Below are 57671 nucleotides of genomic sequence, written 5' to 3'. Positions count from 1 at the left end.
CAAACACCGGTGCCCAGCCGGGCTTCTATCAGGCGCTGCTTGACGCCACCCAGGGCGAGCGGCAAAGGCTGATGAACGGGACCCTGGTCACGCGAGGCCTGGCGGGTGAACTTAGCCTGGGGGAATACCGTGCTTTCCTGGCCCAGGCCTATCACCATGTCAGCCACACCGTCACCTTGATGATGGCCTGTGGCAGCGAGCTCAACCGGTACGCACCAGCGCTAGGACATCACTGCTATCAGGCGCTAGCCAATGCGCTTACCGACTACATCGAGGAAGAGAAGGGCCACGAGCAGTGGATTCTCGATGACCTTGAGGCGACCGGCATTGATCGCGAGGCAGCTCGCTCACGGCCGCCGCTACACGAGACCGAGCTGATGGTCGCCTACGCCTACGACAGCATTCGCAGACGCCATCCCCTCACCATGTTTGGCATGGTGCTGGTACTGGAAGGCACCAGCACATCGGCTGCCAGTCAGGCAGGCCGTGCCATCCGCGACAGTTTGGGGCTCGGCGACGATGCCTTCCACTATCTGTTCTCCCACGGTGAGCTCGACGTCTCGCACATGGCCTTCTTTGCCAAGCTGATGGACACGCTGACGTCGCCAGATGACCAGGCCCAGATCATCCATGCGGCGAAGGCCTTCTATCGCCTCTATGGCGCCGTGCATGAAGCGGCGCTCCAGGACGCCACCCACTGGCAGGGGCAGGTTTGCGAGGACGCACCATGAGCACCTTGTGCAATCAACGGGTGCTGCTCACCGGGGCTTCCGGCGGCATCGGCTCAGCGCTTGCCCGCCAACTGGATGAGGAGGGAGCCACCCTCTGGCTGGTGGGTAGAGATACCGGCAAGCTGCGCGCGCTCGTCAAACAGCTAGGTGGCGACCTGCCCCGGCACCGCCTACTGGGCGAGGTCGACCTTACCCTTCCCGCCGGGCGCCAACGGGTACTTTCCTGGCTGCAGGAAACGCCCTTGGAGCAGCGACCCTCGACGCTGATACAGTTGGCCGGCATCAATCACCTGGGGTGGTTTCAGCACCACCCACAACAGAACATCGCCGACATCCTGAACACCAACCTGACGTCGACCCTTCTGCTGACCCACACGCTGCTGCCTCTTTTCCTTGAACAACCGGCCGCGACGCTTTACTTCGTGGGCTCGTTGCTCGGCCACATCGGCCATCCGGGATACGCCGCCTACTGCGCCAGCAAGGCCGGGCTCAAGGGATTCACCGAGGCACTGGGGCGAGAGCTGGCAGCCACCTCGGTGCGCGTCCAGTACCTGGCTCCACGGGCCACCCGCACCAGCATGAACGACAAGACGGCCGAGGCAATGAACGCCTCCCTCGGCAACGCGGTCGACACCCCCGAGGCCGTTGCCGATGCCATCGTCGCGCAACTGAAAAGCGGCCAACAGCGCAGGCGTCTGGGAACAGCCGAGCGCCTGTTCGACACGCTCAATGGTCTTGCACCAGGCGTGGTCGACAGGGGAATCAACAAGAAGCTGCCCCACATTGCGAGACACTTGGACGCTCGTGCTCCGCTTGAACGTAACGAAACGTGACATATATGACGCCATGGGAGGCTGGTAGCCGTACAAGCAGAGCCTGATGCATCATCGTGTCCCACTCCGTCGAACAAGCATCGACAAGATCTCGGCCGGTTCAAACAAGATGGCGGAATCGCCACCGCACAAGCCCTGTTTTCAGCTCTTGCGCGACTATTGTGCTGCGCCGACTTGACCCTTGTGCTGCACCAAGGTTCTAGTCTGTGGTGAGAGTCCCGGAAACGTTCTGATTGCGCGTGTCAACGCGGCAATACGCTCGCCGGGGTTATTTTCATGCCACCACGGAGGGAACCGATGAGCAACACGGCCACACGCCACGCGCATGAGACATCTTCCCCCACCGCCGACGTCTATCGGATGAAGACGGATCAACACCTGTGCCCCTTCGGCCTGAAAACACTGTCGCTCCTCAAACGAAAGGGCTACCAGGTTAACGATCGTACTTTGACCTCACGGGAAGCCATCGACCGCTTTAAGCAGGAAGCCGGCGTCGAGACGACGCCCCAGGTTTACATCGGAGGCGAGCGAGTCGGCGGCTACGAGGATCTGCGACGCCACCTCGGCATGAGTGTCCCCAGCGACAAGGACGTCAGCTACCGCCCTGTCATCGCCATCTTTGCCACGGCACTGTTGATCGGTCTGGCCGTCAGCTGGGCTAGCGGGCAGGCGCTCGTATCGCTGCACACTCTCGAATCTGCCGTGGCATCCGCCATGGTGCTGCTAGGTCTTCAGAAACTGCAGGACGTGGAAAGCTTCAGCACCATGTTTCTGAACTACGACCTACTCGCCCAACGAGAAGTGCGCTATGGCTACCTCTACCCCTACGCCGAAACACTGGCCGGGATACTGATGCTGGCAGGCACCTTAACCTGGATCGCAGCACCGGTCGCGCTGTTCATTGGCACAATCGGCGCCTTCTCGGTGTTCAAGGCCGTCTACATCGACAAGCGCGAATTAAAATGCGCCTGCGTCGGCGGCAACAGCAATGTACCGCTCGGCTTCGTATCTCTGACGGAGAACCTGATCATGCTACTGATGGGACTGTGGATGCCGGCCAAGGCACTGCTGACGTAGAACTCGACTGACCCGAAGGTCCCACGCGTACAGCAAAGCCCGCCAGACAAGGACTGGCGGGTTCTGCTTGAGTGGCAGCCATGGACAGAGGCATCAAAACCAGACGCGCACCCCGGCAACCACTGCGGTGTCTTCCGTTTGATCGCCTTCATCACGTGCCATATCGGCAGTATCACCATAGAGTTTCTGCCAATAGGCGCCGATATAGGGTGCGAACTTGCGATGTAGCTCATAGCGAAGGCGCAGGCCGGTGCGCAAGGAATTGAATCCCTCCCCGACACCGAACTCCTCAGCATCGTTGAACGCCACTTCCATTTCCAGGCGAGGCTGGAGATACAGCCGCTGGGTCAGTCGTAGGTCATATTCCTGCTCCAGACCCAAGGAGGTATCACCATCATCGCTGACACGAAGGTCCAGCTCGGTTTCCAGCCGGTAGGGCGCCAGCCCCTGAAGACTGACCACGCCGAAATAGCGCTCGGGATGGTCGTCGCTGCCAAGCCCACCTTGATAGCCCAGACCACCTTGCAGCTCCCAGAAGTCGGCAATCAATTTGCTGTAGAGTAGATCCAGCGATTCAAATTCTGCATCTTCGCCATCCCCTTGGGCATTGTCCCCTTCTCCCTTCAGGTAGACGCGATGAACATCGCCTCCGTACCAGGCCTGAAAATCCCAGGACACCGCCTCGCTGTCTTCGGACGGCCAGGCATATTCCAGTCGGTCGATCATCACCGAGCCACGCAGATGCTCCTGCATGGGCGACGGCCAGTGATCTGGTGCGTCGTAGCCATCCTCAGCCAGCGCTACCGGTGACAGCCCCAGGCCCGATATCGCCGCCAACACAACAAGTCTCTTACGAGATTCCATGCGATATCTCTCCTCAGGCAACCTTGACGACGCGGAACATGCCGGCGTCCATGTGGTACAGAAGGTGACAGTGGAAGGCCCAGCTGCCCTCGGCATCCGCCGTGATCAGTGCAGAAAGGCGCTCGCCTGGCTTGACGTTCAGGGTGTGCTTACGCGGAATCAGCTCACCGGCACCATTTTCCAACTCCATCCACATGCCATGCAGGTGGATCGGGTGCTCCATCATGGTGCGGTTGACCAGGATGAGGCGCAGACGCTCGCCCTTGTCGAAGTGGATCGGGCCCGAGACCTCACTGAATTTCTTGCCGTCGAAGGACCACATGTAGCGTTCCATGTTACCGGTCAAATGCAGCTCGAGTTCGCGACCAGGAGGACGACGGTCAGGCCAAGGCGCGATGGCCTTCAAGTCCCGATACACCAGCACACGACGATCACGGGCATCCAGGCCGATCCCTGGCTGATCGAGGCGGGAGCCAGGCTGCGCCGCGCCCACAGGTAGCATGGCGGTACCGGCAGAGCGGCCCATATCGTCCATCTGGCCGTGATCCATGCCCGCCATGCTCGAGTGGTCCATAGCAGTCATCGAGCCGTGATCCATGCCCGTCATGCTCGAGTGATCCATAGCGGCCATCGAGCCGTGGTCCATGCCTTCCATCTGGCTGTGGTCCATACCCGCCATGCTCGAGTGATCCATAGTGGTCATCGAGCCGTGATCCATACCTTCATGGGCTCCCATGGCCTCCATTCCTCGATCGGCGATGCGTCGGCGTTCCGGCACCGCCGCCGCCATACCCAGACGAGGCGCCAGGGTCCCTCTGGCAAAGCCGCTTCGGTCCATGGACTCGGCAAAGATGGTGTAGGCCACCTCCTCCTTCGGCGTAACCAGGACGTCATAGGTTTCCGCTACTCCGATACGAAACTCCTCGACAGGCACGGGTCGCACCGGCTGACCGTCAGCCGCCACCACCGTCATTTCGAGCCCCGGAATTCGTACGTCGAAGTAACTCATAGCGGAGCCGTTGATCACGCGCAGCCGCTGGGTCTCACCGGGCCGAAACAAGGCAGTCCAGTTGTCATCGGGCGAGTGGCCATTGAGCAGGTAGGTGTAGGTGGCGCCGGTGACATCGGCGATATCACGAGAGCTCATGCGCATCCGTGCCCACATGGCACGTGCTTCCCAGGTGGAAGCGAAGCCCTGTCGCCCCACATCGTCGATGAAGTCTCCCAGGGTGCGCTCCTGGAAGTTGTAGTACCCCTCACCGGTCTTCAGGTTGTGGAAGATGGTCGAGGGGTCCTCGAAGCTCCAGTCGGTCAGCAGCAGCACGTGCTCGCGGTCATAGCGAAAGGGTTCGCGTTGTTCGGCGTCGATGACCAGGGGGCCCACATGACCAACCTGCTCCTGCAAGCCTGAGTGGCTGTGGTACCAGTAGGTGCCGCTTTGACGGAGGGGAAAGCGGTAAGTAAAGGTTTCGCCCGGCATGATACCGGCAAAGCTCACGCCGGGGACGCCATCCATCTCCGGCGGCAGCAGGATGCCATGCCAATGAATCGAGGTGGGCTCGTCCAGCAGATTGGTGACCCGCAGCGTCACGTCCTGCCCTTCCTTGAGCCGGATCAGTGGGCCAGGGCTGGTGCCGTTGAGGGTGATAGGCCGTGCAGGCTGGCCAGCAATGGGCACGCTCTGGCGACGAATGGCCAGCGAGATATCCGGGCCGTTTTCCACCCCCTTGGGGTAACTCGAGGTCTGTCCCCAGGGGTTGGCCCAGGCAGGTGCCAGGCCTAGGGCGGCGGTGCCGATTCCCAGGGCTGCGCTTCCCTTGATGAAGCCTCGTCGTGATAGCCGATGTGGCGGCAGAAGAGTCGTCGACATGGGTGCTGTCTTCCTGTGCGATGAACTTCTGCCATCTTCCATCGTCAAGCTGAAAGCCAGCTGAATCCCTAACCAATAGGCGGCTTCGCGGAGAGCATTGCCAGCGGCAAGCGAATGGTCACTTCAAGCCCACCCGTGGAAGCCGCCTGAAAACTGACCTCACCCTGATACTGCTCGACCAGTTCAAGCAGTATCGACAGGCCGATGCCATTGCCGGGTCGCCCTTCATCCAACCGTTGGCCTCGCCGCCCCAATAGTGGCAGCCATTCCGGGGGTACTCCCGGACCATCATCCTGGATCTTCAGCTCAACACATTGGTTCAGCGTTAGCGCGAGCCACACCGACTCGCTGGCCCACTTACCCGCGTTATCGAGCACGATGCCAATCATTTCCAGGAAGTCCTGCCGCTCCATATCGATGCAGACATCCTCCGCGTCCCCGAGAGCCATGTTGAAGTGCTTGTCGGGGTACAGACTTCGAAACATGTCAAAAAGCTGGTCGAGTTCCCTCTTGATCCGGGTGTGCTGGCCGCCACCGGGGCCCGCCAGGCGCGCCTGACGCAGATGGGACTCCATCAACTCCTGCATAAGGGTCAGTCGTGTAAGCAAACGTTCACGACGCGCTTCGTCCAGTTCGCGTTTGCCGCGCAGGGCCTGCATCACCGCCGTCAGCGGGGTCTTGAGCGCATGTGACAAATCCGCCACGGCGTTACGTGAACGCACCAGTCGGCGCTCCTGGCTGTCCATCAGGCGGTTGAGTTGAGAGACCAAGGGCCGGAATTCCTGCGGCACCTTCATTCTGAGTCGCTGGCGCTGACCATTTCTCAGCTCGGCCAGTTGGCGCTGCAATAGATCCAGTGGCCGCAGGGCGGCATTGACCGCCAAACCGTTAAGCAGTGAAAGAGCGAGCAGCACCAGGCCTGCGATGGCGCCAATCCACCAGTGCAGAGCAGCGAGGCCTTCCTCGACGCTGTCGAAGGATTCACCAATAAGCAGTACGCCTGGCGTGCCTTCTAGTGAGAAGGTACGCCGTAACACAAGCAAGTGACGCCCTTCCAGGTGCACATCCAGCAACGACTCGTCAGGCCCATCTAGATGCGGGGCCAATGCTGGCAACCAAGCGGGGTGCGAGGTAGTGAGGCGCGTTCCGCGCTTGAGCACGCACAGGTGATGAAAGACCTCGGCCGACAGGCTCGAGGGCAAGGTGGGAGCCGGTACAGGGTCAGCGTTTTGACGCAGTTGTGCCAGGCGATACTCCGCTTCCTGACGCAGTCGGTCACCGAGAAAGTCCCGCGCGGTCTCGCGCAGCAGCAGACCATGCATAAACCAGGTCAACGCCATGACCAGCAGGGACACCGCCCCGAGGCTGACCAGCAGGCGCAGACGAAGACTGTTGCGTCTAATGCGAAACAAGCACGTACCCCTGGCCTCGACGCGTCTGGATGATGTGCTTGCCCAGTAGGCGACGCAAACGAGCGATGTAGACCTCCACCAGATTGGGTGCCGGGGCATCCTGCTCAAGGGCGTACAGTTGATCGAGCAGCTTCGTCTTGGAGTGCACCCGGTCAGGGTGGTACATCAAGTAGCGCAACAGGCAAAACTCGGTGGCGGTTAGCGGCTGCCATGGTCCTCCCGCGCAGCTGACCTGACGCTGATCCTCATCGAGGCGGACGCCGTTGACGATGAGCCTTGCCGTCAATTCCGTGCGCCGGCGCAACAGCGCATGGACCCGCGCCAGCAGCTCCTGTTCGTGAAAGGGCTTGGTGAGATAGTCATCGGCCCCTCGACGAAGGCCATCTACCTTGTCCTGCCAGGCATCGCGAGCCGTCAACAAGAGCACCGGAAGACCAAGACCCTGGTCTCGCTGGAACTCCAGCCAATCGAGCCCCGAACCATCGGGCAGGCCGATGTCCAGGATCATCAGCGCATACTCTTCGCTATGCAACAGCGCCTTTGCCACGCTCAGCCGCTCGGCAACGTCAACGCGATAGCCATGATCATCCAAGGCATCTTTCAGACTCTCGCAGAGCAGGTCATCATCCTCGACCAGCAACAGCTTCATCACCATCATCTCCCGGCCTGTCTCCGTCCTGCCACGCCCCAGCCACGCTGGAAGAAGTGGCCCTGGCCGGCTCCTATGGTCCCACACTCAGAGCGCCGTGCATGCCCGCCTCGAAATGTCCAGGGATATTGCAGGCGAAGGTCAGCGATGCCCCCTGTTCCGGCGCCTGCCAGACCAGCGTCCTGGTCTCTCCCGGCGCCAGGGTAACTGCCGGCATCTCCATGGCCCCGTGCATCTGGCTCATGTCGTGACCGTCCCCATGCATGCCATGTCCTCCCCCAGATGCCATCTCACGCATCATCTTGCGGTGTTCATCCTGAGCCTCGGCAGAGCCGATGACGAATTCGTGCTCCAACTGGCCGCTGTTAGTGACCTCGAAGGCGACCACCTCGCCAGGAGCAACGCTCAGTTGCTCTGAATCAAACCAGATATCGCCAGCCTCGACAGCGATGGTGCGCTCTGCGTGCGCGGGATCAATCGCTGACGACGGAGCGTGGCCGGCACCCGCCAACACCTGAGTCGACACCAGACCAAGGGCTAACACCATCAGTGTGCTACGCATGACATCGTCCTTCCATAGTGGGATGAAGGTAGCCGTTATAGCGCGGCTAGCTGAATCCAGGCTGAATCAGCCGCAAGCACGCAGGGAGTATCCTCCCGCTCACGAGTGAGTCCACTTCTCCAGCAGCAGGTCGATAAACAGCTGGGCGGTGCCCGAGATACTGTGCACGTTACTGCGTACCAGGCCGATGGTACGCTCGATACGTGGCTCCGGCAGTTCGCGCGAACACAAGATCTCGTGGTCCGGGCCCGGCATGGTCATGCGCGGCAGTATCGCCACCCCCAATCCAGACTCCACCAGCCCCAGCGACGTCGATAGATGCTGCACCTCGTAAAAGCTGTTGAGGTGGATGCCTTCGGCTGACATGGCACTGTCCAGCAGGGTGCGGTTGCCGCTATCGCGACTGACGGTGATCAGCCTTACCTGCTCCAGGTCGGCCCAGGCGATCTGCGTCTTGGCGGCCAGCGGATGATCCGATCGCAGCGCCAGTACGAAGGGGTCTCTCAGTAGCTGCGTAAACGACACTTCAGGGCGTTGAGCGCTGAACATGTTGATGCCGAAGTCCGCCTCACCACTGATGACCTTCTCCAGCCCTTCATTGGCGCTGACGTCGAGTATGCGAATCCGAATACCCGGCCAGGCCTCGCTGAACTCACGAATCACACTCGGCAAGAAGTAGAACGCGGCGGTCGGTAGACAGGCAATCGTGACCGTGCCGGTCTGGTGGGTGGCCAGCTCGCGAATGCCGAGAATCGAGGACTCGTACTCCTCGATCATGCGTCTAGCCCTCGGCAGGAAATCGGCGCCAATGGCCGTCAGGCGAGTACGCCGCGTGGTGCGCTCCAGCAGGCTGACCTCCAGCAACTCCTCGAGCTTCTGGATTCGCCGCGAGAGCGCAGGCTGCGAGAGGTGCAGCCGCTGTGCCGCTTCGTGGAACGACCCCAGCTCGGCGACTTGAATAAACGCTTGTAGATCAAGAAATTCCAGCCTGTGCAGCATATCTCTACTCTTGCATGATCGGTGAACTACTGATAACCATAACGCATTAATCCGACTTTCGCATTGATACATAAAGCTCTTTGCATTTGAAGCATCAAATGCCTGGTGACAAGCTGCTGTCATGACCTCCAACAACGACGTGACATCACCATGATGAACAGCATCCCCTGCATGATCATGCGAGGCGGCACTTCCAGAGGCCCCTTCCTGCGCATGTCAGACCTTCCCGAGGATGAGAAGGCTCGGGCAGATATTCTGATCAGCCTGATGGGATCCGGTCATGCCCTACAAATCGATGGCATAGGGGGTGGCGATCCACTGACCAGCAAGGTCGCTATCGTTGAACGCTCGGCGCATCCCGATGCCGACGTGGACTACTTGTTTGCCCAGGTCGACGTGCTCAATCACCGCGTCGACTTCAATCCCAACTGCGGCAACATGCTGTCGGCGGTGGGGCCCTACGCGATTGAGTCCGGCCTGGTGGAACCGCAGCCGGATTTTACGCTGGTAAGGGTGCGCAACCTGAATACGCAGCGCTTGATCGAGTGCCATGTCCCGACCCAGGGCGGCCAGGTTCTCTACGATGGCGACACCCGTATCAGCGGCGTTCCCGGGACCTCGTCGGCCATTCAACTGAGCTTTCTTGATATCGTCGGGACCAAGACCTGTGGCCTTCTCCCCACCGGCAATGTGGTGGATCTGATCGATGGCGTCGCAGTGAGCTGCCTCGACGCGGCGACGCCCATCATCATGCTCAGAGCGGAAGAGCTGGGGCTGACGGGGCACGAGTCCCCTGACCAGCTGGACGCGAACAGTCAGTTGCTGGCGCGTATAGAGCGCCTCCGCCGACACGCCGGCGAGCTGATGGGCCTGGGCGATGTCAGCCAGAGCGTGCTACCAAAGCCGGTGCTGGTGTCCCCTGCACTGGAACAGGGACGCACCCTGTGCGCCCGCTATTTCGTGCCCCATCGCTGCCATAAGGCCATCGCCGTGACCGGCGCCATCGCCGTCGCGTCGTCAGTCAGCGTGCCGGGAACCGTAGCGAATCTGATCGCCGTTGGCGCGGGATCACTGGAAGCCAACGAGCTGGCCTCCCGGGTCAGTATCGAACACCCTTCGGGCTTCATTGATCTGGAAGTCGAGCACCGCGGCGGCAACGCCACCGACATCGCGCGCGCCTCGCTGATCCGTACCGCGCGCAAGATCATGGCCGGCACCCTGTTCTACGCCCTGCCCGATTAATCCGATTCAACCCGGTCCCGCTCTGGCCTCGTCGCATGACGATGATGTCAGCGCTACGGGCACTGCCGACAACGGCAGGCCCCTGATAACGACAACACAGAAGGAACCACGCCATGACCAAGCCAAAGCTTGTCTCCTCACAGCACCTCTCGCTACAGCACTTCTCGTCGCAGCCGTCTTCCTCGACGTCATCACCCTCAGTCTTTCGGCTTCGCGGCATGGCTCGCGCCACCCTGCTAGGCCTCGCCGTGTCCGCTGCGACGCTCTGCGGCATGGCCCAAGCCGATGACGCCGATGTTCCAGGCAACATCAAATGGACAGTGCCTTTTGGCGTCGGTGGCGGCACCGACGTGTGGGCTCGCTTCTTCGCGCCCTGGCTCAGCGACTACCTGCCCGGCGAACCCACCATCATGATTGATAACGTCCCAGGTGGAGGCTCGATCAACGGAGCCAACCTGTTCGCCATGCGGGCCAAGGCGGATGGCTCCCACTGGCTAGGCACCTCTGCATCGACTCAGTACCCGGCCATGCTGGATGACCGCCGCGTTCGCTACGACTACCAGGAATGGACGCCGATCCTGGCCACGCCTACTGGCGGCGTGGTTTACGGCCAGCCGAGTCTCGGCGAAGACGCCGATGCCATTATTGATGCGATGCTCGACCAGCAGGTCAAGATCGCCGCCCAGAACCCGACCGGCCTGGAACTGCCAGTACTGATCGCTCTGGATCTGCTGGGCGCCGACGTCCAGGCCGTATTCGGCATGCGCAGCCGTGGCGAAGGTCGACTGGCCTTCGAGCGAGGTGAGGCCGACATCGACTTTCAAACCAGCTCAGCCTACTTGAGCAACGTCCTGCCGCTGGTGGAGTCCGGCAAGGCGGTCCCGCTGTTTTCGTTGGGGCTGCTTAACGATGAAGGCGAGATCGTACGTGACCCCGCCTTCCCCGACCTGCCCACCTTCAATGAAGTCTACGCCGCTCGCCACGGCGAAGCGCCAACAGGCCCTGCCTACGAAGCCTTTCGCAAGTTCTTCGCCTCGGGCTACGCGCTGCAGAAGCTGATTGTGGTACCCAAGGACACCCCGGCAGACCTGATCGAGACCTATCGTGACGCGGCACGCGAGTTCATCGCTACCGACGCCTTCAAGCAGGACGCTGAAGCTCAGCTGGGACCCTATGCCCCGGTGGTCGGCGAAGTCATCCAGCGCCACCTGGAAGACGCCATGAGCATTGATGATGCGACACGTGAGTGGCTCACCCACTGGCTGAAGGAAAAACACAACGCCCAGATCTGAATGGCGCAAGCGCCGCGCAGTCCTCCTGCAGACACCAGCGGACTCCGGCGCTATCAGCGACTAACCGCAGCTTCTCTATTAGGACTGCCGAAAAGAGCTCGGCTCACAGCTCGGCTCACAGCTCGGCTCACCGCTCGGCTCACCGCTCGGCTTACAGATCGACTACAACAACGTGACGATAACAGCGCTGGGAGCACGCCCCAGCGCTACGACAATACGAGAGTCCAACGCCATGCTTGATATCTTCCTCTCCAGCCTGGGACAGTTGTTCACCCTGTCCCATATGCTGTTCATGCTGCTGGGGGTGATGGTCGGCCTGATCGTCGGCATCATTCCCGGACTCGGGGGCATCGCCGGTATGTCCCTGCTGCTCCCTTTCCTCTACGGCATGGAGCCTACGGTGGCACTGGGCATGCTGATGGGACTGGTCGCCGTCATCCCGACTGGCGACACCTTTGCCTCCGTGCTGCTCGGCATCCCTGGCTCCAGCGCTTCTCAAGCCACCGTTATCGACGGTTTTTCGTTGGCCAAGAAGGGCCAGGCAGCCCGGGCCCTGTCCAGCGCCTTCCTGTCCTCCATGATCGGTGGCCTGATTGGTGCGGTGGTGCTGACCGGATTTATCCTGATCGCCCGCCCGCTGGTACTGTCCTTCTCGTCATCAGAGCTGTTCATGCTGACGCTGCTTGGCCTGTCCATGGTGGCGGTGCTGTCAGGCGCAGATCTGTTCAAGGGGCTTGCCGCCTGCGGGCTCGGCCTGCTGGTAGGCGGTATCGGCATGGCCCCGGCCACCGGTGAGTTTCGTCTCAATCTGGACATCGATTACCTGTTTGATGGCCTGCCCCTGGTCGTTGTCGGCCTGGGCATCTTCGCCCTGCCCGAGATCATCGACCTGCTGGTCAAACGTGGCGCTATCGCCGAAAAGCCCTGCCGCCTTGGTGAAGGCTGGCGCCGCGGCATTCAGGACGTTGGCCAACAGCGTGGCCTGGTCGCCCGCTGCGCCGCCATCGGCAGCCTGGTGGGCACCATTCCTGGCCTGGCGGGCTCTGTCGTCGACTGGCTGACCTATGGTCATGCGGTCCAGACCGCCAAGGACAAGTCCGCATTTGGCAAGGGCGACATTCGTGGCGTCATCGCCCCGGAATCCGCCAACAACGCCTGCGCCTGCGGCGCCATGGTACCAACACTGCTGTTCGGGGTACCGGGCTCGGGCACTGCCGCCGTGTTTCTCGGCGGTCTCTTGCTGCTGGGCCTGCAACCTGGCGTTGGCATGATCGAGACCCATCTTGATCTGACGTACACCATCATCTGGTCACTGGCCCTTGCCAACATCCTTGGCGCCGCCATGTGCTTGCTCCTGGCACGCCCGGTGGCCAACCTGACCCGGGTGCCCTTCGCCACCCTGGCTCCCTTGATCACCGTGCTCATCATCTTCGCCGCCTTCCAGGCGACGCGAGCCACCGGTGATCTGTTGGCGCTGGGTGCCATCGGCGTCATCGGCGTGCTGTTCAAGCGCGCCAACTGGTCACGCCCCGCCTTCCTGATCGGCTTCGTCCTCGCCCCAGGGGCTGAGGCCTACTTCTACCAGGCGGTACAGTTTCAGGGTGCTGACGCCTTCCTGCGTCCCGGTGTGCTGATCATCGGCGCCATGATCCTGGCTGCGCTGTTCATCCCGATCATTGGTGCCGGCGTCAAGAAACGCCGCCAGGCCATGTCTGTCGGGGCCGCTGCTACCCAGACCAACGACGACAAGCCGCCGCATCAGCTCGGCATCATCGACATCATCCTGCTGGTGGCCCTGCTGGTCCTGGCGGCCAGCGCCTGGATCAACGTCTCCGAGCTGTCACTCATCGGCGGCATCATGCCCCGCCTGGCCATCGCCATCATGGCCGTGGCCTGTCTGGCGGAAGTGGCGCGCAGCGTGATTCGCCGTCCCCGCTGGAAGCAGCAAGGTCTGGAGCGTGAAAGCGTCTGGCTCATCGGGTTCTTTGCGCTAGTCGGTGCCATGCTCTCGATCGGCTTTATCACCACCGCCACGCTGTTCACTCTGGTCTTCCTGCTGGCTATTGCCAAGCTGCGGTGGTGGTTGGCCCTGCTGATGGCCATGGGGGTGACGGGATTCCTGGTCAGCATGGCAACCTTCCTCACCCTGACCTACCCGCAAGGCTTGCTGGACCCGCTGCTGTTCGGTTGGCTCTAGGTCCGTCCGCAATCCATACAAGGCTCCGCCCCGCAGCAGTCTCCCGGCGGAGCCATGTATTCCAACTTATGCAGTGACAGCCACCTCCAATCGATACCGACATCGACCTGGCGGTATTCACGGGCATTTGTAAAGGAACAACATCATCCTCGCATTGACATCGACAGCAATCCGGCAAGCGTGAGGCACTCACCTCATGGCGTATTCTTCGTTAATTATGAAGAATCCACGTCAAATTCCGCCATTGCACATATTCCATCTCTATCCTGTCGCTGACGCTAGTAGATGTCGTCTCGACAACCATCTAAGCTGAGCTCGTGACATTGCCAAAGGCCTTCCTCGTGCAGACACCCGGAAACAAGCATCACAAGTTTTCTCGTAGCGCTAGGCGCCGTCCGCACTCTCTTCGTACTGAGACTGCTGTGTCTCTTGACGAGTCTGGCTGCTACGTTGCGATCGACTGCGGTTGTGGCGCCGGAGCTGACACTGAATACCTTTCACAAGCTGGCTACGCCGTTCACGCATTTGATATCCATCCAGACACTTTCTCTGTGTGTACTGAGCGATTTCATTCACATCCTAATGTGTACATATCGCACGAAGCCTTCGAGACCTTTTCATATCCCAAGGCAGGCATCATCATTGCTCACGCGAGCCTCTACTTTGCTGAACCCAAGCTGTTTTCCGCAACATGGGAGAAACTCGAAAGATCAATTCAGCCTGGAGGCGTCTTTTCCGGTGACTTTATGGGCATAAGAGATTCTTGGGCTAATCGCCCCTCTGGTCCTACTAACCCACTTACACGCGCTGAGGTAGCGGCCTTATTGACAGGTTTTGATGTCGTGACATTCGACGAACATGATAAAGCCGGAATAACATCTTTCGGTAAACCCAAGCACTGGCACATCTACTCTGTGATGGCAAAAAAACGTCCGACCGCTGCAAGTTGAAGCATACCATTCAGACCTCTTTCCCCCATGCAGCACAGGCACCATAGCAATGGTCACGCGTCACCTCTGGCACTGCGACTATATTTGGACTACGCCGACACCGTGCCACCTACCCGTGCAACGAGCACTGTGGCAGTTATAGCCCGCCACCCTGGCAACGTTCGCAGGAACTATGCGGCAACGCCCAGATGTCGCTCCCTAACTTGCTCTATCGCCCCTGCCCGGCGGTAGACTCGAGTATCACTCTCCTCTCATGCAGCAGGAAAAATCGACACTCACCCCGTTCTCGTTGCCTGACCTCTGACGGCCTCGACAATCTCCAGCCTGCGATCACCAGCCCCTCTCTGACATGGAGGCATCCCATGGACCTGGTAGAGAAACTCATCGCTGAACCGACCGATGATATCTTTGATCTTCTGCTGGCCGATGATAAAGAAGTCTTCTGGGTCGACTGGCGAGATGACGACGCCGTGCTGGCTGACTACTGCGAGGCCGTCGCCCACACCGGTATGCTGGGCTCCCACTGGGTCGACGACGTGCTGACCATCACCTACGCAGAACGATCACGGGCAGTGCCGCTGACCCAGTCACCGGGGGACCGGCACATCACGTTGATGACGATCAACGAACTGATGGCCCCTGACTACAGCATCAGGATGGTATGGGAATCGGAAGGCAGCGATACCCTGGCCTTCAGCGTGCTGCCAGAGGCCAGGTGGGCCGAATTGGAAGCGCAATATGGTAGAGCTGCGGTGGATCGGGCTTTTCTCACCCTGACTCACGACATCAATCCCTTCATCGATGCCCTGCACGTCCGGCGCCCGACGGGCAAGGAGCGTCGCTGGTGGACGTTCTGGCGATAGCCGGCTGCTGAGGGTTCATCGATTCCATGGGGCCCGCCAGGCGCACGCCAGACGAGTGGCTAACGCGTGCCTTCAAACATCCGATGTCGGGCATTGTCGATATGGGCGCGCATGGCGGCTTCTGCAGCCTCTCCATCCTTGGCGGCGATGGCGTCGACGATGGCCAGATGTTCGTCCTGTACCAGTCGCAGGCGCGCCTGCGACGCCATCAGTGACAGCCCACGAGTCAGGTTCATCCCTTCCTTGATACTCTCGTTAAGCGACTTCAATACGGTGGTGTAGTAGTGGTTGCTGGCCGCTTCGGTAATCGCCAGATGGAAGCGATAGTCTTCGTCGGTAGCCAGATCGTGGCGAGCATTGGCCTCATCGATGATGTCGTAGCAGCGACGAATCTGGTCGAGCTGTTCCTGGGTGCGTCGCAACGCCGCCAGATGCGCTGCCCGCGCTTCGACGTTGGTGCGAAACTCAAAGCAGCGCTGAATGTCGGCAATGCTTGAGATAGGCGCAAACTTGAGCACCGCGCTGTCAGGCTGACGAATGACAAAGCTGCCGGAGCCGCGCCGGGACACCACCAGCTCATCCTCCTTGAGTCGGGCCAGGGCATCGCGCAGCACCGGGCGAGAGACTTCATAGCGACGGCACAACTGCGCCTCGGTGGGCAACTTCTCATTGACCGGGTACTGGCCTTCGATGATCGCTTCCAGAATCTTCTCGTAGACCGCCGAAGCCAGTGAAAATTTCGCCTCTAATGCCATCTTGCCTTGCTCCGGATCTCTTGTTCCCTGGAAGTTGCCCGTCCGGCTCGTCACTCCGCCGTGGCCCCCTCCCTTTTTACCATCGCAAACGGCGCCCTGCACTGGACCTTGAGGTCGTACCCGGGCGCCTTTCGCCGTTCCTTGCCCTAACACTGGCGCATTTCCCCGCTCAGGCCACCGTCTTGGCCTTGCCAGGCCTGCCTGCCTGACGCCCCTTCCAGATGCCGTTGGCGATGATCAGGGTCCAGGTCAGAATCGCCAGCCCCGCCAGCACCATGGCGATGGGCCGGTCGACGAAGGCCATCAGGTCGCCGTCGGACTTGAGGATCGAGCGCATGAAGTTGCTCTCGATGATGGGGCCGAGGATAAAGGCCAGAATCAGCGGACCCAGTGGGAAGTCGTTCTCCATCAGGAAGACCCCGACCAGCCCCAGGCCGAGCATGATCCAGACGTCGAACATGCTGTTGTTGGCAGAGAAGGCACCCACGATACAAAACATCAGGATCAATGGGTAGAGAACCCCTGTGGGCACCGCCAGCAACCTGCCGGCCCCCTTGATCGCCATCAGCCCCAGCGGCAGCAGCAGCAGATTGGCCAGCACGAACACCATGAAGATGGCGTTGACCAGGGCACCCTGCTCGGTGAAGACGTCCGGGCCCGGGGTGATGCCCTTGGTGGTCAACACGCCGATGATGATCGCGGTGACGGTATCCCCGGGAATGCCGAACACCAGCGCCGGGATATAGGCGCCGGACAGGGCCGCGTTGTTGGCGGCGCTGGCCGAGACCAGCCCCTCTGGATGACCGGTACCGTACTTCTGTGGTTCACGGGACAGCTTGCGGCTGATGGCATAACTGATCCAGGACGCGATATCGGCGCCGGCGCCGGGCAGCGCCCCGATCATGGTGCCAAGCAGGCCCCCTCGGGCAACGCCCCCCTTGTAGCGCCAGGTTGTCCCGGCAACGCCGTCCAGCAGCTTGCCCTTGGGCGTCTCCACGTTGGTGGCGCTCTGTCCCGCCCCAGGCAGGCTGCGCAGCAGTTCAGTAATGGCAAACAGACCAATCAGCACCGGCAGCAACGAGATACCGGCAAGCAGGTCATAGCTGCCCATGGTGAAGCGCATCTGGCCGGACACACTGTCCATGCCGACCATCGCCAGAGACAGGCCGATCAGCATCGAAATAGCACCTTTGAGCGGATCGCCACCGGCCACCAGGATGGCGCAGGACAGCCCCAACAAGGCCAACCAGAAATACTCGTCACTGGTGAATTGCAGCGCAAATTCAGCGATCCGCGGGGCAAACAGGGCAAGCACCGCTACGCCAATAATGCCACCCAGCATCGAGCAGGTGACGTTGATGCCGAGGGCAAGCCCCAACTTGCCCTTCTTGCCCAGAAGATAGGCCTCGTCAGCGTAGACCGCAGACGCCGGCGTACCCGGCATCCTCAGCAGCGCCCCAGGTATATCACCAGCGACGATGGCCATGGCGGTGGCTGAGACGATGGCGGCGATCGCCGGCAGCGGCTCCATGAAAAAGGTCACCGGCACCAGCAAGGCGGTCGCCATGGTCGCAGTAAGACCAGGAATCGCGCCCATGAACAGCCCGAACAGGGAGGCCGCGATGATCACCAGGATCACCTCGGCGTTGAGCACCATGGAGGCAGCTTGCAGTAATTCGTTCATCAGTAGAGCACCTGTTCAAGCAGTCCGGGAGCCAGGGGGACGTGCAGCACCTGGGCGAACAGCATCCAGATCACTGCCGTCGCCATCACCGCGATCAGCAGCGCGCGGCCCCAGCCGCGGCGGTGATACATCCGGAACAGCAGCGTCAACAGCGTCACCGCCACAACCGGAAAGCCGAGCACCGGAGTCAGCAGCACATAGGCAATGACGCTCGCCACCACCGCACCGAGCGCCAGCAGGAAGGGGCGACCGGCCACCCTGCCCGACCAGCGCACCAAGGCCTGGCGCTGTCGCAAGCCCTTGAGGATCAGCAGCCCCCCCATCAGCAACAACAGCCCGCCGACCACCTTGGGAAAGGTCCCGGCGCCGTAGACCTGCCGCGGCAATGGGCTCAAATCGGCAGAAGCCACGATGAGAGCAGCCCCCAAGGCCGCCGCCATGGTTCCTGATATTGCATCACTGGTACGCATGAGACATGTCTCCTTGATGCAGACGCATCAGCGGAGAGGCGCCGCCCAAGCGGCGCTTCTACAAAGTGTCACTGACGGTCCCCACCCACCATCAGCAGGTGAAGACCGAAGGTCGATCACTGGGCCAGGCCCAGCTTGTCGATGATGGATGCGTTGTTGGCGTCCTGTTCGGCCATGAACGCCTCGAAGCCTTCCGGTCCTTCCCATACCGCACCGAAACCACGGCCTTCCATGAACGCCTGGAAATCCTCGGAGTTCCACACGGCCTCAGCCGCGCTCAGCAGGCGCTCGGTGACGTCTTCTGGCAGCCCCTCGGGGCCGACCAGACCACGCCAGGAACCGTGGGACCAGTCATCGCCGGTCACCTCGCCAGCGGCGGGAATATCGGGGAAGGCGTCCTCACGCTCGCTGGATAGCACCGCCAGCGTGCGCACACGATCAGACTCACGCATGGACTCCGTTTCCGGCAGCGACGAGAAGACAATATCGACACCGCCCGCAGCCAGCTCCTGCAGACCTGGCGCCGCCCCCTCACTGGGCACCAGGTTGACGGTGTTGGGATCGATGCCTTGCTGGTCGAGGAAGCCGGCGAAGGACAGATGGTAGGCAGCGCCGGGCGCGGAGCCCGACACGGTGTACTCGTTGGGTGACTCGGCCAGATCCGCCAGCGCCTCTTCCAGGTTCTGCCAGGGCGCCTCGGCGTTGACGGTAAAGGCGGCGTAGTCGAGGTTGAGCAGCGCGATCGGGGTAAAGTCTTCGTAGGACAGATCCGCGGTGCCGATGTGCCGATAGGTAGCGATCTCAGCGGTACCCAGGCCGAGGGTGTAGCCGTCCGGACGCGCCATCTTCATCGCCATGTGACCGACCACACCGGAGCCGCCGGTGCGGTTGACCACATTGACCGGTTGCCCCAGCTCCTGCTGCAGCCCGGCAGCGAACTGTCGACCCACGGCGTCGGTGCCGCCGCCGGCAGACCAGGGCACAATCAGGGTGATCGGCTTGGTGGGATAGTCGTCACCGACCGCGACCGAGGAGGTCGCCACCAGCAGGGAAGCACATAGCAGGCGTGGAAGCGTTCGCATGGGTTATCTCTCTTGTCAGCTAGCGTCGGAAGCTCCGGCGTCAACGCATTTGCTCGGCACCGGAATAAACGCTTGCAAGAGTGCCCTCGGACCGCAAAACAGACAAGTTATTACAACTTATACTTTATGCTAACGGGAACAGGACAGACGCATCGTCTAGGCGCAAAAGCGCTTAAAAACTCGCACACAAAATCGAATAAAAATGTTATAAAACAATATTTTGCACAATTAAAAACAAACCACATCGCAAGCCTGACACAGCACTTAACCTCTCCACTCACCACCCCAACAAGACCAAAGTACGAGCGCTACTTGTTCTTATTTGTTTGAAGACCATAAGACTCTGGGCTAAGGTTGGCTGCACAACATCGAGGGTGGCGCCCTGCGCCCTCCCCGCACCGAACCATCCCATGATGCGGCCTGTCGCAGGCCCGCTTTGTTCAGGAGCTTTTCATGTTTGCCGACCTCAACGACAAGACCGTCCTTATCACCGGCTCCACCAAGGGCATCGGGCGCGCCGCCGCCGTCGCCTTCGCTCGCGAGGGTGCCATCGTCGGCATCAACAGCAGCCAGAAGGACGCCGCCGCCGAGGAGCTGATTGCCCAGCTGGAATCTGAAGGTGCGCGCTTCGCCTACTATGAGCGCGACCTGACCAAGAGCGGCGAGTGCGAGACCCTGGTCAACGAATTCGTCGAGCAGTTCGGCAGCCTCGACGTGCTGGTCAACAACGCAGGTGGCCTGGGTGTACGCAAGGGTCTCGAGTCCCTTGAAGACGACGATTTCAACCTGGTCATGGACCTGAACCTGCGTTCGGTCATCATGACCACCCGCTTCGCCATGCCGCATCTGAAGGCCTCTGCCGAGAAGCGCGGAGAGACCGCCAGCGTCATCAGCACCGGATCCATCGCCGGACGCGAAGGCGGCGGCCTGGGCGCCTCCCTGTACGGCGGCTCCAAGGCCATGCTGCATAACCTCCACCGCAACTGGGTCAAGGAATTCACAAAGGACAAGGTGCGCTTCAACATCGTCGCACCGGGCACTATCGACACCGCCTTCCACGCCGACAAGAGCGATGAGGTCAAGGCCAAGATCGCCTCCACCATCGCCATGGGTCGCCTTGGCACCTCCGAGGAAGTGGCGCCGTCGTTCCTGTTCCTGGCCTCCCACGCCGCCAGCGGTTACATCACCGGCCAGGTCATCGACGTCAACGGCGGCCAGATGTGCCCCTGAGCGCCCCTTCGAACAGGAGATGGTCATGACACTTGAAGGACACCAGTTGATCGGCTTTCAGTCGTTGGCAGGCGATGTTGGCGAACGCGGTATCGCCGCCATCAATCCCGCCTCGGGAGACATGCTGTCGCCCACCTACCCCAGCGCAGGGGCCGCCGAGATCGAGCGAGCTTGCCAGCTGGCGGAAGATGCCTTCCTGCCATACCGACAGCTACCACTTGGTGATCGAGCCCGCTTTCTGGACACCATCGCCGACCACATCGATGCCCTGGGTGATGCTCTGACCGAGCGCGCCATGGCCGAGACCGGCCTGCCCAAGGCCCGTCTGGAAGGCGAGCGCGGCCGCACCTGTGGGCAGCTCCGGCTGTTTGCCGAGGTGCTGCGCAGTGGCGAATTCCTGGGCGTGCGCGTGGAGGATGCCCTTCCTGAACGCACGCCCATGCCACGCCCAGCGCTGGTTCAGCAGCAGGTGCCACTGGGTCCCGTGGCGGTATTTGGCGCCAGTAACTTCCCGCTGGCATTCTCAGTGGCAGGAGGCGACACCGCTTCTGCCCTCGCAGCGGGCTGTCCAGTGATCGTCAAGGCTCACTCCGCTCATCCTGGCACCTCGGAGATGGTCGGACGTGCCGTTCAGCAAGCCGCGCGGGAGTGCGACATGCCCGAGGGAGTCTTCTCGCTGCTTTACGGCAGCGGCCGCGAACTCGGTCAGGGCCTGGTGCGAGACCCACGCATCCAGGCGGTTGGCTTCACCGGCTCACGCACTGGGGGTACTGCGCTACTTCGCACCGCCCAGGCGCGCCCGCAGCCGATCCCGGTTTACGCCGAGATGAGCAGCATCAACCCTGTTTTGCTGTTGCCACACCAGCTGGAAACGGCGGCTGAGGATCTGGGTGAGGCCTTCGTCGCTTCTCTGACCATGGGAGCCGGGCAGTTCTGCACCAACCCGGGCCTGATCCTGGCACTGTCCGGCCATGCCCTGGAACGCTTTGTCGACCAGGCCGGCAAGGCGATCAGAGAGGCGGGCCCCCAGTTGATGCTGACTCCTGGCATTCACGCCGCCTACCAGCAGGGCGTAGCCCAACTCGCCGATCAGCCGGACGTTGCCCTGGTCGCCAAGGGCAAGGATACCGGGCACCTCGCCTGCCCCTGTCAGCCGCACCTTTTCCGCACCAGCGCCAGCGCGTTCATCGGCAATGACGCCCTGCACGACGAGGTGTTCGGCGCCTGCGCACTGATCGTCGAATGTGCGTCGGTAGAACAGATGACGCAGGTGCTGAGCGCTCTGGAGGGCCAGCTAACCGCCACAGTCCACCTGGACCAGGCCGACCATGCGCTAGCCGAGCGGTTACTGCCACTGCTCGAACGCCGCGCTGGCCGCATCCTGTTCAACGGCTGGCCCACCGGCGTCGAGGTGTGTCACACCATGGTCCATGGCGGCCCCTGGCCCGCGACCTCCGACACGCGCACCACCTCGGTTGGCAGTGCCGCTATCCAGCGTTTCTTGCGCCCGGTGTGCTATCAGGCGCTGCCCGAGGCGCTGGCGCCGGACAGTCTCAAGGCCGACAACCCGCTGGGCCTGCTACGCCAGGTCAACGGCAAGCGCCAGGGCTAGGCCTTTCGAAAGACGGGCCTAGCCGCCACGCTTTCCAGGGTGGCGGGACTTAAGAGAAGACCGCCACTACGAAGACAAGAAGGCCCTCGCCACAGGCGAGGGCCTTCTTGTTGATAGCGGTCATCGGTGCCTGGCGGCCCATGGCCCCCTCTCACTCCCCCCCCAAAGGCGAGTTGATTCAGCCACGGCCGTGCCTTCGGGGTCGTGCAACAAAACGCCTGACCCCGTCGTAGTGACAGGATCAGGCGCGAAGGTATGCCAGGTATCGCCGCCCTCAGCCGGTGCTTTCGCGACGTTTGAGCTGTACTGGCTTGCGGATTGCCAGGAAGTAGACAAAGACGCCGGTCAGCACCAGGAAGAACAGGCTATCAGGCTGGGTCACAAACACCGTCAGGTCGCCATTGGACAACGTCAGCGCACGCCGCAGGTACTCTTCCAGGCCTGGGCCGAGAATGAAACCCAGCAGCAGGGTTACCACCGGGTAGCCGTGCTTGCGCAGATAGAAGGCCAGCACCCCCATGATCAGGGTCATCATCATCTGGAAGGTGGAGTAAGTGGCCACATAGCTGCCCACCACCGCTAGCATGGCGATCGAGCCGAACAGCACGTCCCGGCGAATGCGCACAATACGGATGAAGTACGGACCCAGCAGATACATCGTCAACGGAATCAGGATCAAGGCGCTGAAGATCAGGGCCGCCAGCATCGGGGCGATTAACCCGGCCTGGGACTCCATCAACTGGGGTCCGGGCTGGATGCCGTTGATCACTAGCACACCAAGCACGATCGCGGTAATCGGATCACCCGGTATACCGAAGGTCAGCATCGGCACCAGGGCACCGCCACACACCGCATTGTTGGCGCTTTCCGCTGCGGCAATTCCCTGGGGATTGCCCTTGCCGAAAGTGTCAGGCTCTTTCGAGGTACGTACCGCTTCCACGTAGGCCAGAAAGCCCCCCATGGAGCCACCTGCGCCGGGCAGGGTGCCGACCAGGTAGCCGATGGTCGAGGATTTCAGGTAGCAGGCGGCGCCGATACGACGAATCGCCGAGCGCGAAGGGATGAAGTCGCGACGGCGAATCTTTGCCACCCCCTTCAACTTCTCACGAATACTCAAGGCCTTGTCGTTCTCGGCCAACTGGGTCAGTAGCTCACTGATAGCAAAGGTGCCGATAATGACGGGCATCAAATCGATACCTGCCGCCAGGTCGCCGCTACCAAAGCTGAACCTGGCCACCGGCACCATGGCATCGAGCCCCACCGTCGCCAACATCAACCCGAGGCACGCGGCAATGCCGGCACGGCGGACGTTGCCACGCTGGGCAATGACAATCACGATCAGCGCAAACAGGATCAGCGCGCACTTGCCAGTGGTCTGCACCAGCAGCGACAGGTCAGCGATCAAGGGCGCCAGCAGCACCAGCAGTACCGCTCCGAAGACGCCCCCGATCATCGAGGCGAAGGAGGCATGCCCCAGCGCCAGAGGCCCTTCGCCCCGCTGCTGCATGGGATAGCCTTCCAGGGCGGTCATCATCGACGAGGGAGCACCGGGAATATTGATGGTAGTGGCGGTGATACTGCCGCCGCACATGCCGGCCATATAAATGCTGGCACAGGCCATCAGCGCGGTGGTCACGTCAAGGCTATAGGTCAGCGGCAGCAGCAGCGCCAACGCCAGGGTGGCGGTGAGTCCTGGAATCGCCGAAAACACCGTGCCGATCAGAAAACCGGCCACCACGTAGAACAGTACGGTGGGGTTGAGCAGCAGAGCAAAGCTCGCTACCACTTGTGTCAGAAAATCCATGGCTCACCCCCATAGCGCCGGTAGACGTACATTGAAAATCTGCTGGAACAACAGGTAGCCCACCCCAGTGATGACCATGGCGACCGCTACCTTCGACAGCCACCTATCGACGCCAGAGAACAGCATCATCACCGTCAGCACGTAGATCAGGGTAGACAGCAGGTAGCCAATCCCCTGAAAGGCCAGGACATACACCAGCGTTGCGAGCATCAACAGAAGCTCAGGCGAAAAGCGATGTGCCCGCGCTTGCACCGTCGCTTGCGATGCGTCCGAGGCTGTCGCTGCAAGGTTCTCGTGAACCGCAGAACGCCATTGCAACAGGCACAGCACGCTCGCCAGCGCACCTATCAGTAAAGGAAAGAAGGACGGCGTCAGCTTGCCGTTTTGCAGCGGTGGCCCCATGGTCAAGGTGACGATGAGGTAACCGAGCGACATCAGCGCCAGGACACCATGAAAGCAGGCGGCGCCGGTGCCCAGTGCACGCGCCATCGTGGGGACAGAAAATCGGGACATAGGGAACCTCTCTCGGCCCCCGCAACCAGGAGCCGACCACACAATGATCATTGGGTAGGAACGGAAACAGACAGCGAAGTAAGGGAAACACTGCATAAATGCCTGCGCGGACGAGTCGCTGCGTTGCGCGCTGCTCGCACTCCTCACCTATACCGCATAGGCTCCGGGTGCTGCGCTGCGGGCGCCTAGCCTCTCAATCCGCTCGGCTGATGTATTCAGCGCTTCCCAAGGTCCTCTGATCCGTTTCCGTGGGTGGCGATCGGCGAAGATCGCCAGATGCTGGCGACCTTCGCGTCAGGCTTACAGGTTCAGCTCATCCATCGCGGCAAAGGTTCTCTGCTGGTAGCTGGCGATCCAGTCGTCGACCTCCTCGCTGCCCAGCCACCCTGGCGTCACTCCAATGCTGGTGACCCACTGCTGGAACTCATCACTTTCGTAGGCGTCCTGATAGGCGGACTCCAGCGTGTCGATCACGTCCTCGGGGGTATTCGCGGGGGCCGCCAGGACAATGAAACTGCCGGTCTCAAGCTCGATGCCAAACTCGGAGATCGGCGGGACCTCCGGGTACGCAGGATTCTGTGAACCGGACAGTTCGACCACACCCAGCGCATCGCCGGAGGACAGGATGCCGGAGAAGTCTCCCAGGCTCGAAATCGCTCCGTCGATTTCTCCGGACAACAGGGCTTCGGCCTCCGCAGTGGAGGACCCCGGATAGGAGATCACGTTGAAGCTCACCCCGGTCGCGGCCTCCAGTCGGCGTACCGCCAGGTAAGGACCAGATCCTTCCGGCGCTACACCAATGCGCACAGTACCGGGGTTCGCTCGGGCCGCCTCGATCAGCTCTTCGTAGGAGCCGTAACCAGACTGCTTCGACACCACGATGGCATCGGCCTCCTGGGTCACACGGGCGAAGGGTTCAAGCTTATCCAGCGAGTAGCCCGGGACCATATTGCCCCGCGGCAAGGTCACCACGCTATCGTAGGTCAGCACTCCGATGGTGTGGCCATCAGGACGCGCCTTGGCCAACTGCATCAGGCCGGTCGCGGTGACAGCACCACCGATATTCTCGACGTAGACAGAGGTCGGCAGCGCCTGCTCGGCCAGATTACTGATTTTGCGCGAGATGGCATCGGCACCACCTCCCGCCGGCCACGGCACGATCATTCGCACGTCGCGCTGGGGGAAGTCGGCCTGGGCCACAGGCACGGCGACTGCGGCAGCCAGGAGAACACTTGCCAGGGTACCCCCGGTCGTGACGGAAGCAAGGCGTGACCACTGGCGAGTCGAGAGCAAGGTGTGAGCAGTCATGGCGGCTCCTTTCATTATTGATTGTGATAGTCGAGTGAGTGGCCACTGGAAGTGACCAGTCATCGTGTTGCAGTGAGGCGTCAGCGCGGCTGCATCAGTGCTGCAACCTCAACGCGACTGCTGCTGACGCAGGTAGGCCTGATACTCCTCCTGGGCCTGCTCGTTGGGCGGGTAAAGGCCGATGACCTTGGCCCCAGCGCTGACTTTCTCAAGCACGTAGGCCTCGAAAGCCTCCATACCTGCCGCCTCTTCTGCGACTTCATCAGCCAGCTCCAGCGGAATGACCATGACGCCGTCACCATCACCCACCAGGACATCGCCCGGGTAGACCGGGACGCCGCCACAGCCGATGGGCTGCTGGATGTCCACGGCATGGTGCTTGGTCAGGTTGGTCGGGGCACTGGGCTTGGTACAGAACACCGGCATCGACATGGTCTCGGCGTACTCCGAGTCACGCACTCCCGCGTCGGACACAAAGCCCGCGCACTCGCGCACCTGCAACCGGGTCAGCAGGATGCTCCCGGCACTGGCGGCGCTGGCATCCTGACGGCAGTCGGACACCAGAACACGCCCCGGTGGCACTGTCTCGACGGCCAGGCGCTGGGGATGCTCTGGATCACGAAACGCAGCGACCGTGTCGAGATCTTCCCGGGCCGGGATATAGCGCAGTGTGTACGCCTGCCCCACCATCTTGACCTGGGCAGTGTTCATGCGTCCGACGTTCTGGATGTAGGTATTTTTCAGGCCACGCTTGTGCAGCAAGGTGTGCAGCGATGCCGTCGACGCGCGCATCAGGCGCTCACGGGTCAGGCTGGACAACTCGGGGTGGGGGTAATCGTTGATGATGCTCATGGGCTTCGCCTGTTCTGGGCCCACCGGGCCGGTAAGTGACGTGGTCACTATAGAAATCGCCCTGCCGCTTTTCAAACAACTTTTTACAACTTGTCTATCCTCACACCTTTTCAGAGCCAAGAAGCATGTTACATCGCTTTCAATATCAATCACCAAAACGCTGAAATAACACATTTTTTACGTAAAAATAGCACGCCAGATAGCGACGCCATCCTGGCGATTAGACATAGGTATAACAAGACAATATTTGTATTAACCCAGGCCAAGCAATCAACACGACGTCTGTTCCCCACACCTCTGCGGGTGGATCGCCGATGGCACCTCACCACGTCGAGATGAGAAGCTGCTCGTCACCACCAACGGATACACCAGGCTCAAGGAGACACAGGATGACAATGCTTAGCCACTTTTCCCTGATTGGACAGACGGCGCTGGTAACAGGGGCTCGCAGAGGCATCGGCGCGGCCATGGCGCTGGCCTTGGCTGAAGCCGGTGCCGATATCATCGGCGTCAGCGCCAGCATGGCCAGCGATGGTGACGAATTGGGTGAACAAGTGCGCAAGCTGGGACGACGTTTCGAGGGTATCGCCTGCGACCTGTCTGACCGCAAGGCGCTGATGACGCTGGTGGAAGGACTTGGTGAGCGACGTATCGATATCCTGATCAACAACGCCGGCACCATCGAGCGCGCGCCAGCCCATGAACACTCGGACGCGCTGTGGGACCGGGTGATCGACATCAATCTAAGTGCACCTTTCGTGTTGACCCGGGAGATCGGTCGACACATGGTCGACAGGGGCAGCGGCAAGATCATCTTCACTGCTTCACTGCTGTCGTTTCAGGGCGGCATCACGGTACCGGGATACGCCGCCAGCAAGGGCGGCATTGCCCAGCTGACCAAGGCCTTTGCCAATGAATGGGCGGCCCATGGCGTGAACGTCAATGCCATCGCGCCCGGGTATATCGCCACTGACAACACCCAGGCACTGCGGGAAGATTCCGACAGATCTCGCGACATCCTGGCCCGAATCCCCGCTGGACGCTGGGGCAGCCCCGATGACTTCAAGGGACCTGTCGTATTTCTCGCCTCCCGCGCCTCGGACTATATGCACGGCACCGTCATGACGGTCGATGGAGGATGGATGGGGCGGTAACGACAGCCCTACAAGGTGGATCCAGGCGCGTCGCCCACGCGGCGCCCGAAATGCGGCCTCCTAACGCACGCGCTTTGCCGCTAGTCCCTCGCGCAGGGCCCGGGTGTACACGTCAGGAAACTCCTGGATCAACCAGCTCATCAGCGCGCGCACTCGCTCAAGCTGATAGCGATGGGGCGGGCAGACCAGCGACAAGGGAGTCGTATCAGACCAATCAGGTAATACCTCGACCAGGTCACCCCGGGCGATGTCCGCCTCGACGTAGACATCGACCAAGCGGGTGACACCAAGGCCAGACAACGCGGCTTGACGCATGGCATGGCCACTGACGATCTTGAAGCCTCCGCGGGCCTGTACTACCCGCTGCTGATTACCCCGCTTCAATAACCAGTGATCAACGCTCCCGTAGATCAACGGCAGCCCCTGCAAATCTTCGGGCCTGCGCACGGGAGCGTGTTGCTCAAGCAACTCCGGACTTGCCACATAGCGCGTAGAGACCTGGTGCAGCCGCCTGGCCACCAGCGTGGAGTCTTCCAGCTCGCCCATGCGCATCACCAGATCGTAGCGGCTCGTCAGCAGGTCTACCCGCAGGCTGGAGAAGTCCAACTCCACTTCGACCCCGGGATTCGCCTGCTGGAACCGAAACACCAGCGGTGCAATGAGTTCTTCGCCTACCAGACCACCCACCGCGTTCATTCGAATCACGCCCTTGAGTTCTCGCGTCGACTGCATGGCCCACTCGGTGGCCGCATCGAGCTGCTGAAACGCCAGAGTCGCGCGCTCGAAGTACCCCTCCCCCACGCTGGTGAGGCGCAAGCGGCGCGTGGTGCGGTGAAGCAACTGCACCTTGAGCGCGCGTTCCAGCTCGGTGATCTGCTGGCTGAGGTTCGCCTTGGACTGGCCAGAAGCATGGGCTGCCGCGGTAAAACTGCCGTGCTCAGCAACCAGCAGAAAGGCACGCGTCCAGCGCCAAGGGATATCGTTCATAAAATGTGAACAGTCATTTTGCAATGGATGGATTTTTCATCATAGCGGCAAGCCCCAGAATGCGCCCCTGTCGATTCACAAAGGCCGTCTCGCACGGCTTTTCACACGCAAAGGTGACACCATGACCAAGCCCCTCGTTGTCATTACCGGAGCCTCTTCTGGCATCGGTGCCGCAATCGCCCGCCATTTCTCCAGCGCCGGACACCCCTTGCTGTTGCTGGCGCGCCGACTCGAACCCATGCAAGCGATGAACCTTCCCGACAGCCTGTGCCGACAGGTCGATGTGACCGACCCATCCGCCCTGGCCAACGCCATTGGCGAGGCCGAGAAGACATTCGGGCCCACGGACCTGTTGGTCAACAACGCGGGGGTCATGTTGCTGGGCCAGCTCGCGACTCAGGATGCAGCAGAGTGGAAGCGAATGCTCGACGTCAACGTGCTGGGCCTGTTGCATGGAACCCAAGCCGTGCTGGCCGCCATGTGTGAACGCGGTGCGGGCACCATTCTCAATATCAGTTCCATCGCCGGCAAGAAGAGCTTCCCCAACCACGCGGCTTACGTTGGCAGCAAGTTCGCGGCGAGTGCCATCAGCGAAAACCTGCGTGAAGAAGTGGCCGACAGTGGCGTCCGCGTCATGGCCATTCATCCAGGCGCGGTTGATACGGAGTTACTGGGACACACCACAGACCCCGACATCATAGAAGGCTACGAACAGTGGAAAGCCTCCATGGGAGGCGTACTGCATGCCGATGATATCGCCGCAGCCGCGCTCTACATGTATCAGCAGCCTCAGCATATCAACATCCGCGACGTGACCATCGCGGCAACGCGACAGCCCGCCTGATCGCAAAGGCGCCTCTAACGCCCTCCAGAACGACGACGGGACCACCTCGCCAGGTGGTCCCGCAGCCTTGGGAGTCCCGCTGAACCGTCAGAAGTCGATCGTCGCCGACACCTTGACCGTCATGGGATCTCCCATGGTCACATAGTTCAGGTCATTCGAGGCCGATGCCCAGTAGTCCTCATCGGTCAAGTTCTCGATGTTGGCACGCAGGATCAGGTCACTGTCACCCATTGGAGCGGTATAGCGCGCGCCCAGATCAAGCCGAGTCCAGTCGTCGATCTCAAACTCATTGGCAGTATCGACGTACTGCGAGCTGGTATGAATCACTCGCCCTTCAAGGGTAAAACGATCCGTCACGTCCCAATCAGAACCCAGCACAGCGGCAAACTCGGGAACACCCGGCGCGTCATTACCGTCATTGGCACCGTCCGCCGTATGGCGTAGTTCTGGATCAAGCCAGGTCGCACTACCCAGCAGCCGCAGGCGGTCGGTCACTTCACCGTAAAGGCTCAACTCGACACCCTCGTTGACCTGCTCACCGTCGAAGGCGTACCTATTGCGGTCATTGACGTAGGCTTGGGGCTGTTCAATGCGAAACACGCTAAGCGTGGCACCAAGGCCACCACCATCGTACTTGATCCCCACCTCATTCTGGTCTGAACGCGCAAGCCCGATCACCTGGCCCGCATTGGTGACCGGCATGCCATTGGCCGTGCCAGGGGCAGGATCGGTCGGTTGCAGGGCTTCGATATGGTTCGCGTAGAGCGACACGTTTTCCCAGGGCTTGACGACAATCCCGTATAGCGGAGTCCAACGATCTCCGGATACGGTGCTCTCCACCTCTCCCTCATAGGTGAAGTTACGAATATCGATATCCTGATAGCGAGCGCCCACGGTCAACAACACGCGCTCGTCCAGGAAGCCCAACGTATCGGACACCGCCACACCATTGGTGATAGTACGCGAGCGCCGGTTGGGGTCGCCGAGATCACCACCGGAAAACGTTGTCTCCGGGTAATCTAGATCCGCCGGATGATAGATATTGGTGGCCTGCGCACTGCCCAGGGTCCAGGCCGATCGCGTCGTGCGACTGTAGCCGGAGTACCCCAGGTTGAGCTGATGATTGACGGCCCCGGTCTGCCAGTCGCCTCGAATCCCTGCCACGCCGGTCACGGTTCCCGAGCGGTAGGGAACCCCCAGGCGTGATGCGGTCGCGTCACCCTCTTCATTCTGTAGCGTCAACGACGAGTATTCTCCGGACTCGTGATTGTTGTTGCCTCCAATCGTGGCATAGGCGGTCCAGCTGTCGCTCAGGTCGTACTCACCGCGCAACATGCCAAAGCCGCCTTCCAGTGACGTCTCTTGCCAGTCAGGTCCGTAGTTGCTGCTGGCATCCGGTGCGTCGGGGAAGTCATCACCAGGCATCAAGGCACCTGCCTTGACGATAGGACGCCCCCCGTCAAGCTCGGCTTTTTGATAACCGAGGTCCAGCGACGCCCGAAATCTCTCACCACGATAGTCCAGCGCGACACTGGCAGCCGTGGCACTCGCTTCTTCGTCATCGATGGCCGTATCACCCCTCGACCTGTCGACAGTCGCACGCACACCGAACTGCTGCTGCTCTCCGTAGCGGCGACCCACATCCACGGTGGTGCCGACCTGATTGTCGGACTCGATACTGGTGGTGATGCGCGTCAAGGGTTCGTCCGGCGCCCGCTTCGGCTCGATATTGATGGCCCCACCGACACCAGAGCCCCCCGGAGGAATGCCATTGGCAAAGGCGCTGGCACCCTTGAACACCTCGACCCGGCTGGCGATGCTGGTATTGATGATCTGGCGAGGCAGGACCCCGTAAAGGCCACCATAGGACACATCGTCGGTGTAAAGGCGAAACCCGCGTACCGAAAAGGTTTCGGCAAAATTTCCAAAGCCATACTCACTCTGTACTGAGGCGTCATTGTCCAGTACATCGGCCAGGGTATCGGCCTGCTGGTTCTCGATCAGCTGATCCGTGTAGCTGATGACATTGAACGGCACATCAAAGCTCGATTCCTCCCCGAGAATTCCGATGCGCCCACCTGCCGCCACCTGCCCACCTGAAAACTCCGGCACTGTCTCGTGACCACGATCACGCCACTGCTCCCCCACCACCGTCACTGTACTCAGGTCCATGGCCCCATCGCCGGCGGATGCCGTTGAAGCTTGCTCTTGCGCTAGCGCAGCCAGAGGCAGAAACGCCAGCATGGCGACTCCCAGTGTCGGCAAGCCTGCGGGGACAACGGGACGAAGCAAGGACTCTCCTGACATGCCAAGACGGGAGTTGGGAGCCAACGCAAACATGTTATTTCCTTGTTGCGACGAGGCACACTGGCACAAGAGCAAAGCAAGCAGCATCCTCCGGCTGCGCCGGGGGATGAATGTCACGGCACATCAGGCTGACTCCCGTCCATGGCAGACGGCCTGTCGCGATCATTCGTGCCCCTGGGCGACTTGTCACAGACAACCATTATCTGCAGCAAGACAGTGGGCGCGGGCCTTGCCATGCCCTCCAGCGTCTCGTCGTTGAGTGGTGACGGAGCGGTTAAGGGTCGCCACTTTAATTGATAATGATTGTTTTTTAAAATAGTATTTGCACTTCTTGCTTTTGCCCAGATGTAACATCTGGGTTTTAAGATCTGGATTTAACAATCTGCTGCTGATGATTTGGTCATGACCTGCCTCGTCACGGCCAACGTATTGGTGTCTGGATACCCGCATGCCCCAACGTCCCCACGCTTGCCACTGGTCGTCATTCTCACGGCGGGGGCTCTTTCGACGGTCACGATCTCGACGGTCACTCTTTCGACGGTCACTCTTTCGACGGTCACTGTCTCGACAGGCTGGCACTTGGCTAGCGGCATGTCTTTACCTGTGGATGGCTACTGCTTCAGCAGGTGAGACCAGGACAGCTCACCCAGATCTACCAGTGGCTTCCTCTTCCCGTATTGCCTCGGCGAGTTGGCCTGTCACCGAAACCTTACTGGCACTTGGCGTCACGCCAATGGCCACGGCAGATATTCCAGGCTACGACAAATGGGTGGTGGAGCCGCCGATTCCTGATGGGGTCAAGGACCTGGGCCTGCGCAACCAGCCACACCTGGAGTTGCTGGCCCTGGACCCGCCCGACCTTCTGCTGACCAGCGACCTTTTCTCGGGGGACAACGCCAGGTTATCCCGGATCACCCCCGTCAAGGTCATGAACAACTTCGCGACCGGTCAGCCATATCTTGAGGCCACGATCGCCATGACCCGGGAAATCGCTCGTCTCAGCGGGACTCAGCAGCAAGCAGAAACTCTTGTTTCCAGCACGCTGAAGCACCTGGCCGACACACGCGACCGCCTCAGCGGAAACCCGAGGGAGCTCTACGTCATACGCCTGATCGACGAGCGGCATGTTCAAGTCTTTGGCGAACACAGCATGTTGGAAGCGGTGTTCGATCAGACGGCGCTCATCAATGCCTGGCAGGGCCCTACCAACAGCTGGGGCTTTGCTCAGGTCCCCATCAGCCTGCTGGCCGAGAATCCACAGGCAGAGATCGTGATCATCGCCCCCATCGACCAACAGGTGCTGCGACAACTGCCCACCAACGAGATCTGGCGTCGGCTTCCTGCCGTCCGCGAAGGCCGGGTCACCATCACGGATCCCATCTGGCTCTACAGTGGTCTACGTTCTTTCCAGCGCTTGCTGGAGCAGCTCGAAGCAAATCTGTCGACCGCAGATGTTCAGCAGGCTGATGCCAGATGACCACCGCCCACTGCACGCATTCTCCAGCGGTCCAGCGCTCCCCTCTCGGCCTTGCTCTCATCCTTGCGGCAGCGGCCTTGTTCATGGCCTGGCTGGTTCTCGACACTGAATACCAGGCGTTGCAAGGACAGTGGTGGCAAGCACTGATGTCGCCAGAGGGCAGTGACATACAACAGGCAGTCCTGCACTACACCTTTCTGCCCCGCCTGTGCACAGCTCTGGTCAGCGGCGCCTGCCTGGCGCTGGCGGGCTGCGTTATTCAGCAGGTCATGCGCAACCCTCTGGCCTCCCCATCGACACTTGGCATTTCCAGCGGTGCACAGCTGGCGCTGGTGGTGTCCACCATCTGGTTTCCCGGCATGCTCGCGGGGGGACGCGACATCATCGCTATGCTCGGAGGGTCGGCCGCCACATTGCTGGTACTGGCGATCTCCTGGAGGCGAGATCTTGCCCCTCTGGTGGTCGTGCTGGCAGGCATGGTGGTCAGTCTCTACATCAGCGCCATCAATGGCGCGGTCATGCTGTTTCACCACGAGAGCTTGAAGAACGTATTGATGTGGGGAGCGGGTGCACTGGACCAAGCAGGCTGGCACGACAGCCAACAGCTACTGCTGCGCCTTGCCGTCGCCATCGCGGTCGCCGGTGTACTCGCTCCCAGGCTGGCGCTGCTGGACCTGGAAGCCGCCAGTGCGCGCAGTCTTGGGGCATCGCTGGTGCGTCTGCGGGTCGCCGGTCTTGGGCTTGCCATTCTGTTGACCGGCAGTGTGGTCAGTGCCGTGGGTTTGATTGGCTTCATCGGTCTGGCCGCACCGATGCTGGTGAAACTCGCCGGAGCGCGCACTCTCGCCCAACGGCTGGTATGGTCCACCATCGTGGGCGGACTGCTCTTGCTGGTCACTGATCTGGCGGTCCAGTGCCTGGCCATGTGGACAGCGATTCATCTACCGACGGGGGCCGTTTCGGCAGCGCTTGGCGCCCCCTTGCTGCTGTGGCTACTACCACGACTTCACCTGTCTTCGGGAAGGCCGTCCCCCGTCACCGCGGGCCCTCGTCCCAGCGTTAGTCCGCGACGAACCCTTTGGATCCTGACCGTCCTGCTGCTACTTGCCATCGGCATTGCGCTGTTCGCCAGTGTCGAGCCTCCCTCACTGACATGGACGCTACCTGGCACAACCGCATGGGACGACATCGCCCCGTGGCGCCTGCCAAGAGTGGCAACGGCGGCATCAGCCGGATTGATATTGGCGCTCGCTGGCACCGTGTTGCAACGCGTGACGGGCAACCCGATGGCAAGCCCTGAAGTCCTCGGCATCAGTGCGGGGGTGGCCATGGGCGTCATCGCCCTGCTGTTGTTGCCGTTTCACATCACGCCGCTGTCATCAGTCGCAGGCGGATTGCCGGGCGCGTTGGTGGCGCTGACGATACTTGTCGCCTGCACCGCAAGACAGAGCTTTGCGCCGACGCGACTGCTGCTGACAGGGGTGGCAATTTCGGCGCTGCTGGATTCTGTTCAGACCATTGCTTTGTCGAGCGGAGATCCGCGCATCCAACAACTGCTGTCCTGGCTGTCTGGCTCTACCTACTATGCCAGTGCCACGTCTAGTATCTGGTTGATGGGAATATCCCTGACGCTCGCCGCCCTTCTTGCGGCCTTTATTCGCTGGTTGGATATTCTTCCACTCGGCGTGGCCTCTGCGTCGGCACTGGGCATCAATATCACGGCCAGCCGCGCCATCTTGCTGGGGCTCGTCGTACTGATGACGCTTGCCGCCACTCTGAGCGTGGGCCCGCTGACCTTTATCGGCCTGCTGGCGCCCCACATGGCGCGACAGCTGGGCTTTTCCAGGGCACGCGATCAACTGCTCGCCGCCGCTTGCCTAGGGGCCAGCGTGATGGTCTTCGCCGATTGGATAGGTCGCCAGTTGCTGATGCCCTATCAATTGCCTGCCGGTATGGTCGCGGCAATCATCGGCGGAGCCTACTTCATGTGGGGGCTGGGTCGCCCCCACCAGCGCTAGTCGCCGCCGAGTCAGCCTTCAGCCGCCAGCCTAGCCCTGCGCGCGTGCAGCTTCTTGTAGCTCTCGATCAGACGCTGATGCTTCTCCAGGCCCTCCAGCTGGATACTGGTGGGCGTAAGCCCCGGGAAGCGCAGCTCACCGTCAACGGCACGCACCACCGTGTCCATGCTGTCCTCACCGAACATGCGGCGCAGGTTGTAGAGGAAGTCATCGCGCTCAAGCTCGTCATCGAGCTCGATCTCCAACACCGCCCGCACCGCCTGGTAGAACAGGCCACGCTCAACGGTGTTGTCGTTGTACTGCAGGAACATCTCGACCCGATCTAGAGCCTCTTCATGCTGGCCCAGCGCCAGATTCAGCATCAGCTTGAGCTCGAGAATGGTGAGCTGGCCCCACACGGTATTCTCGTCAAACTCGATGCCGATCAGGGTGATGATATCCATGTGCTCATCGAGCTGGCTCTCGTCGAGACGTTCGAGCAGATCACTGAGCTGCTCTTCGTCGAGCCGGTGCAGGTTGAGGATGTCCTCGCGGTACTCAAGCGCCACGTTGGTGTTGTCCCAGACCAGGTCCTCGACGGGGTAGACCTCGGAATAGCCTGGCACCAGGATGCGACAAACCGGCGCCCCGAGATCCTCGTGGACCATCATGTAGGCTTCCTTGCCAAGCTCTTCGAGAATGCCGAACAGGGTCGCCGCTTCTTCGTCATTGCTGCCGGAGAAGTCCCACTCGACAAACTCGACATCCGCCCTGGCACTGAAGAAGCGCCAGGACACCAGGCCCGAGGAGTCGATGAAATGCTCGACGAAGTTGTTCGGCTCGGTCACGGCAAGGGAGTTGAAGGTCGGTGGCATGAAGTCATTCAGGCCTTCAAAACTGCGACCCTGCATCAGCTCGGTCAGACTGCGCTCCACGGCGACCTGGAAGCTCGGATGAGCGCCAAAGGAGGCGAACACGCCGCCCGTCTTGGGGTTCATCAAGGTCACACAGGCTACCGGAAACTGCCCCCCAAGCGAGGCATCCTTCACCAGTACCGGAAAGCCCTGATCCTCCAGCGCCTTGACGCCTTCAACGATATCCGGGTACTTGGCCAGCACCTCCTCGGGCACGTCTGGCAGCGCCAGCTCCTGCTCCAGGATCTGTCGTTTCACCGCCCGCTCGAAGATCTCCGACAGGCACTGCACCTGGGCTTCGGCCAGGGTGTTGCCGGCGCTCATGCCGTTGGACAGATACAGGTTCTCGATCAGGTTCGACGGAAAATAGATTACCTCGCCATCGGACTGACGCACGAACGGCAGCGAGACGATACCGCGCTCGACCTTGCCCGAGTTGGTATCGATCAGGTGCGAGCCCTGAAGCTCACCGTCCGGATCGAAGATCTCCAGGCAGTAGTCGTCGAGAATGCCCTTGGGCAGCTCGTCGTTGGGCCCTGGCTGAAACCACTTTTCGCAGGGATAGTGAACGAATTCGCTCGAGGCGATCTCTTCACCGAAGAACTGGTCGTTGTAGAAGAAGTTGCAGCTCAAGCGCTCGATGAACTCACCCAGCGCCGAGCACAGCGCGCTTTCCTTGGTCGCCCCCTTGCCGTTGGTGAAGCACATGGGGGACGCGGCGTCACGGATATGCAGCGACCAGACATGGGGCACAATATTGCGCCAGGAGGCGATCTCGACCTTCATGCCGAGCTCCGCCAGCATGCCGGTCATGTTGGCAATGGTCTGCTCCAGAGGGAGGTCCTTGCCCTCGATCCAGGTACGCTCTCCCTCCGGCGGCTCCGCCATCAGCAACGCCTGGGCGTCTTCGTCGAGGTTCTCCACCGTCTCGATCTGGAACTCGGGACCGGTCTGCACCACCTTCTTGACGGTACAGCGTTCGATCGAGCGCAGAATGCCCTGGCGGTCCTTGTCGGACAGATCTTCCGGCAGCTCGACCTGGATCTTGAAGATCTGGTTGTAGCGATTTTCCGGGTCAACGATGTTGTTCTGCGAGAGGCGGATATTCTCGGTGGGAATGTCCCGCGCGACGCAGTACACCTTGACGAAATACGCGGCGCACAGAGCAGACGACGCCAGGAAATAGTCGAAGGGGCTCGGCGCCGAGCCGTCACCCTTGTAGCGAATCGGCTGGTCGGTGACGACGGTGAAGTCGTCGAACTTGGCCTCAAGCCGCAAGTTGTCGAGAAAATTGACCTTGATTTCCATGGAGTCAGCACCGGAGTAATGGGTGGGGGTGGTCAACCTTGGTCACGTGACCACGCCATTGAGGCGCATTATCCAGTTTTCACCCGGTGGCGTCTTGGGGTGAGCACAAAACATGCTAGGGTTGGGCATTGAGCAGTCGCTCAAGTTATCGCTATTACGAGGTCGCCCCATGTCCACCGCCCGTCGCCGTGCCCAGCGCGAGCTTCCCCGTTCACTGCTGCTGTCCGCATTGATGGCCGCCACCCTGCCCGTCACCGCGGTCGCCCATGACCCCCTTCAGGGTCACTATCAGGCTGCCGCAGAGCCTCTGTATCGCGGCGAGATCAGAAGCGTTGCCGAACTTCCATTGCGCCCAGGCAACGTCACCGTTACTGCAGAAGGTCGCATCTTCTCCACCGTCCATCCTATGGACGGCGATCACGACGCCCAGTTGATCGAGATCACCGGTCCCCACAGCTACCGGGCCTGGCCATCGCCACAGCTGCAGACCCATGGTGGTGACTACACCGATGACACCATCGATTCACCGCTGGGCATTGCGCTGGATGGCCAAGGAGGCCTGTGGATCACGGATATGGGCAACCACCTGGGCAAGACGCGACTTTGGGGGTTTGATATTGCCTCCGGCGAGTTGATCGACAAGATTACCTTGCCCCAGGACATCGCCCCTGAGGGCAGCTTTGTCCAGGATCTGGAAGTGGACCGCGAACGTGGTGTTGCCTACCTGGCAGATATCGCCAAGCCGGGCATCATCACCCTCGACCTGGAGAGCGGCGAGGCTCACCGCTTTGATGATCATCCTTCGCTGCAGGCCGAGGCGTCCGCGACGCTCACCATCAACGGCGAGGACATCGAGTTTGGCGGCGAACCGGCCAGCGTCGGAGTCAACCCCATCACCCTGTCCGCTAACGGTGAAACGCTATTCTACGGCGCCATGAATGGTCAAAGCTGGTACGCCATGCCTACGGACCTGCTGGTCGAGGACGCGGAGCGTGACGACCTGGCAAATGCCATCACCCGGGTCGGTGACAAGCCGGTATCTGACGGCGCCGACACCGTCGAGGATGGGCGCCACTTCTTCACCAACCTCAACGAGAATGGCGTTGACATCCTGACCATGGATGGACGCCTGGAGCCACTCGTGCGCGACGAACGCCTGGACTGGCCTGACAGTGTGCGTCTTGCTGACGATGGCTGGCTCTATGTCGCGGTGAATCAGCTGCACAAGGCACCGCCGTTCACCGGTGGGGACGATGAGGGCAAGGCGCCTTACGCCATCCTCAAAGTCTGGGTCGGCGATACCGAGACAGAAGAAGCAGACGAGACAGAGGAAGACTGAGTGCTGTGTCAGCTCTGATCTGGCATGGCTTGGCGCGGCGCTGAAGAGACCTCCCCGCCCTATCGCCAGCCATCAGGCCAGGCATAACGAAAGAAGCCGCCCCGAGGGGCGGCTTCTTGCCTTGTGGCCTGTCCCTCGCATCGAGGTCAGGTAACGCAACAGGTCAGTGCGCGTCGCGTCTCACACCAGGGTCCGGTGGTCCTTTTTCGCCTCACGACGGTCGCGGGCAACGGCGCGGCAGATCAGCAGCAGCACGCCTAGGGTGAGGGCAGGCCAGATCAATACGTAAAGGCCAAAGAGCAGGGTCATGGGGAATCTCCATCGGTGGGCGCCGCCAGCCTGCGGCGCCCGTCAAACAAGGGTTCAGCGCTGGGTCGCAAGTCCTGCCGGGGCGGGCTTGCGCGGGTGCTCGTCGGCTACCGGCGCGGCCTCGGCGGCGTCATAGTTGCCGACACGCTCTGCAATACAGTCGAAGTCGAAGCGTTCACGGCTGGCGAGGCTCATCGCCACACAGACCAGCGTGCTGGTGCCATAGGCCGTCAATGACGCCAGCAGAACCGTGTACTCGCGCAGGAAGCCGGTAGCGAATACCAGCATGGCAACGAAGGCCGCAAGTCCAGCCAACGCGCCGGCCACCCGACCCAGAAAGCCGAACACCATCAGCGCGATGATGATGCCGCCGCCGATACTGGCCAGCAGCTCGAACCCAAGCCCGGTGATGCCGGTCATCGGCAGCCATTCGAAGCGCGCCGCACAGAAGGCCACCATGGCTACCAGCACCGAGGTGGTGAAGGCAGCGTTGGAGACCCGGCTCCAGAAGCAGCTGGCAATGACCGGGAAGACGATGGCACCCCATAGCGCGCCGACGAATACCAGCATCACCAGAATATCCAGCGAGAAGCTCGCAAAGACGATGCCGATCATGGTGGCCACGATCATCGTGAGGCGGCCCACCAGCAGCATGCGGCGGGGGTCGGCCTTGCCACGGGCAATGTTCTTGCCGTAGACGTCGGCCATCATGATCGCAGACAGGGCCGACAGGTCGGAATCGGCGGTCGAGGACAATGAGCCGATCACCAGGATGAAGAAGGCCGCGATGAACACCGGCGGCAGGTAGCTCGACACCATCTGCGGGATCAGGTTGTTCATGTCTCCGTTAAGGGGCTCGATCCCCAGGGTCAGCGCCATCAGGCCGATCATGCCAAGGCCGATGACGATGGCACCATACCCCACGGTAGCGGTGAGGAAGGTCGGCTTGATGTGATCTTCGTTCACCGCGAACAGGCGCTGGGAAATGGTCTGATTACCGATGGCATAGGCCAGTACCGCCACGAAGAAGGGCGCGCCCTGGTTGAGAATAGCGTCCATCGAGAAGAAGTCGGCCTGCTCAGGCGTCAGGTTATCGAGACCGGCCACCAGCTCGGTCGGCCCACCCATGGAAAAGAACACCGCCGGAATGATCACCACGGCGATCGCCATCAGCGCGACCAGTTGAGCAAAGTCCGTCAGCACCGAGGCGCGAAAGCCCGACCACAGCGTGTACAGCAACACCCCGACACCGGCGATGATCACGCCGGCCTGGAACGATAGCGACGAGAGCACCGACACCAGCGCGCCGGCGGCAGTGAAGTTGACCATCAGGCTGATGATGCTGCCGAGCAGATTCGATAGCGCCAGGATCAGCTGGCTGGAGGAGCCGTGGCGCGCATGAATCAGCTCGCCCAGGGTGTGGGCGTTGGGGGCAAGCTTGCGGAAGCGGCGGCCGAAGGGATAGATGAACAGGATCATCAGCGCGCCCCACAGCCCGTAGTGAATCGGGCCGGACACACCATAGGTATAACCGGAGGTGGCAGCGGCGTAGAAGGAGGCGGCCCAGATCCAGGTGGCCGTCATGCTGGCGGCACCGATGCCGAAGCCGACCCGGTGGTTCGAGACCATGAAGGCGTCGGCGTCTTCTTTCTTCTTGCGGATGCCGAGGGTCAGCAGGTAGGTACCGCCATAAAAAGCGACCATCAACAGGATGACGGTCCAGGTCGAGAATTGGTAAAGCGAAGAACTGTTCAAGGGCAATCCTATTGTGAGTTGAACACAGGCATGCCGATTTGTGTCGCGTCAGGGAAACACCGCATAAACGACCGCGATCGAAACATTTACGCAGCATTTCCCGTGGCATGCCGTCGAGTTCCGCTATGGGAGGCGCGCAGTCTCCACCGGCGAGCGCCAGATGCATGGCATGCTAGCCAGCGCCCACGAAGCAAGGGCTGCGACGTCAAACAGCGAACGGAAAAGTGGCCCACAACACCGCGGCACCGTGCGACGGCGCATCGCATAGCGTTGGGCAACATAGGGACAGGGAGGGGAAGGTCGTTTCCGCCTGGAAACATGCCGTCTGCCTGGCTCGCACCATGGCGAGCTCAGAGCGACTTGGCCGCGGACTCACTCAGGACGACATCAAGCTCGCGACGACATCAAGGCCGGCTTAACTAGGCGATGCAATAAGGGCTTCACCCGTCGCCAGCTGCCGGAAACCTGATCCCACGGGCTGTTGCACAGCCATCATCGCTGAGTCACGTGCTCAGGTCAGCACGCAGGCACCACTCCCTAAGGGCAGGAGGGAGGAGGTCGACGGGGCATGCAACGACCCTGGTCGGAGTAATGAGGCGACATGTTCATCCTCTATATCGACAAGGAAGCGATACGAACCTTTCAATGGCAGGTTTCGTCAATAAATAGCGCGAAAACCCAACCTGAAATTTGTCGAGTTTTACACTTTTCTCATCAGAAATCGCTAGTGGGACCTACGATGACACCAGCAACATTTTATACTTAGTACGGCGACAGAAAATCCATTTGGCGCGCCTTTCCGGCGAAAAAGACGGATCTCCATGCGACGCGAGACCCATACCTTACTGAGCCAGAACTGAAATGTCCAACCTGCCTAACATGGAGCAAAGTTATCTTTCTATAAAGGTGCCGATACATCGGCAGGAGCGTCACCTGTCGTCACGCTATCAAAGCTTCACCTTGTGCAAGCCTTACCCTGTCCTAGCCTCTCCTATCCCCGCTGGCTGACTCTCACGCACCACCCTGCTACCGCTCACGCACCACCCTGCTACCGCTCACGCGAGCAAAGGAAGTCGCCCTTCCATCTCCGCGCGACGATGTCCCCGCACGGCGACCGGCTCCAACGTCTCACCTCCCCCAAGGTGCATCGACGTCTGCGCGGTAAACACTGGGCCCATCATTTCCTTCAACGGATGGATTCAGCCCTGACCCAGGGGCCCTACACGATAAAGGCCCGATATCCCGCGCCCCCTGCTTCTCCCCGTTCGTCGGCTCCCCCCATTCTCGATTTCCAGGAAACGTTCCCCGGCGACGCTCATTTATGGCACGCCGCATAGCAAGCGTGGCGTTGTGCATAAACGCGCAAAAACAAAAACAGTAATAATTCGCATTCATAAATAAATTCCAGGGAACTGACACAGTGGCACACCACGCTCGCTCCAACGCGGTCCTTCACCTCTCACGCCCTCGCCTGCATCCTCTGACGGTGGCTATCGGCCTTACCGCTGGCACCCTGCTGCCGATCTCCAGTGCGACGTTCGCTCAAGACACCGAGCAGCTAAGCAATATCACCGTGGTGGGAGAGGACCTGCGCCCCACTACCGAGCTGAGCGAGACCTACCGGGTCGAATCCAGCGCCAGTGCCAGCGGCCTGACGCTGACGCCTCGTCAAACGCCCCAGTCAATGAGCTTTCTGACTCGCCAACAGATGGATGACGAGGCGATCACCAGCACCACCGAGGCGGTCGAACGGCTCCCGGGGGTATCGGCCATTCGCCTGGATGGCACACGCACCAACTTCCAGTCCCGCGGCTACTCCATCCGCAACTTCCAGTTCGATGGACTTCAGAGCAACACCAGTCCGTTCTGGCCCTTCGGCGACGCCGAGTGGGATGCCGCCATCTACGACCGAGTGGAAGTCGTACGCGGCGCCACCGGACTGATGACGGGCGTTGGCGATCCCTCTGCCACGGTCAATTTCGTGCGCAAGAAGCCGCTGGATGAGGCCGCCGGCAGCGTCAGTGCGGCGGTGGGTCGCTGGGACCGTGGCCGTGGCGTGGTCGACGTCAGCACGCCTCTGGACAGTGAAGGCCGAGTCGGCGTGCGCTTTGTCGCCGCCAAGGACCGCTCCGACAGTTTCATGGATGATGTCGAGCACGACCGGGAGACCCTCTATGGCGTTCTTACCGCTGAGCTGACCGACCGCACAGAACTCACCCTCGGGGTCGAGTATCAGCACTATGATCAGGATGGCGCCTACATCGGTGTGCCTCAGTACTACCTGGATGGCGGACGCACCGACTACGACCGCTCTACCGCCAACAACACCGAGTGGGCCAACTTCTTTACCGAGAACACGCGTGGTTTCGTCGACCTGACCCACCACTTCGACAGCGGCTGGAAGGCCCGCGCCGCCTACAGTTACGGCGACGCCAACTACGGCCTTACCTATAACTACCGTGGCGGCTACCCGGACCGCGAGACCGGCGTGCTTTACTACACGCCCTCCTACGCCACTGAGTCCTACCTGCTCGACTATCGCGGAGACCGTACCCAGAAGAACCTGCACCTCAGCGCGGAAGGCCCGTTCGAACTGTTCGGTCGCGAGCACCAGCTGGGCTTCGGCTACATGGACCTCAACGAAGACTACGAAATTCGCAGCCGCGGCCCGGCCGGTGATGTGCCGGCACTGGGCAGCTTCAGCGACCGCAACGACCCGGCGCTGGCCGAGCCCGCCTGGGGTGAGTGGGGACTGACCGATGATACGGTGACCGAGCAGACCGGCTACTACGCGGTATCTCGCTTCTCGCTGGCGGACCCGGTGCACTTTATCGTCGGCGCGCGCATGACCGACTGGAAGATCGATCAGGACTATCGCGGCGAACGAGAGTACGAGTATGACAACGAGCTCACTCCCTATGCGGGTCTGATCGTTGATATCACCGATGATCTCAGCGCTTACGCCAGCTACACCGAGATCTTCAACACCCAGAGCGAGCGCTCCCCCAGCGGCGCGCTGCTGGATCCCTTGGAGGGCATCAACTACGAGCTGGGGCTGAAGGCGGAGCTGTTCGACGACCGCGCCGACCTGTCCTTCGCTGTCTTCCAGAGCCAGCAGGACAACCTGGCCGTGGAACTCCCCGGCGTCTTTGTCGCTGGCACCACCGATCAGGCCTATACCACCACCGATGGTGCTGAGGTCGAAGGCTTCGAGGTGGAAATTGCCGGTGAAGTTGCCGCAGGCGTCAACCTTTCCGCCAGCTATGCCTTGGTGGATGCCGAGGATGCCGACGGCAATCAGCTCAATACCAGCTATGCGCGCCAGCAGGCCAAGGTCTTTGCCAGCTGGCAACTGCCGGGACGCTGGTCGGACCTGACCGTAGGCGGCGGCGCCCGCTGGCAGGGCGATACCTATCGCGACAACGATACTCCGCTGGGAACCAGAAAGATTGGCCAGGGCGATGTCTTCGTTGCCGATGCCATGGCGCGCTATCGCATCAACGAGAATCTGAGCGCGCAGCTCAATGTGACCAACCTGTTTGATGAAGAGTATTATTCTCAATTGGGCTTCTACAGCCAGGGTATCTACGGCCAACCCCGCAGCGCACTGCTGAGCCTGAACTACGACTTCTAAGTCATATCAGGGTCGACGACGGGCGCCTCCTCCGGCGCCCGTCCCACGTTTCCCGATTGTCACGCTGGCGCATGCTCGCCGGCGACTACCGCCACAAGGAAGATGAGATGTTCATGCGACACGCGCCTTTGTCCCTTGCCCTGCTGATGGCCATCGCCCCGCCGGTGCTCGCCGACGACTACCCGATCGAAATCGAGCACGCACTCGGTGTCACCGTGATCGAGGAACAGCCCGAACGGATCGCCACGGTCTCCTGGGCCAACCACGAAGTGCCTCTGGCACTCGGCATCGTGCCGGTGGGCTTTGCTGCCATGTCCTTCGGCGACGACGACGGCGATGGCATCCAGCCATGGGTGGAAGAGCGCCTGGACGAGTTGAATGCAGGCCCCTACACGCTGTACGACGAAGGCGATGGGATCGACTTCGAGGCGGTGGCGGCGAGCCGTCCTGACGTCATCCTCGCGGCCTACTCGGGAATGAGTCAGGCCGACTATGACACCCTCAGCAAGATCGCCCCGGTGGTCGCCTATCCCGAGGCGCCCTGGTCATCGGGCTGGCGTGACATGATCCGCCTCAACAGTGCCGGCATGGGAATGGCGGAGGAAGGCGAGGCGCTGATCGAGCGCCTGGAGGCCCAGGTCAATGAACAGATCGCGTCACACCCGGAGCTGAAGGGCAAAAGCGCGATGTTGATCAGCCACATCAAACCCACCGACCTGAGCCAGATCAACTTCTACAACGACAACGACGCGCGGGTTCGCTTCTTTCACGAGCTCGGCCTGACATCACCTCAGTTTGTCACGGACAGTTCGGTAGACGGTCGCTTCGGCGGTTCCATCAGCGCAGAGCGTATCGATGACATTGCCGACGTGGATATCATCGTCACCTATGGCGGTCAGCCACTGGTGGACCGGCTCAACCAACACATGCTGACCTCGCGGCTGCCAGCGGTCGAGCAGGATGCGCTGGTGCTGCTGGGCAACGACCCGCAAGGCACTGCCGCCAACCCTACCCCGCTGTCCATACCCTGGGTGCTCGACACCTACGTCGACCAGCTGTCCCAGGCCGCCTTGAAACGTGAACAGGAGTGAGCGTTCTGGCATGAGCCTCCAGCGCTTGACGCCACCAGGTGCATTGACCTGGTGGCTCGCCGCCGCCCTCGTGGCGGCGGCCTTGTTATCCATCGGCATTGGCACCCGGGACACCGGCTGGGCCACCCTGCTGGGCCTGACCGACGGTAGCGTCGACTCCATGGCAGAAGCCGCCGTGGCCAGTCGCCTGCCACGCACGCTACTGGCCAACCTGGCAGGTGCGTCACTGGCGGTGGCCGGAGCCGGCATGCAGGGCCTGACCCGCAACCCGTTGGCGGATCCAGGCCTTCTCGGGGTCAACGCCGGCGCCTCGCTAGCGGTGGTCATCGGCATTGCCTGGTTTGCCATGCAGCATGTTGCCGAGTATCTGTGGGTCGCCGTTCTCGGTGCCGCTATCAGCGCACTGGTCGTCTACCTGATTGCCAGCCTCAGCCGCGGCGGCCCCACGCCGCTGAGATTGGCCTTGAGTGGCGCCGTCATGTCCGCCGCCCTGGCATCGCTCACCTCGGCCATCATCCTGCCCCGCTCAGATATCGCCGGACTGCTGCACTCGTGGCTGATCGGCGGCGTTGGCGGTGCCACCCTCGACCGCATCCTGCCGGTGCTGCCGTTGATGGTGCTTGGCATGATCCTGACGCTCAGCTCGGCGCGCCGACTCAACCTGATGGCCCTAGGCGATGATACCGCCACAGGACTGGGTGAACGGGTTGCCCAGGCGCGCTGGCTCGCGGCATCGGGCGCCATCCTGCTATGCGGAGCCACCACGGCCGCCTGCGGGCCCATCGGCTTCGTCGGACTGGTGGTGCCACACGCCCTGCGCATGATGACGGGTAGCGACTACCGTAGGCTGCTTCCGCTCTCGGCCCTTGGCGGCGCCTTGCTGGTAACCCTGGCCGATACCCTAGGCCGCATGCTGGTCAGCCCGGCGGAACTCGACGTGGGCATCGTCACCGCCCTGGTGGGCGGCCCTGTCTTCATTGCGATCGTTCGTCGCCATCAGCTGAGGTCACTGTGACAACCGCACCGCTATCCAGCGCCCCTTCCGACCGACAGCGGTCGCGCATTATCGTCGCCCTGGTGGCCGCGGTGATGTCAGGCGTCGCCATCACCCTGATGCTCGGGCAGTCTTATCTGTCGCCCGCCACCATCCTGGCGGTGTTCTCTGGAGAGCACATCGCTGGCGCCTCCTTCACTCTATGGGAACTGCGTGCGCCACGAGCCCTGGTCGCCGTGCTGTCCGGTGCCTGCTTTGGGCTAGGTGGTGCGGCCTTTCAGACCATGCTGCGCAACCCCTTGGCCAGCCCGGACGTGATCGGCATCAGTACCGGCGCCAGTGCCTGTGCGGTGTTCGCGATCATCGGGCTATCCCTCAGCGGTGCACTGGTATCGCTCATGGCCATCATCGGCGGGCTCGGTGTAGCGCTGTGTATCTACCTGCTGTCCTGGCGCAAGGGGATCGCCGACACTCGCCTGATTCTGGTGGGTATCGGCCTTTCCGCGATGCTGCAGAGTGCTATCGCCTATCTGCTCACCCAAGCACCGGCCTGGTCACTGCAGGAAGCGCTGCGCTGGATGGCAGGTAGCCTCAACAGCGTGCATCTGGCCCAAGGCCTTCCGCTATTGCTGGCACTGGCGCTACTTGGCATTCCCCTGCTGTGTCTGGCGCGTCACCTTGAGGTCATGCGCATGGGGGATGATGTGGCGCGCGGCCTCGGTATTCGCCTATCGCTGCTGCGCCTGGTCGTCGTGGTGGCGGCTGTCGGCCTGGTCGCCTTTGCCACCGCGGTGACGGGACCGATTGCCTTCGTCGCTTTTCTCAGCGGTCCCATCGCTGCTCGCCTTATCCAGCACCAGGGCTCAGTATTGCTGCCGGCCATGCTGGTCGGCGCGCTGCTGGTACTGGCGGCCGACTTTATCGGCCAACACCTGCTCCCAGCGCGCTATCCCGTGGGCATTGTCACCGGCGTACTAGGTGCGCCGTACTTGCTGACCTTTCTTGTGCGTGACAATAGGCACAAGTGACTTACTGCGAGGGTTGGACTGCTGCTGGCCGATAGGCCTCGTCCGCTATCGGCTATCGCCTCCCGTCGCACCCAACCTATCAGGAACTTCCTTTGTCGGGCTTCACATTGAGGGGGCATCTCATCTATCGGGCATCAGGCAGGCCAGCCGCCCGGAAAGTGACAATACGGCCGCCTGCGTGTGGTGGTCCTCAAGGACCTGCGGGGTGTAAGGTAATTGCTCTGCTAACGACCAACGCCGTATTGGATCCTTTCAGGAGCACAGACTGATATGACTGCTCACCCCGACAGCCGTCGCGGCGACCACACTACCGACGCCACGATTACCGTCGATATCGTCTCCGACGTGGTTTGCCCCTGGTGCGTCATCGGCTATCGTCAGCTCGCCGAAGCGTCGCGTCAGACCGGCATCAATATCGACGTCCATTGGCACCCCTTCGAGCTCAATCCGCAGATGGGCGAGGAAGGCGAAAACCTGCGCGAGCACATCGCCGCCAAATACGGCACCAGCGAAGAGGACTCACGAGCGGCACGGGAGCGACTCACCCAGATGGGTGCCGAGCTTGGCTTTGCCTTCCACTACACCGATGATATGCGCATGGTGAACACCTTCCGCGCCCACCAGTTGATCGACTGGGCGGAGCAGCGTTCGCCAGACGAAGGCCACCGCATGAAGCAGGCCCTGTTCAGCGCCTTCTTCAGCGAGCGCCGCGACCTTCACCAGATCGACGTGCTGGCCGATGTGGCGGCGGATCTTGGCCATGACCGCGATGAGGTCGTGGCAATACTCGAGTCGGGCGATCGCGGCGAATCGGTACGCCAGCGCCAGGCCTTCTGGCAACAACAGGGCATCAGCGGGGTCCCTGCCATGGTGTTCAACCGCCGTTACCTGGTTACCGGGGCCCAGGGCGTTGAGAACTATCAGGAAGTGTTGCGACAGGTCGCAAGCGAGATGGTGAACGAAGATCATCAGGCGGGCGTGGATAGCTGAGCGGTATGGCATCGGCTACGTCCTGAGTAAGCCCTTCGCAAAGTCCGAGATATTGTCACCCCCAGGCCATCATCGGAGCCCCCTCGGAGGCAGCACCGTCCGGCGACATGTTACGCAGACTCCGTGCACGGCGGCCCACCTTGGCGCCGCAGTACCCACCGCCTCGTGGCGCGCTGTCCAATCAGTGCGCTCTACCATGATCAAAAAGGGGCGCCGTTAGACGGCGCCCCTTTTGCACGAGTACGGCATATCACACGACAACGTCGAGGTAAGCCTTTACCAGCGATAGCTGAGCTTGGCGGTCACCTCGCGTCCTGGGTTGTAGTAATCCGCCGTCCCGGAACCTACTACGTGCTTCTCGTCGAACAGGTTGCTGACATGCAGAGAGAGGTCAGTGTTCTGCACGAACTGGTAGCTGTACGATGCATCGAAGATGGTCGCCGACTCGCTCTTGATGGTGTTGGCGGTATCAAAGTAGTACTCACCGGTATAGCGCGCCCCAAGCCCTACGCTCATGTTCAGGTCAGGCAGCGTGTAGTGAGTCCATAGTGAGGCCATGTGCTCCGGCGTGGTGGTGAGTTCGTTGCCCTCGATGGAGCTGCCGTCGCGCAGCGTGCCACGCTCCACTTCAGAGTCCATGTAAGAGTAGCCGCCGATCACGCTGAGGTTGTCGGAAAGCTCTACCTTGGCCTCAAGCTCCAGTCCCCTTACCCGTGACTCCCCGATGGTTTCACGCTCGATGATCCCACTGTCCTGGACCACTGCGATGGTGATGTCGTCCTGGTTGAGGTCATACACCGATGCCGAGAACAGAGCGTTAGTACCGATCGGAGCGTACTTCAGCCCCACTTCATACTGCTCGCCACGCTCGGGCGTCACACCGATGGAAGGCGGTGCCACCGACTCGACGTAGCTGACATAGGAAGACAGCTCTTCATTGATGATATAGGTCAAGGCGCCACGGAAGGACGTCTCCGAGAAATCATCACTGTCGTCGAAGGCGGCGCCCCAGGACACCCCCTTGCTCGACAGGTCCATATCGTCATTGCGTACCCCTGCGGTGACGATGAAGCGATCGTCGAAGGACAGGTTCTGCTGCAGGAAGACCGAGCGGGTCTCATAGTCCTGGTCATTGGTGCTATACACGTTGAGGCTGGACGGCCCGCCGCTGAAGGTCGGGTTGGACAGGTCGATCGGCTGTGCATCGCCATAGATGGAGCTATCGTCGGTCGAGGCGTCTCGGTACTCGGTGCCTACCAGTGTACTGCTGTCGAAACCATCGAATCTGGCGTCGTACTGCACCATCAGGTTACCGATCACTTCGTGGGCATCGGTATCGGTGCCAAAGTAGTCGCGGTCCACGATGGAGCCCGTGCGAGCTGCGGAATCGGTCAGGTAGATGTAGCCGAAGTCATCGGACAGATCGCTATAGCGCAGGTTGCCCCGCAGTACCAGGCCATTGTCGAAATCGTGGGTAAACTGGCCGGTCGCGCTGGTACGTTCTACATCGTGGTAATTGAAGTCCGGCTCACCGAAGAACTCATCCCGCGAGTAGTCACGGTCCAGTGGGTAACCGCCGCTATTGGGTGTGTCATCGCGATCCAGGTGATCGATGATCAGGCTGGCGGTGGTGAAGTCGGTGGGCTCCCAGGCCAGCCCTGCCATGACAAACTCGTTGTCGTCGCGGGAGTGGTCGTATTCCCGACCGCTGTCCTGCACCTTGCCAGTGATCCGATACGCCAGGGTGCCACTGTCATCCAGCACATCACCGAAATCGACGCCCGTTTCAAGGTGGTCGAAGGAACCGTAGCTTGCGTAGGCCTCGCCAAAACGCTCGAAGCGCGGGCGCTTGGTGACAAAGTTGACCGATCCGCCCGGGTCGGCCGGCCCGAACAGTGTGGAGTTGGCCCCCCGCAGCACCTCGATACGCTCGTAGGCGAACGGCTCTTCTCTGACACCACGCATCGAGCCAAGCGTCATGCCATCCCGATACGTGGTGGCCTGGAAGCCGCGAATCTGGAAGTAGTCGTTGCGATCATCGGTGCCAAAGTAATCGGTGATGACGCCAGGCGTGTACTGCAGCACCTCTTCGGTGGTACTGGCATTACGCTGCTCGATCTCTTTCTGGGTGATCACCGAGACCGATGCGGGAGTATCCAGAATACTGGTGGCAACCTTGCCACCGACCCAGAGCTCCTGGGCAACAATGGCGTTGGCATCATCGTCAGCCACCGCCTTGGCGTTGACGATGATGGGCGCCAGCCGGTAGACCTCATCCTTGGCATCGCTGTCGGCTTCCTGTGCCAGTGCCGGAAACGACAACACCGGAGCCAGGCAACAGACGGCCGTCAGCGCACGCGGACAGGCCCCCGCCCGGCCCACGAAACGATAGAGCAAAGTGTTCATGTGATACATCCCGAGAAATCGTTATGGAGTCTGGTTATTGTGATGGTTCGCAGAGCAACCAAATTCTCGGGATTAGGTCATACAAAGTCAAGAATGAGAAACAAAATCATTTGAATGAACATCAATAAACAGAGCCTACCTTGCCCATTGTGGGTGGCACCTCCTCATCTATGAAAACGGCTAGCCCCTCACCGATAACACCCTAGCCCCCAGTGAAAATACCGCAGGCCTGCTCGTGCCTTGACTCGGCAGCTGTTCGGACAGCACCCAGCCATGTTGACGCCAGAACCGGGCGCCAGAACCGGGGCGCCTGAACAGGGACGCGATCCATCAGGCCCCCGACGATAGCTCGGCTTGTACCTGCTGAATCAAGTTGCACAGGGTCGGTGAGTCATTGCCATGGCGCCATGCCAGCCACAGCGGCATATCGCAGCGATCGAGCTCGGGCAACCTGACAAAGCGCACGCCGGGCAAGGGGTGATGACGACTGGCGGAGGTGACGATGGCGAAGCCAAGGCCTGCCGCCACCATGCTGAGAATGGTGATGTTGTCGGCGCCATACTGGACGACTCGTGGCGCAAAGCCCAGGCGCTTGAAGTGCGACAGCATGCGGTCGTAGTACATCGGCGACGCGCTGCGAAAGCCCCACACAAAGTCTTCTTGCTGCAGGTCCGCCAGACACCGGGGCGGGGATTTGGCCCACGGCGAGGACTCCGGCAGCGCCAGCACCAGACTGTCGTGTTTCAGCGGCAAGGTGTCGAGCCCGGGATAGTCCGGCCCATCCAGATACACCACGCCAGCGTCCAGCGTGCCTTCGCTCAACCGTTCTAGCTGCGGGCCAGAGAGCAAGGGAAAGACTTCAAAGGCCACGCCCGGATACTGCGCCCGATACTGCCCCATCATCCGCGCCACTTCGGGCACCCATAGGTGGGCCACGGTGATGCCCAGGCGCAATGTGCCAGTGCGACCGCTGCCCAGGGCCGTGAGACGGGCCTTGATCTGCGAACGCTGATCCAGCAACAGCAAGGCTTCCTCATACAACGCACGCCCGGCCATGGTCAGGCGGACGCCCCTGGCGTGACGGTCCAGCAGGCGGGTGCCCAGGTCTTCCTCGAGTAAACGAATCTGGCGAGTCAGCGCCGGTTGCGCCACATGCACCCGGCGACTGGCCTCGGTAATCGTCCCGGCCTCCACCACCGCCACGAAATAGCTCAGCTGTCGGAACTCCATGACGTGAATGCCTCCCTCGACGTTAGACGGCGCTGATGACGGTGACGGCAATCACCCCGTTCCCATGCCATATCGATATCGCTGCTATCAAAAAGCCATATTTTTGGTATCGAAAGAGCTATCCCATAGTAAAGGCACAATTTCAATAACCGCCCGCAGGCGGCACCGGGAAACGCTCGTGCGCAGCAGCCTTCCCGCGCCCCCCAAGGCCAAGGAACGTTCCATGAACAAGACCTTTCACCTGTTGACCGGGCTGCACTTCGCCGTATGTTCGCTCGCCATGATCTGGCCCGGCGCGCTGATCGCCAACCGCATTGAACCGATGGTACTGGGCCTGCCGTTCCTGTTCTTCTGGTACACCCTGTGGATGCTGATTCTGTTCGCCGGCATGTGGATCGCCTTTGTAGTGCGACACGGAGGGGATCGCCATGAATGATGCCTTCATCGTCGTCGGTATTACCCTCGCCTACCTGGGCGTAGTGCTGTGGGTGGGCATCCGCGCCCGTGGTCAGCACAGCTCAAGCCTCGAAGGCTACGTGGCCGGTGGCCGCCACGTCGGGGTGATCATTCTGTTCTTCATCCTTGGCGCCGAGATCTTCTCGGCATTTGCCTTTCTCGGCACCCCCGGCTGGGCGTATGAGAGGGGCGCGCCAGCCCTCTATATCCTGGCCTATCTGGCGCTGGTGCCGATCTCGATCTGGGTGCTTGGCCCAAGGGTCGCCAAGTTGGGACGAGAGCGGGGCTACCTGACCCAGGGCGACATGATCGCCCATCACTACCGCAGCAAACCCCTCGGCATGATCGCCGGCATCATCGGCGTCGCCGCCATGGTGCCCTACCTGACCATCCAGATCGCCGGAGCTGGCATGCTGTTCCAGGCCGCCACCGATGGCCTGGTGCCGCTGTGGCTTGGTGCGCTGCTCGCCTTCATCGTGGTCGCGGCCTACGTCTTCACCAGCGGCCTGAAGGGTATCGGTTGGACCAACCTGCTGCAGGGCATCATGATGATCGTGATTGCCTGGTACCTGGGTATCAGCCTTTCCGAACGTCTCTATGGCGGGGTCGGCGAGATGTTCAGCCAGATCCAGCAGAGCGCCCCCGAATACCTGACCCTACCCGGCGCCACCGACATGGGCTGGGGCTACTTCAGCACCGCGATCCTCGTCAGCGCCTTCGGCGGCGCCATGTGGCCGCATCTGTTCATGAAGTTCTATTCCGCTGACAGCGGTCGCACGTTGCGCAAGGTCAGCGTCTTCTATCCCCTCTACGCCTATCTACTGGTACCGCTGTTGTTCATCGGCTTTGCGGGCATCATCGTGTTTGCCGAGGAACCGCTGGCGCGACCGGATACGGTCCTGCTGAAGCTCGTCCTCGACGTGGCCGACTACTCGCCCTGGGTCATCGGTGTGATGCTGTCTGGCGCCCTGGCCGCCGCCATGTCTACCGGGGCCAACCTGGCCCACACCGCGGGCATCGTACTGGTCAGAGACGTGCTGGGTCCGACGGTCATGCGCGGCGCCAGTGAAAAGACCGTGGTCAGCGCCACTCGCTGGAGTGTGGTGGGCCTGTCCCTGGTCGCCTACGCCTGTGCGCTGGCCAACCCGTCGTCACTGGTCATGCTGTTGCTTGTCGCCTATGGGCTGATCGTCCAGTTGCTGCCGATGGTAATGGGCGCGGTCTTCCTGCCGACGCTACGACGCCTGAGCGTCCTGGCAGGCGCCATGGCGGGTAGCGTTGCCTACCTGCTGATGGAGTTCGTGTGGTTCTCGCCACTGGGCTGGCATTCCGGCCTGTGGGCCATGCTGCTCAACGTGCTGATGGTCACCGCCTGTCAGCGCTTCATCCAGCCGGCCGCCGATACCCCATCCCTCGCCAACTGATGTGACACACACAAGGAGACGTACCCATGACCACTCACATCAGCGCTGACCTCAGTCAGGCTATCCGCGGCCACGCAGAGCAGACGCTTGAGAGTATCGGCTCGCTCTACCGCCAGCTGCACCAGCACCCGGAGCTGCCTTTTCAGGAACATCAGACCAGCGCCCGCCTGGCCGACGCCCTGGAGGCGGTAGCGCGGGACACCCCAGGCATGGAGGTCACACGTGGCGTCGGCGGCACGGGCGTCGTCGCCCTGATACGCAACGGGGATGGTCCTACCGTGATGCTTCGCGGGGACATGGACGCGCTGCCGATCAAGGAAGACACCGGTGTCGACTTTGCCAGCACGGAGACCGCCGACACTGACGGTGGCAGCGTGCCGCTGATGCACGCCTGCGGACATGACCTGCACAGCAGTTGCATCGTCGGCGCCGCCACGGTGATGGCCGCCATGCGCGACCATTGGCAGGGGACCCTGATGCTGATCTGCCAGCCCGCCGAGGAAATCTTCGGTGGGGCCAAAGCGATGCTGGAGGATGGTCTCTATCGCCGTTTCGCACGCCCGGATATCGTGCTCGGCCAGCACAATATGCCAGCACTGGCCGGCAACGTCGGGCACATTGCCGGACGTGCCATGGCCGCCGCCTCGAATCTGGCGATCACTATTCATGGCGCTGGCGGCCATGGCTCGATGCCAGCTCACACCATCGATCCGGTCGTCATTGCCGCCCACGTGGTGACCCGGCTGCAGACCATCGTGTCGCGAGAAGTCCCGCCGGAAGAGGCCGCCGTGGTCACGGTGGGCCGGCTGCACGCCGGCACCCAGGCCAATATCATTCCTCACCATGCCGAGCTGGACATCAATATCCGCAGCTTCGACAACGACCTGCACCGCCAGCTGATCGAGGCGATCGAGCGCATCGTGCGCGCGGAGTGCGACGCTGGACGCTGTCCACGCCCGCCGGATATTCGCGTGATCAATGACACCATCGCGCTATACAACGACACGGGCCTGGTCGAACGCCTTCGCCGCGCCCATGGCGAGCATTTCGGCCAGGATGCGCTCTACGACATGCACCGACTCAACGGCAGCGAGGACTTTCCGCTTTTCGGTGATGCCAAGGCGGGAGGCTTCGGCGGCGATGATATCCCTTGCGCCTACTGGTTCATCGGCGCCACTCCGGCAGAGCGCTGGGCAGCAACACCGGGCCGCACGGTGGCAGAAAAGATGCGCCATCTGGAGATGCCGCATTCTCCCCACTATTTTCCGGGCAACCCCGTGACCCTGCGCACCGGTATCGAAGCGTTGGTCAGCGGCGCCATCGCCTGCCTGGACTAACTTACCCAACACGACCGGGGAAGCAGAGGCGGTGAGCAGAAAAGGCCATCGCCAGACTTCCCCGGCCTATCGCGCAGCCCCCGTCGATACCCCCCAGCTTCAGCCCTGCCCTACTTACAGACATGCATACAGCCCTGCTCACAGCGTTTCTCCCCTCCTCTTATCCGACCCACCATCATGCTCGCCGACAAGGTCTGTAAGGATCTGCGACACCGGCCGACGCAAACCGGCGCGGCCTCGACTGTGCAGCTGCGCATTCGCGACAGGTTGCCAGCGGGGTGCCATGACCACCATCTCGTGACCGCCTCCGTGCGGAATGATCTCAGGAAAGGAGAGGAAACAGATATGTCAGGACTAAAAGGCGGGCTGCTGGCGATGCGTGTCGGCATCTTCCTGGTGTTACTGGTGTGGACGCTAAGCAAATTCATCAACCCAGCCCAGGGCAGCGGCATTATCGATAAGTACTTCGGCGTCGCGGGCGTGGACACCGCCGTGGTGATGGTGCTCGGCGCCTTGGAGTTAGCCCTGATCCTGGCGTTCGTGGCGGGCCTTTACAAGCGCATGACGTACGCAGGCGTGCTGGCCATCCACGGCATCTCGACGCTGGTGACGATTCCCGCCATGGTGACAGATCCCTTTGGCCATATGCTGTTCTTCGCCGCCCTGCCGATGCTGGCGGCCTGCTACACCCTGTACCGGCTGCGCGACGAGGACACCTTGCTGACGCTGAGCCGTCCCGCGTCGACATCGGCGGCCTAGCCAAGCTGCCGTATCCATTCAACACCCGGTGCCCGAACAGGTACCGGGTCTTCCTCCGCCAGCCCCACCTTCCCTCTGCTGCCCCTTTCGGCGTGCGCTTCGGCCCTTCCCTCGCCTTCAGCCTTTAGCCTTCAGCCGCCACGGCCGCCACGGCCGCCACCAAAAAGTGTATGATATGCAACGCTTTGGTGGCCCGACGCCACCTTCTTTCCAGCATTGCTGGCGTTTGCGACAGCGCACCGGCCCTCGCTTCCCATGCAGGCGAGAGCAGGCTTGGTGCGTCCCATTCGCCAACGTCCAGGCACGATGACTTGCTCTCAGTCTTCGCGCCACGAGGTCGCTCGTAGCTGGAGTGACAGCGGGATCGCCGGCCCGTGGCCCGGCTCAAGAGGATACGAGACTATCGCTACTTCAGATTCACCCTCCACGGCAGCCGCCAGCACGGCGTCTTCCGACTCTCCCCCCGACGACAATCCCCATGCGGTGATGGGCACCGACTACATGGTCACAGAGCTCGACCAGGGCGGTCCTTTCCAGGGCATGCACCGCGGCATGACCATCACCTCTGGTGCGCTGATTCTGCTCTTCGTGCTGTTCACCGGCCTTAGCTCGGACACGGCAAGCGTGGTGTTCGGCACCGCCCGCACCTGGATCGAAAGCACCTTCAGCGGCTATTACTTGATTTCCGTGGTCGCGCTGCTCGTCGTCTGTGCCTTTATCGTCTGCAGTCGCTACGGCAATATCCGCCTGGGTACCGATGACAGCCGCCCGGAATTCAGCAACTTTGCCTGGTTCTCGATGCTATTCTCGGCGGGTATCGGCATCGGCATTCTGTTTTTTGGCGTTGCCGAACCGATCTTCTATCTCGACAACTCCGGTGCCTTCGGCTATCCCAACAACCCCCATGCCGACATGGCCGGGGCCACCGAGATCGGCCACGAACGCGCTATCGATGCGCTACGGGTCACCGTCTTTCACTGGGGCCTGCACGGCTGGGCCATCTACGTCATCGTCGGCATGTCGCTGGCCTACTTTGCCTACCGCAAGGGACTGCCCCTGGCGCTGCGGTCTGCCCTCTAT

At 61.4% G+C, this 57671-nt stretch carries 46 protein-coding genes (2 of these 46 cut by a window edge); 25 read left to right on the top strand and 21 right to left on the bottom strand.

Annotated features, from left to right (window positions below; genetic code table 11):
* The 3 genes from KUV72_RS03545 to KUV72_RS03535 form a co-directional block, all read left to right on the top strand.
* On the top strand, window positions 1-731 hold the 3' portion of the coding sequence (locus KUV72_RS03545) for a TenA family transcriptional regulator (RefSeq protein WP_261317308.1). Its footprint begins 46 nt before the window's first position; the window shows 731 of its 777 coding nt (coding positions 47-777); its start codon lies beyond the left edge, outside the window; its stop codon occupies window positions 729-731.
* A complete protein-coding gene (locus tag KUV72_RS03540; RefSeq protein WP_206942633.1) occupies window positions 728-1564 on the top strand; it encodes an SDR family oxidoreductase in 837 nt (278 codons plus the stop codon). The genes KUV72_RS03545 and KUV72_RS03540 overlap by 4 nt, the downstream gene beginning before the upstream one ends.
* Window positions 1565-1861: 297 nt before the next feature.
* On the top strand, window positions 1862-2641 hold the full coding sequence (locus KUV72_RS03535) for a glutaredoxin family protein (RefSeq protein WP_222237443.1): 780 nt from the start codon (window positions 1862-1864) through the stop codon (window positions 2639-2641).
* A 93-nt stretch (window positions 2642-2734) separates the two neighbouring features.
* On the opposite strand, the gene KUV72_RS03530 is transcribed toward KUV72_RS03535, so the two are convergent.
* From KUV72_RS03530 to KUV72_RS03505, 6 genes are all read right to left on the bottom strand, one after another.
* Complete coding sequence (locus tag KUV72_RS03530; protein WP_222237442.1) at window positions 2735-3505, bottom strand: copper resistance protein B; 771 nt, start codon at window positions 3503-3505, stop codon at window positions 2735-2737.
* Between the two features lie 13 nt (window positions 3506-3518).
* Window positions 3519-5375 carry a copper resistance system multicopper oxidase gene (locus KUV72_RS03525; protein WP_222237441.1) on the bottom strand — a complete coding sequence of 619 codons (1857 nt, stop codon included), beginning with the start codon at window positions 5373-5375 and terminating at the stop codon, window positions 3519-3521.
* 68 nt (window positions 5376-5443) lie between these two features.
* Window positions 5444-6787, bottom strand: coding sequence for an ATP-binding protein (locus KUV72_RS03520; RefSeq protein ID WP_261317306.1), 1344 nt, complete (start codon window positions 6785-6787; stop codon window positions 5444-5446).
* Complete coding sequence (locus KUV72_RS03515; RefSeq protein ID WP_206942640.1) at window positions 6774-7436, bottom strand: response regulator transcription factor; 663 nt, start codon at window positions 7434-7436, stop codon at window positions 6774-6776. The genes KUV72_RS03520 and KUV72_RS03515 overlap by 14 nt, the downstream gene beginning before the upstream one ends.
* A 73-nt stretch (window positions 7437-7509) precedes the next feature.
* Window positions 7510-7998 carry a plastocyanin/azurin family copper-binding protein gene (locus KUV72_RS03510; RefSeq protein ID WP_222237440.1) on the bottom strand — a complete coding sequence of 163 codons (489 nt, stop codon included), beginning with the start codon at window positions 7996-7998 and terminating at the stop codon, window positions 7510-7512.
* 99 nt (window positions 7999-8097) lie between these two features.
* A complete protein-coding gene (locus tag KUV72_RS03505) occupies window positions 8098-8997 on the bottom strand; it encodes a LysR family transcriptional regulator (protein ID WP_206942644.1) in 900 nt (299 codons plus the stop codon).
* Between the two features lie 150 nt (window positions 8998-9147).
* On the opposite strand from KUV72_RS03505, the gene KUV72_RS03500 reads away from it, so the two are divergent.
* The 5 genes from KUV72_RS03500 (at window position 9148) to KUV72_RS03480 (ending at window position 15541) form a co-directional block, all read left to right on the top strand.
* The gene (locus KUV72_RS03500; protein WP_222237439.1) at window positions 9148-10239 is read left to right on the top strand and encodes a 4-oxalomesaconate tautomerase; all 1092 of its coding nucleotides are present in this window, start codon (window positions 9148-9150) and stop codon (window positions 10237-10239) included.
* A gap of 113 nt (window positions 10240-10352) precedes the next feature.
* Window positions 10353-11531 (top strand): Bug family tripartite tricarboxylate transporter substrate binding protein, encoded by a 1179-nt coding sequence (locus KUV72_RS03495; RefSeq protein WP_261317305.1) that lies wholly within the window; start codon window positions 10353-10355, stop codon window positions 11529-11531.
* Between the two features lie 232 nt (window positions 11532-11763).
* On the top strand, window positions 11764-13728 hold the full coding sequence (locus tag KUV72_RS03490; protein WP_222237438.1) for a tripartite tricarboxylate transporter permease: 1965 nt from the start codon (window positions 11764-11766) through the stop codon (window positions 13726-13728).
* Between the two features lie 422 nt (window positions 13729-14150).
* A complete protein-coding gene (locus KUV72_RS03485) occupies window positions 14151-14678 on the top strand; it encodes a class I SAM-dependent methyltransferase (RefSeq protein WP_222237437.1) in 528 nt (175 codons plus the stop codon).
* Window positions 14679-15040: 362 nt separating this feature from the next.
* A complete protein-coding gene (locus tag KUV72_RS03480; protein ID WP_222237436.1) occupies window positions 15041-15541 on the top strand; it encodes a hypothetical protein in 501 nt (166 codons plus the stop codon).
* Window positions 15542-15600: 59 nt separating this feature from the next.
* Here the strand turns inward: KUV72_RS03480 and KUV72_RS03475 are convergent, their stop codons facing one another.
* The 4 genes from KUV72_RS03475 to KUV72_RS03460 form a co-directional block, all read right to left on the bottom strand.
* Complete coding sequence (locus tag KUV72_RS03475) at window positions 15601-16296, bottom strand: FadR/GntR family transcriptional regulator (protein ID WP_206942652.1); 696 nt, start codon at window positions 16294-16296, stop codon at window positions 15601-15603.
* A 169-nt stretch (window positions 16297-16465) separates the two neighbouring features.
* Entirely contained in the window at window positions 16466-17980 is a 1515-nt protein-coding gene (locus tag KUV72_RS03470) for a tripartite tricarboxylate transporter permease (RefSeq protein WP_261317304.1), read from the bottom strand.
* Window positions 17980-18450, bottom strand: a complete 471-nt coding sequence (locus KUV72_RS03465) for a tripartite tricarboxylate transporter TctB family protein (protein WP_222237435.1) — start codon at window positions 18448-18450, stop codon at window positions 17980-17982. Before KUV72_RS03465 ends, KUV72_RS03470 begins: the two co-directional genes overlap by 1 nt.
* A gap of 116 nt (window positions 18451-18566) precedes the next feature.
* Complete coding sequence (locus tag KUV72_RS03460; protein ID WP_222237434.1) at window positions 18567-19532, bottom strand: Bug family tripartite tricarboxylate transporter substrate binding protein; 966 nt, start codon at window positions 19530-19532, stop codon at window positions 18567-18569.
* Between the two features lie 453 nt (window positions 19533-19985).
* Here KUV72_RS03460 and KUV72_RS03455 point away from each other — a divergent pair, with 453 nt between their 5' ends.
* The gene (locus tag KUV72_RS03455) at window positions 19986-20762 is read left to right on the top strand and encodes an SDR family NAD(P)-dependent oxidoreductase (protein ID WP_222237433.1); all 777 of its coding nucleotides are present in this window, start codon (window positions 19986-19988) and stop codon (window positions 20760-20762) included.
* Window positions 20763-20787: 25 nt separating this feature from the next.
* A complete protein-coding gene (locus tag KUV72_RS03450; protein ID WP_222237432.1) occupies window positions 20788-22374 on the top strand; it encodes an aldehyde dehydrogenase (NADP(+)) in 1587 nt (528 codons plus the stop codon).
* A 274-nt stretch (window positions 22375-22648) separates the two neighbouring features.
* Here KUV72_RS03450 and KUV72_RS03445 read toward each other — a convergent pair whose 3' ends face one another.
* The 4 genes from KUV72_RS03445 to KUV72_RS03430 form a co-directional block, all read right to left on the bottom strand.
* The gene (locus KUV72_RS03445; protein ID WP_206942661.1) at window positions 22649-24178 is read right to left on the bottom strand and encodes a tripartite tricarboxylate transporter permease; all 1530 of its coding nucleotides are present in this window, start codon (window positions 24176-24178) and stop codon (window positions 22649-22651) included.
* Window positions 24179-24181: 3 nt separating this feature from the next.
* The gene (locus KUV72_RS03440; RefSeq protein ID WP_222237431.1) at window positions 24182-24691 is read right to left on the bottom strand and encodes a tripartite tricarboxylate transporter TctB family protein; all 510 of its coding nucleotides are present in this window, start codon (window positions 24689-24691) and stop codon (window positions 24182-24184) included.
* A 300-nt stretch (window positions 24692-24991) separates the two neighbouring features.
* Window positions 24992-25999, bottom strand: coding sequence for a Bug family tripartite tricarboxylate transporter substrate binding protein (locus KUV72_RS03435; protein ID WP_222162066.1), 1008 nt, complete (start codon window positions 25997-25999; stop codon window positions 24992-24994).
* Between the two features lie 108 nt (window positions 26000-26107).
* Window positions 26108-26851, bottom strand: a complete 744-nt coding sequence (locus KUV72_RS03430) for a ribonuclease activity regulator RraA (RefSeq protein ID WP_206942665.1) — start codon at window positions 26849-26851, stop codon at window positions 26108-26110.
* Window positions 26852-27240: 389 nt separating this feature from the next.
* Here KUV72_RS03430 and KUV72_RS03425 point away from each other — a divergent pair, with 389 nt between their 5' ends.
* Complete coding sequence (locus KUV72_RS03425) at window positions 27241-28005, top strand: SDR family NAD(P)-dependent oxidoreductase (protein ID WP_315857842.1); 765 nt, start codon at window positions 27241-27243, stop codon at window positions 28003-28005.
* Between the two features lie 60 nt (window positions 28006-28065).
* Here the strand turns inward: KUV72_RS03425 and KUV72_RS03420 are convergent, their stop codons facing one another.
* Window positions 28066-28992, bottom strand: a complete 927-nt coding sequence (locus KUV72_RS03420; protein ID WP_222237430.1) for a LysR family transcriptional regulator — start codon at window positions 28990-28992, stop codon at window positions 28066-28068.
* 121 nt (window positions 28993-29113) lie between these two features.
* Between KUV72_RS03420 and KUV72_RS03415 the strand changes: the two genes are divergently transcribed.
* Entirely contained in the window at window positions 29114-29836 is a 723-nt protein-coding gene (locus tag KUV72_RS03415; RefSeq protein ID WP_206942667.1) for an SDR family oxidoreductase, read from the top strand.
* 87 nt (window positions 29837-29923) lie between these two features.
* Here KUV72_RS03415 and KUV72_RS03410 read toward each other — a convergent pair whose 3' ends face one another.
* A complete protein-coding gene (locus KUV72_RS03410) occupies window positions 29924-32176 on the bottom strand; it encodes a TonB-dependent receptor (protein ID WP_222237429.1) in 2253 nt (750 codons plus the stop codon).
* A 625-nt stretch (window positions 32177-32801) separates the two neighbouring features.
* On the opposite strand from KUV72_RS03410, the gene KUV72_RS03405 reads away from it, so the two are divergent.
* Window positions 32802-33620, top strand: a complete 819-nt coding sequence (locus KUV72_RS03405) for an ABC transporter substrate-binding protein (RefSeq protein WP_222237428.1) — start codon at window positions 32802-32804, stop codon at window positions 33618-33620.
* Window positions 33617-35638: a Fe(3+)-hydroxamate ABC transporter permease FhuB gene (fhuB, locus tag KUV72_RS03400; RefSeq protein WP_222237427.1), complete on the top strand. Its 2022-nt coding sequence runs from the start codon at window positions 33617-33619 to the stop codon at window positions 35636-35638. Before KUV72_RS03405 ends, fhuB begins: the two co-directional genes overlap by 4 nt.
* A gap of 11 nt (window positions 35639-35649) precedes the next feature.
* Here the strand turns inward: fhuB and KUV72_RS03395 are convergent, their stop codons facing one another.
* Window positions 35650-37839, bottom strand: coding sequence for an OsmC domain/YcaO domain-containing protein (locus KUV72_RS03395; protein WP_222162116.1), 2190 nt, complete (start codon window positions 37837-37839; stop codon window positions 35650-35652).
* 169 nt (window positions 37840-38008) lie between these two features.
* On the opposite strand from KUV72_RS03395, the gene KUV72_RS03390 reads away from it, so the two are divergent.
* A complete protein-coding gene (locus KUV72_RS03390) occupies window positions 38009-39178 on the top strand; it encodes an L-dopachrome tautomerase-related protein (RefSeq protein ID WP_222237425.1) in 1170 nt (389 codons plus the stop codon).
* Between the two features lie 180 nt (window positions 39179-39358).
* Here KUV72_RS03390 and KUV72_RS03385 read toward each other — a convergent pair whose 3' ends face one another.
* The gene (locus tag KUV72_RS03385) at window positions 39359-39487 is read right to left on the bottom strand and encodes a putative transporter small subunit (protein WP_222162054.1); all 129 of its coding nucleotides are present in this window, start codon (window positions 39485-39487) and stop codon (window positions 39359-39361) included.
* Between the two features lie 54 nt (window positions 39488-39541).
* Window positions 39542-41242: a sodium:solute symporter family protein gene (locus KUV72_RS03380; protein WP_222237423.1), complete on the bottom strand. Its 1701-nt coding sequence runs from the start codon at window positions 41240-41242 to the stop codon at window positions 39542-39544.
* Window positions 41243-42662: 1420 nt separating this feature from the next.
* On the opposite strand from KUV72_RS03380, the gene KUV72_RS03375 reads away from it, so the two are divergent.
* The 5 genes from KUV72_RS03375 (at window position 42663) to KUV72_RS03355 (ending at window position 48979) form a co-directional block, all read left to right on the top strand.
* Window positions 42663-44876, top strand: a complete 2214-nt coding sequence (locus KUV72_RS03375) for a TonB-dependent siderophore receptor (protein ID WP_222162052.1) — start codon at window positions 42663-42665, stop codon at window positions 44874-44876.
* 107 nt (window positions 44877-44983) lie between these two features.
* A complete protein-coding gene (locus tag KUV72_RS03370; protein ID WP_224851776.1) occupies window positions 44984-45967 on the top strand; it encodes an ABC transporter substrate-binding protein in 984 nt (327 codons plus the stop codon).
* Window positions 45968-45977: 10 nt separating this feature from the next.
* Window positions 45978-46982, top strand: coding sequence for a FecCD family ABC transporter permease (locus KUV72_RS03365; RefSeq protein ID WP_222237421.1), 1005 nt, complete (start codon window positions 45978-45980; stop codon window positions 46980-46982).
* Entirely contained in the window at window positions 46979-47989 is a 1011-nt protein-coding gene (locus KUV72_RS03360; RefSeq protein WP_315857841.1) for a FecCD family ABC transporter permease, read from the top strand. The genes KUV72_RS03365 and KUV72_RS03360 overlap by 4 nt, the downstream gene beginning before the upstream one ends.
* 270 nt (window positions 47990-48259) lie before the next feature.
* Window positions 48260-48979 carry a DsbA family protein gene (locus tag KUV72_RS03355; protein WP_222237420.1) on the top strand — a complete coding sequence of 240 codons (720 nt, stop codon included), beginning with the start codon at window positions 48260-48262 and terminating at the stop codon, window positions 48977-48979.
* Between the two features lie 276 nt (window positions 48980-49255).
* Here the strand turns inward: KUV72_RS03355 and KUV72_RS03350 are convergent, their stop codons facing one another.
* Complete coding sequence (locus KUV72_RS03350) at window positions 49256-51385, bottom strand: TonB-dependent siderophore receptor (RefSeq protein WP_222237419.1); 2130 nt, start codon at window positions 51383-51385, stop codon at window positions 49256-49258.
* 330 nt (window positions 51386-51715) lie between these two features.
* Window positions 51716-52615, bottom strand: coding sequence for a LysR family transcriptional regulator (locus KUV72_RS03345; protein ID WP_222237418.1), 900 nt, complete (start codon window positions 52613-52615; stop codon window positions 51716-51718).
* Between the two features lie 223 nt (window positions 52616-52838).
* Here KUV72_RS03345 and KUV72_RS03340 point away from each other — a divergent pair, with 223 nt between their 5' ends.
* The 5 genes from KUV72_RS03340 to KUV72_RS03320 all read left to right on the top strand — a co-directional run.
* Window positions 52839-53051: a DUF3311 domain-containing protein gene (locus KUV72_RS03340; RefSeq protein WP_222237417.1), complete on the top strand. Its 213-nt coding sequence runs from the start codon at window positions 52839-52841 to the stop codon at window positions 53049-53051.
* A complete protein-coding gene (locus tag KUV72_RS03335; RefSeq protein ID WP_222237416.1) occupies window positions 53044-54495 on the top strand; it encodes a sodium:solute symporter in 1452 nt (483 codons plus the stop codon). Before KUV72_RS03340 ends, KUV72_RS03335 begins: the two co-directional genes overlap by 8 nt.
* A gap of 26 nt (window positions 54496-54521) precedes the next feature.
* A complete protein-coding gene (locus KUV72_RS03330) occupies window positions 54522-55832 on the top strand; it encodes an amidohydrolase (RefSeq protein WP_222237415.1) in 1311 nt (436 codons plus the stop codon).
* A gap of 177 nt (window positions 55833-56009) precedes the next feature.
* Window positions 56010-56591 (top strand): hypothetical protein, encoded by a 582-nt coding sequence (locus KUV72_RS03325; RefSeq protein ID WP_261317302.1) that lies wholly within the window; start codon window positions 56010-56012, stop codon window positions 56589-56591.
* A 306-nt stretch (window positions 56592-56897) separates the two neighbouring features.
* Window positions 56898-57671, top strand: partial view of a BCCT family transporter gene (locus KUV72_RS03320; protein WP_261317301.1) — the 5' end (the start) only. Its footprint extends 1038 nt past the window's final position; the window shows 774 of its 1812 coding nt (coding positions 1-774); it begins with the start codon at window positions 56898-56900; its stop codon lies beyond the right edge, outside the window.

It is taken from the genome of Halomonas sp. DP4Y7-1 (assembly GCF_019800705.1).
Lineage (GTDB): Bacteria > Pseudomonadota > Gammaproteobacteria > Pseudomonadales > Halomonadaceae > Halomonas > Halomonas litopenaei_A.
This window is presented reverse-complemented; position numbering and strand designations above follow the sequence as displayed.

Coding starts and splice junctions, on each gene's coding strand:
- KUV72_RS03370 (WP_224851776.1), top strand. CDS start 44,984: ATGTTCATGCGACACGCGCCTTTGTCCCTTGCCCTGCTGATGGCCATC.
- KUV72_RS03390 (WP_222237425.1), top strand. CDS start 38,009: ATGTCCACCGCCCGTCGCCGTGCCCAGCGCGAGCTTCCCCGTTCACTG.
- KUV72_RS03435 (WP_222162066.1), bottom strand. CDS start 25,999: ATGACTGCTCACACCTTGCTCTCGACTCGCCAGTGGTCACGCCTTGCT.
- KUV72_RS03495 (WP_261317305.1), top strand. CDS start 10,353: ATGACCAAGCCAAAGCTTGTCTCCTCACAGCACCTCTCGCTACAGCAC.
- KUV72_RS03420 (WP_222237430.1), bottom strand. CDS start 28,992: ATGAACGATATCCCTTGGCGCTGGACGCGTGCCTTTCTGCTGGTTGCT.
- KUV72_RS03395 (WP_222162116.1), bottom strand. CDS start 37,839: ATGGAAATCAAGGTCAATTTTCTCGACAACTTGCGGCTTGAGGCCAAG.
- KUV72_RS03475 (WP_206942652.1), bottom strand. CDS start 16,296: ATGGCATTAGAGGCGAAATTTTCACTGGCTTCGGCGGTCTACGAGAAG.
- KUV72_RS03445 (WP_206942661.1), bottom strand. CDS start 24,178: ATGGATTTTCTGACACAAGTGGTAGCGAGCTTTGCTCTGCTGCTCAAC.
- KUV72_RS03350 (WP_222237419.1), bottom strand. CDS start 51,385: ATGAACACTTTGCTCTATCGTTTCGTGGGCCGGGCGGGGGCCTGTCCG.
- KUV72_RS03505 (WP_206942644.1), bottom strand. CDS start 8,997: ATGCTGCACAGGCTGGAATTTCTTGATCTACAAGCGTTTATTCAAGTC.
- KUV72_RS03460 (WP_222237434.1), bottom strand. CDS start 19,532: ATGCGAACGCTTCCACGCCTGCTATGTGCTTCCCTGCTGGTGGCGACC.
- KUV72_RS03540 (WP_206942633.1), top strand. CDS start 728: ATGAGCACCTTGTGCAATCAACGGGTGCTGCTCACCGGGGCTTCCGGC.
- KUV72_RS03345 (WP_222237418.1), bottom strand. CDS start 52,615: ATGGAGTTCCGACAGCTGAGCTATTTCGTGGCGGTGGTGGAGGCCGGG.
- KUV72_RS03340 (WP_222237417.1), top strand. CDS start 52,839: ATGAACAAGACCTTTCACCTGTTGACCGGGCTGCACTTCGCCGTATGT.
- KUV72_RS03525 (WP_222237441.1), bottom strand. CDS start 5,375: ATGTCGACGACTCTTCTGCCGCCACATCGGCTATCACGACGAGGCTTC.
- KUV72_RS03510 (WP_222237440.1), bottom strand. CDS start 7,998: ATGCGTAGCACACTGATGGTGTTAGCCCTTGGTCTGGTGTCGACTCAG.
- KUV72_RS03530 (WP_222237442.1), bottom strand. CDS start 3,505: ATGGAATCTCGTAAGAGACTTGTTGTGTTGGCGGCGATATCGGGCCTG.
- KUV72_RS03440 (WP_222237431.1), bottom strand. CDS start 24,691: ATGTCCCGATTTTCTGTCCCCACGATGGCGCGTGCACTGGGCACCGGC.
- KUV72_RS03450 (WP_222237432.1), top strand. CDS start 20,788: ATGACACTTGAAGGACACCAGTTGATCGGCTTTCAGTCGTTGGCAGGC.
- KUV72_RS03500 (WP_222237439.1), top strand. CDS start 9,148: ATGATGAACAGCATCCCCTGCATGATCATGCGAGGCGGCACTTCCAGA.
- KUV72_RS03325 (WP_261317302.1), top strand. CDS start 56,010: ATGCTCGCCGACAAGGTCTGTAAGGATCTGCGACACCGGCCGACGCAA.
- KUV72_RS03415 (WP_206942667.1), top strand. CDS start 29,114: ATGACCAAGCCCCTCGTTGTCATTACCGGAGCCTCTTCTGGCATCGGT.
- KUV72_RS03535 (WP_222237443.1), top strand. CDS start 1,862: ATGAGCAACACGGCCACACGCCACGCGCATGAGACATCTTCCCCCACC.
- KUV72_RS03385 (WP_222162054.1), bottom strand. CDS start 39,487: ATGACCCTGCTCTTTGGCCTTTACGTATTGATCTGGCCTGCCCTCACC.
- KUV72_RS03335 (WP_222237416.1), top strand. CDS start 53,044: ATGAATGATGCCTTCATCGTCGTCGGTATTACCCTCGCCTACCTGGGC.
- KUV72_RS03430 (WP_206942665.1), bottom strand. CDS start 26,851: ATGAGCATCATCAACGATTACCCCCACCCCGAGTTGTCCAGCCTGACC.
- KUV72_RS03465 (WP_222237435.1), bottom strand. CDS start 18,450: ATGCGTACCAGTGATGCAATATCAGGAACCATGGCGGCGGCCTTGGGG.
- KUV72_RS03410 (WP_222237429.1), bottom strand. CDS start 32,176: ATGTTTGCGTTGGCTCCCAACTCCCGTCTTGGCATGTCAGGAGAGTCC.
- KUV72_RS03425 (WP_315857842.1), top strand. CDS start 27,241: ATGACAATGCTTAGCCACTTTTCCCTGATTGGACAGACGGCGCTGGTA.
- KUV72_RS03455 (WP_222237433.1), top strand. CDS start 19,986: ATGTTTGCCGACCTCAACGACAAGACCGTCCTTATCACCGGCTCCACC.
- KUV72_RS03480 (WP_222237436.1), top strand. CDS start 15,041: ATGGACCTGGTAGAGAAACTCATCGCTGAACCGACCGATGATATCTTT.
- KUV72_RS03470 (WP_261317304.1), bottom strand. CDS start 17,980: ATGAACGAATTACTGCAAGCTGCCTCCATGGTGCTCAACGCCGAGGTG.
- KUV72_RS03365 (WP_222237421.1), top strand. CDS start 45,978: ATGAGCCTCCAGCGCTTGACGCCACCAGGTGCATTGACCTGGTGGCTC.
- KUV72_RS03515 (WP_206942640.1), bottom strand. CDS start 7,436: ATGAAGCTGTTGCTGGTCGAGGATGATGACCTGCTCTGCGAGAGTCTG.
- fhuB (WP_222237427.1), top strand. CDS start 33,617: ATGACCACCGCCCACTGCACGCATTCTCCAGCGGTCCAGCGCTCCCCT.
- KUV72_RS03330 (WP_222237415.1), top strand. CDS start 54,522: ATGACCACTCACATCAGCGCTGACCTCAGTCAGGCTATCCGCGGCCAC.
- KUV72_RS03490 (WP_222237438.1), top strand. CDS start 11,764: ATGCTTGATATCTTCCTCTCCAGCCTGGGACAGTTGTTCACCCTGTCC.
- KUV72_RS03355 (WP_222237420.1), top strand. CDS start 48,260: ATGACTGCTCACCCCGACAGCCGTCGCGGCGACCACACTACCGACGCC.